This window comes from Pseudomonas sp. N-137, assembly GCF_034555295.1.
In the GTDB taxonomy this organism is placed as follows: domain Bacteria; phylum Pseudomonadota; class Gammaproteobacteria; order Pseudomonadales; family Pseudomonadaceae; genus Aquipseudomonas; species Aquipseudomonas rhizophila.
The window spans coordinates 1-54,588 of the sequence record NZ_JAXUDQ010000009.1 but is presented as its reverse complement, the minus strand read 5'-3'; the positions used below and the strand labels follow the sequence as shown (position 1 = coordinate 54,588).

The 54,588-nt window shown below is 60.2% G+C and carries 60 protein-coding genes (1 of these 60 only partly in view); 33 read left to right on the top strand and 27 right to left on the bottom strand.

What is annotated here, in order from left to right:
- Together T3A99_RS08930 and T3A99_RS08925 are read left to right on the top strand one after the other, a co-directional pair.
- Positions 1–188, top strand: the 3' end of a protein-coding gene (locus T3A99_RS08930) for a GNAT family N-acetyltransferase (RefSeq protein ID WP_316913241.1). It extends 388 nt beyond the left edge of the window; 188 of the gene's 576 nt are visible here — the last part of the coding sequence; its start codon lies off the left edge, out of view; it ends in the stop codon at positions 186–188.
- A 73-nt stretch (positions 189–261) separates the two neighbouring features.
- Positions 262–663 carry a PaaI family thioesterase gene (locus T3A99_RS08925; protein WP_316912035.1) on the top strand — a complete coding sequence of 134 codons (402 nt, stop codon included), beginning with the start codon at positions 262–264 and terminating at the stop codon, positions 661–663.
- A 60-nt stretch (positions 664–723) separates the two neighbouring features.
- Here the strand turns inward: T3A99_RS08925 and T3A99_RS08920 are convergent, their stop codons facing one another.
- Complete coding sequence (locus T3A99_RS08920; RefSeq protein ID WP_322834231.1) at positions 724–1,050, bottom strand: DUF2834 domain-containing protein; 327 nt, start codon at positions 1,048–1,050, stop codon at positions 724–726.
- Between the two features lie 118 nt (positions 1,051–1,168).
- Here T3A99_RS08920 and T3A99_RS08915 point away from each other — a divergent pair, with 118 nt between their 5' ends.
- The 3 genes from T3A99_RS08915 to dapF are packed head-to-tail and all read left to right on the top strand — an operon-like array spanning position 1,169 to position 3,160.
- Positions 1,169–1,999 (top strand): helix-turn-helix domain-containing protein, encoded by an 831-nt coding sequence (locus T3A99_RS08915; RefSeq protein ID WP_316913240.1) that lies wholly within the window; start codon positions 1,169–1,171, stop codon positions 1,997–1,999.
- Positions 1,983–2,348: a VOC family protein gene (locus T3A99_RS08910; protein WP_316912033.1), complete on the top strand. Its 366-nt coding sequence runs from the start codon at positions 1,983–1,985 to the stop codon at positions 2,346–2,348. Before T3A99_RS08915 ends, T3A99_RS08910 begins: the two co-directional genes overlap by 17 nt.
- Entirely contained in the window at positions 2,339–3,160 is an 822-nt protein-coding gene (gene dapF, locus T3A99_RS08905; protein ID WP_316912032.1) for a diaminopimelate epimerase, read from the top strand. Before T3A99_RS08910 ends, dapF begins: the two co-directional genes overlap by 10 nt.
- Here the strand turns inward: dapF and T3A99_RS08900 are convergent.
- Entirely contained in the window at positions 3,142–3,879 is a 738-nt protein-coding gene (locus T3A99_RS08900) for a GntR family transcriptional regulator (protein WP_316912031.1), read from the bottom strand. The two genes, dapF and T3A99_RS08900, sit on opposite strands and share 19 nt — an antisense overlap.
- A gap of 166 nt (positions 3,880–4,045) precedes the next feature.
- On the opposite strand from T3A99_RS08900, the gene T3A99_RS08895 reads away from it, so the two are divergent.
- On the top strand, positions 4,046–4,870 hold the full coding sequence (locus T3A99_RS08895; protein ID WP_316912030.1) for an amidohydrolase family protein: 825 nt from the start codon (positions 4,046–4,048) through the stop codon (positions 4,868–4,870).
- A 34-nt stretch (positions 4,871–4,904) separates the two neighbouring features.
- Positions 4,905–6,203: an SLC13 family permease gene (locus tag T3A99_RS08890; RefSeq protein WP_139049486.1), complete on the top strand. Its 1,299-nt coding sequence runs from the start codon at positions 4,905–4,907 to the stop codon at positions 6,201–6,203.
- Between the two features lie 266 nt (positions 6,204–6,469).
- On the opposite strand, the gene T3A99_RS08885 is transcribed toward T3A99_RS08890, so the two are convergent.
- Together T3A99_RS08885 and glcC are read right to left on the bottom strand one after the other, a co-directional pair.
- Positions 6,470–6,631, bottom strand: coding sequence for a DUF2986 domain-containing protein (locus tag T3A99_RS08885; RefSeq protein ID WP_076383854.1), 162 nt, complete (start codon positions 6,629–6,631; stop codon positions 6,470–6,472).
- 101 nt (positions 6,632–6,732) lie between these two features.
- Positions 6,733–7,506: a transcriptional regulator GlcC gene (gene glcC, locus T3A99_RS08880; protein WP_322834230.1), complete on the bottom strand. Its 774-nt coding sequence runs from the start codon at positions 7,504–7,506 to the stop codon at positions 6,733–6,735.
- A 250-nt stretch (positions 7,507–7,756) separates the two neighbouring features.
- Between glcC and glcD the strand changes: the two genes are divergently transcribed.
- The 9 genes from glcD to T3A99_RS08835 all read left to right on the top strand — a co-directional run bounded on the left by glcD (position 7,757) and on the right by T3A99_RS08835 (position 18,193).
- Positions 7,757–9,256, top strand: coding sequence for a glycolate oxidase subunit GlcD (gene glcD, locus T3A99_RS08875; RefSeq protein ID WP_107322042.1), 1,500 nt, complete (start codon positions 7,757–7,759; stop codon positions 9,254–9,256).
- Between the two features lie 5 nt (positions 9,257–9,261).
- Positions 9,262–10,320: a glycolate oxidase subunit GlcE gene (gene glcE / locus T3A99_RS08870; RefSeq protein ID WP_416221549.1), complete on the top strand. Its 1,059-nt coding sequence runs from the start codon at positions 9,262–9,264 to the stop codon at positions 10,318–10,320.
- Positions 10,321–10,322: 2 nt separating this feature from the next.
- Entirely contained in the window at positions 10,323–11,540 is a 1,218-nt protein-coding gene (gene glcF, locus T3A99_RS08865) for a glycolate oxidase subunit GlcF (RefSeq protein ID WP_322834228.1), read from the top strand.
- A gap of 12 nt (positions 11,541–11,552) precedes the next feature.
- Complete coding sequence (locus T3A99_RS08860) at positions 11,553–11,954, top strand: heme-binding protein (RefSeq protein WP_047228253.1); 402 nt, start codon at positions 11,553–11,555, stop codon at positions 11,952–11,954.
- A 78-nt stretch (positions 11,955–12,032) separates the two neighbouring features.
- On the top strand, positions 12,033–14,210 hold the full coding sequence (locus T3A99_RS08855; protein WP_322834227.1) for a malate synthase G: 2,178 nt from the start codon (positions 12,033–12,035) through the stop codon (positions 14,208–14,210).
- Positions 14,211–14,459: 249 nt separating this feature from the next.
- Entirely contained in the window at positions 14,460–16,157 is a 1,698-nt protein-coding gene (locus T3A99_RS08850) for an L-lactate permease (RefSeq protein WP_322834226.1), read from the top strand.
- Positions 16,158–16,249: 92 nt separating this feature from the next.
- Entirely contained in the window at positions 16,250–16,738 is a 489-nt protein-coding gene (locus T3A99_RS08845) for a GNAT family N-acetyltransferase (protein ID WP_047228256.1), read from the top strand.
- A gap of 429 nt (positions 16,739–17,167) precedes the next feature.
- A complete protein-coding gene (locus T3A99_RS08840) occupies positions 17,168–17,584 on the top strand; it encodes a hypothetical protein (protein ID WP_047228257.1) in 417 nt (138 codons plus the stop codon).
- A 165-nt stretch (positions 17,585–17,749) separates the two neighbouring features.
- A complete protein-coding gene (locus T3A99_RS08835) occupies positions 17,750–18,193 on the top strand; it encodes a DUF4124 domain-containing protein (RefSeq protein ID WP_047228258.1) in 444 nt (147 codons plus the stop codon).
- A gap of 128 nt (positions 18,194–18,321) precedes the next feature.
- On the opposite strand, the gene T3A99_RS08830 is transcribed toward T3A99_RS08835, so the two are convergent.
- The 3 genes from T3A99_RS08830 to T3A99_RS27845 all read right to left on the bottom strand — a co-directional run bounded on the left by T3A99_RS08830 (position 18,322) and on the right by T3A99_RS27845 (position 19,729).
- Complete coding sequence (locus T3A99_RS08830; protein ID WP_047228259.1) at positions 18,322–18,588, bottom strand: hypothetical protein; 267 nt, start codon at positions 18,586–18,588, stop codon at positions 18,322–18,324.
- Between the two features lie 104 nt (positions 18,589–18,692).
- Positions 18,693–18,971 carry a hypothetical protein gene (locus T3A99_RS08825; RefSeq protein ID WP_047228260.1) on the bottom strand — a complete coding sequence of 93 codons (279 nt, stop codon included), beginning with the start codon at positions 18,969–18,971 and terminating at the stop codon, positions 18,693–18,695.
- Positions 18,972–19,426: 455 nt separating this feature from the next.
- Positions 19,427–19,729, bottom strand: coding sequence for a hypothetical protein (locus T3A99_RS27845; protein ID WP_196304608.1), 303 nt, complete (start codon positions 19,727–19,729; stop codon positions 19,427–19,429).
- A 251-nt stretch (positions 19,730–19,980) separates the two neighbouring features.
- On the opposite strand from T3A99_RS27845, the gene T3A99_RS08820 reads away from it, so the two are divergent.
- From T3A99_RS08820 to T3A99_RS08790, 6 genes are all read left to right on the top strand, one after another.
- On the top strand, positions 19,981–22,173 hold the full coding sequence (locus T3A99_RS08820) for a response regulator (RefSeq protein WP_274090945.1): 2,193 nt from the start codon (positions 19,981–19,983) through the stop codon (positions 22,171–22,173).
- 681 nt (positions 22,174–22,854) lie between these two features.
- Positions 22,855–23,271, top strand: coding sequence for a glycine zipper domain-containing protein (locus T3A99_RS08810; protein WP_047228264.1), 417 nt, complete (start codon positions 22,855–22,857; stop codon positions 23,269–23,271).
- Between the two features lie 193 nt (positions 23,272–23,464).
- A complete protein-coding gene (locus T3A99_RS08805; protein ID WP_171061338.1) occupies positions 23,465–23,632 on the top strand; it encodes a hypothetical protein in 168 nt (55 codons plus the stop codon).
- Positions 23,633–23,701: 69 nt separating this feature from the next.
- Positions 23,702–23,905 (top strand): hypothetical protein, encoded by a 204-nt coding sequence (locus T3A99_RS08800; protein WP_076383858.1) that lies wholly within the window; start codon positions 23,702–23,704, stop codon positions 23,903–23,905.
- Between the two features lie 90 nt (positions 23,906–23,995).
- Positions 23,996–24,355, top strand: a complete 360-nt coding sequence (locus tag T3A99_RS08795; RefSeq protein ID WP_047228266.1) for a hypothetical protein — start codon at positions 23,996–23,998, stop codon at positions 24,353–24,355.
- Positions 24,356–24,551: 196 nt separating this feature from the next.
- A complete protein-coding gene (locus tag T3A99_RS08790) occupies positions 24,552–25,247 on the top strand; it encodes an HAD-IA family hydrolase (RefSeq protein ID WP_047228267.1) in 696 nt (231 codons plus the stop codon).
- A gap of 207 nt (positions 25,248–25,454) precedes the next feature.
- On the opposite strand, the gene T3A99_RS08785 is transcribed toward T3A99_RS08790, so the two are convergent.
- Both T3A99_RS08785 and T3A99_RS08780 read right to left on the bottom strand, forming a co-directional pair.
- Positions 25,455–26,183, bottom strand: a complete 729-nt coding sequence (locus T3A99_RS08785; RefSeq protein ID WP_076383859.1) for an aspartate/glutamate racemase family protein — start codon at positions 26,181–26,183, stop codon at positions 25,455–25,457.
- A gap of 143 nt (positions 26,184–26,326) precedes the next feature.
- The gene (locus T3A99_RS08780; protein WP_047228271.1) at positions 26,327–27,067 is read right to left on the bottom strand and encodes a phosphoadenylyl-sulfate reductase; all 741 of its coding nucleotides are present in this window, start codon (positions 27,065–27,067) and stop codon (positions 26,327–26,329) included.
- 173 nt (positions 27,068–27,240) lie between these two features.
- Here T3A99_RS08780 and thrH point away from each other — a divergent pair, with 173 nt between their 5' ends.
- A complete protein-coding gene (thrH, locus tag T3A99_RS08775) occupies positions 27,241–27,858 on the top strand; it encodes a bifunctional phosphoserine phosphatase/homoserine phosphotransferase ThrH (RefSeq protein WP_047228272.1) in 618 nt (205 codons plus the stop codon).
- Positions 27,859–27,996: 138 nt separating this feature from the next.
- On the opposite strand, the gene pabB is transcribed toward thrH, so the two are convergent.
- The 4 genes from pabB to T3A99_RS08755 all read right to left on the bottom strand — a co-directional run bounded on the left by pabB (position 27,997) and on the right by T3A99_RS08755 (position 32,671).
- The gene (gene pabB / locus T3A99_RS08770) at positions 27,997–29,340 is read right to left on the bottom strand and encodes an aminodeoxychorismate synthase component I (protein ID WP_305466431.1); all 1,344 of its coding nucleotides are present in this window, start codon (positions 29,338–29,340) and stop codon (positions 27,997–27,999) included.
- Positions 29,341–29,610: 270 nt separating this feature from the next.
- Complete coding sequence (locus tag T3A99_RS08765; protein WP_047228274.1) at positions 29,611–30,597, bottom strand: alpha-L-glutamate ligase-like protein; 987 nt, start codon at positions 30,595–30,597, stop codon at positions 29,611–29,613.
- On the bottom strand, positions 30,597–32,129 hold the full coding sequence (locus T3A99_RS08760; RefSeq protein ID WP_047228275.1) for an inactive transglutaminase family protein: 1,533 nt from the start codon (positions 32,127–32,129) through the stop codon (positions 30,597–30,599). The genes T3A99_RS08765 and T3A99_RS08760 overlap by 1 nt, the downstream gene beginning before the upstream one ends.
- A gap of 5 nt (positions 32,130–32,134) precedes the next feature.
- Complete coding sequence (locus tag T3A99_RS08755) at positions 32,135–32,671, bottom strand: ATP-dependent zinc protease (protein WP_047228276.1); 537 nt, start codon at positions 32,669–32,671, stop codon at positions 32,135–32,137.
- 284 nt (positions 32,672–32,955) lie between these two features.
- Between T3A99_RS08755 and T3A99_RS08750 the strand changes: the two genes are divergently transcribed.
- From T3A99_RS08750 to prpF, 5 genes are all read left to right on the top strand, one after another.
- Positions 32,956–33,669: a GntR family transcriptional regulator gene (locus T3A99_RS08750; RefSeq protein WP_139049499.1), complete on the top strand. Its 714-nt coding sequence runs from the start codon at positions 32,956–32,958 to the stop codon at positions 33,667–33,669.
- Positions 33,666–34,550, top strand: coding sequence for a methylisocitrate lyase (gene prpB, locus T3A99_RS08745; RefSeq protein WP_047228278.1), 885 nt, complete (start codon positions 33,666–33,668; stop codon positions 34,548–34,550). Before T3A99_RS08750 ends, prpB begins: the two co-directional genes overlap by 4 nt.
- A 43-nt stretch (positions 34,551–34,593) precedes the next feature.
- Positions 34,594–35,721, top strand: a complete 1,128-nt coding sequence (gene prpC / locus T3A99_RS08740) for a 2-methylcitrate synthase (RefSeq protein WP_274090943.1) — start codon at positions 34,594–34,596, stop codon at positions 35,719–35,721.
- Positions 35,722–35,921: 200 nt separating this feature from the next.
- Positions 35,922–38,513, top strand: coding sequence for a Fe/S-dependent 2-methylisocitrate dehydratase AcnD (gene acnD, locus T3A99_RS08735; protein WP_322834225.1), 2,592 nt, complete (start codon positions 35,922–35,924; stop codon positions 38,511–38,513).
- A gap of 43 nt (positions 38,514–38,556) precedes the next feature.
- A complete protein-coding gene (gene prpF, locus T3A99_RS08730; protein WP_076383863.1) occupies positions 38,557–39,750 on the top strand; it encodes a 2-methylaconitate cis-trans isomerase PrpF in 1,194 nt (397 codons plus the stop codon).
- 305 nt (positions 39,751–40,055) lie between these two features.
- Here the strand turns inward: prpF and T3A99_RS08725 are convergent, their stop codons facing one another.
- The 10 genes from T3A99_RS08725 to soxR form a co-directional block, all read right to left on the bottom strand.
- A complete protein-coding gene (locus T3A99_RS08725; protein ID WP_274090942.1) occupies positions 40,056–40,955 on the bottom strand; it encodes a metal ABC transporter solute-binding protein, Zn/Mn family in 900 nt (299 codons plus the stop codon).
- A complete protein-coding gene (locus tag T3A99_RS08720; RefSeq protein WP_047228283.1) occupies positions 40,956–41,855 on the bottom strand; it encodes a metal ABC transporter permease in 900 nt (299 codons plus the stop codon). It abuts the gene before it with no gap.
- A complete protein-coding gene (locus T3A99_RS08715; RefSeq protein ID WP_322834224.1) occupies positions 41,855–42,607 on the bottom strand; it encodes a metal ABC transporter ATP-binding protein in 753 nt (250 codons plus the stop codon). The genes T3A99_RS08720 and T3A99_RS08715 overlap by 1 nt, the downstream gene beginning before the upstream one ends.
- A complete protein-coding gene (locus T3A99_RS08710; protein ID WP_322834223.1) occupies positions 42,604–43,530 on the bottom strand; it encodes a metal ABC transporter substrate-binding protein in 927 nt (308 codons plus the stop codon). Before T3A99_RS08710 ends, T3A99_RS08715 begins: the two co-directional genes overlap by 4 nt.
- Positions 43,531–43,565: 35 nt before the next feature.
- Entirely contained in the window at positions 43,566–44,141 is a 576-nt protein-coding gene (locus T3A99_RS08705; protein ID WP_173406720.1) for a DUF6162 family protein, read from the bottom strand.
- The gene (locus T3A99_RS08700) at positions 44,138–44,464 is read right to left on the bottom strand and encodes a hypothetical protein (RefSeq protein WP_173406721.1); all 327 of its coding nucleotides are present in this window, start codon (positions 44,462–44,464) and stop codon (positions 44,138–44,140) included. The genes T3A99_RS08705 and T3A99_RS08700 overlap by 4 nt, the downstream gene beginning before the upstream one ends.
- Positions 44,461–45,000 (bottom strand): hypothetical protein, encoded by a 540-nt coding sequence (locus T3A99_RS08695; RefSeq protein WP_047228288.1) that lies wholly within the window; start codon positions 44,998–45,000, stop codon positions 44,461–44,463. The genes T3A99_RS08700 and T3A99_RS08695 overlap by 4 nt, the downstream gene beginning before the upstream one ends.
- Complete coding sequence (locus T3A99_RS08690; RefSeq protein WP_047228289.1) at positions 44,997–46,211, bottom strand: PepSY-associated TM helix domain-containing protein; 1,215 nt, start codon at positions 46,209–46,211, stop codon at positions 44,997–44,999. Before T3A99_RS08690 ends, T3A99_RS08695 begins: the two co-directional genes overlap by 4 nt.
- A 277-nt stretch (positions 46,212–46,488) precedes the next feature.
- Positions 46,489–46,950: a VOC family protein gene (locus T3A99_RS08685; protein ID WP_047228290.1), complete on the bottom strand. Its 462-nt coding sequence runs from the start codon at positions 46,948–46,950 to the stop codon at positions 46,489–46,491.
- Positions 46,951–47,055: 105 nt separating this feature from the next.
- Positions 47,056–47,508: a redox-sensitive transcriptional activator SoxR gene (gene soxR / locus T3A99_RS08680; RefSeq protein ID WP_173406722.1), complete on the bottom strand. Its 453-nt coding sequence runs from the start codon at positions 47,506–47,508 to the stop codon at positions 47,056–47,058.
- Positions 47,509–47,604: 96 nt separating this feature from the next.
- Here soxR and T3A99_RS08675 point away from each other — a divergent pair, with 96 nt between their 5' ends.
- The 4 genes from T3A99_RS08675 (at position 47,605) to T3A99_RS08660 (ending at position 50,987) form a co-directional block, all read left to right on the top strand.
- On the top strand, positions 47,605–47,970 hold the full coding sequence (locus tag T3A99_RS08675; protein ID WP_047228291.1) for an antibiotic biosynthesis monooxygenase: 366 nt from the start codon (positions 47,605–47,607) through the stop codon (positions 47,968–47,970).
- Between the two features lie 116 nt (positions 47,971–48,086).
- Entirely contained in the window at positions 48,087–48,353 is a 267-nt protein-coding gene (locus T3A99_RS08670; RefSeq protein ID WP_047228292.1) for a hypothetical protein, read from the top strand.
- A 101-nt stretch (positions 48,354–48,454) separates the two neighbouring features.
- Positions 48,455–49,069 carry a LysE family translocator gene (locus tag T3A99_RS08665; protein WP_076383868.1) on the top strand — a complete coding sequence of 205 codons (615 nt, stop codon included), beginning with the start codon at positions 48,455–48,457 and terminating at the stop codon, positions 49,067–49,069.
- A 109-nt stretch (positions 49,070–49,178) separates the two neighbouring features.
- Complete coding sequence (locus T3A99_RS08660) at positions 49,179–50,987, top strand: aminopeptidase P family protein (protein WP_047228294.1); 1,809 nt, start codon at positions 49,179–49,181, stop codon at positions 50,985–50,987.
- Positions 50,988–50,996: 9 nt separating this feature from the next.
- Here the strand turns inward: T3A99_RS08660 and T3A99_RS08655 are convergent, their stop codons facing one another.
- Both T3A99_RS08655 and T3A99_RS08650 read right to left on the bottom strand, forming a co-directional pair.
- On the bottom strand, positions 50,997–51,587 hold the full coding sequence (locus T3A99_RS08655) for a 2-hydroxychromene-2-carboxylate isomerase (RefSeq protein WP_076383870.1): 591 nt from the start codon (positions 51,585–51,587) through the stop codon (positions 50,997–50,999).
- A gap of 36 nt (positions 51,588–51,623) precedes the next feature.
- Complete coding sequence (locus tag T3A99_RS08650) at positions 51,624–52,352, bottom strand: SDR family oxidoreductase (protein WP_322834222.1); 729 nt, start codon at positions 52,350–52,352, stop codon at positions 51,624–51,626.
- 90 nt (positions 52,353–52,442) lie between these two features.
- Between T3A99_RS08650 and T3A99_RS08645 the strand changes: the two genes are divergently transcribed.
- Positions 52,443–53,012, top strand: a complete 570-nt coding sequence (locus T3A99_RS08645) for a TetR/AcrR family transcriptional regulator (RefSeq protein WP_047228297.1) — start codon at positions 52,443–52,445, stop codon at positions 53,010–53,012.
- 8 nt (positions 53,013–53,020) lie between these two features.
- On the opposite strand, the gene T3A99_RS08640 is transcribed toward T3A99_RS08645, so the two are convergent.
- Both T3A99_RS08640 and rhtA read right to left on the bottom strand, forming a co-directional pair.
- Positions 53,021–53,302 carry a hypothetical protein gene (locus tag T3A99_RS08640; RefSeq protein ID WP_047228298.1) on the bottom strand — a complete coding sequence of 94 codons (282 nt, stop codon included), beginning with the start codon at positions 53,300–53,302 and terminating at the stop codon, positions 53,021–53,023.
- A 166-nt stretch (positions 53,303–53,468) separates the two neighbouring features.
- Positions 53,469–54,356 carry a threonine/homoserine exporter RhtA gene (rhtA, locus tag T3A99_RS08635; protein ID WP_076383873.1) on the bottom strand — a complete coding sequence of 296 codons (888 nt, stop codon included), beginning with the start codon at positions 54,354–54,356 and terminating at the stop codon, positions 53,469–53,471.
- Positions 54,357–54,588: the final 232 nt, after the last annotated feature.

The window sequence follows — 54,588 nt, the reverse complement described above, 5'->3', positions numbered from 1 at the left end:
TGCAAGTCCCCAAGGCGGTGGGCAATCATGCTTCGCGTAAAGTTTCGGAACACGAAGGCATGCGCATGATTGCAACGCGGCAGGGCAATTTTGTCTGTGGGCCGTTGCTACAGGAAGTTTGGGAAATGACGCGGGAGGCATGGCTTGAGAAAAAAGCGGCTTTGGGGCCTTTGAGCAGGGTGCAATGAGCTTGGTCGCCTTTGACGACCATTAATTACAGTCGCCAGACCTGAATATGCCTACAGGGTAAAGGAGTGTGAAATGGATATTCCACAGGGCTTCAAACCGTTATTTCGGAGCAGTCCTTTTCTTGATCTACTGGGCCCTTTCCACTATCGGGAAAACGCCGAAGGATTCACCGTTGGGATTCGGATCGAGGAGAAACACACTAATGCGCGTGGACTCGCTCACGGAGGGTTGTTCATGGCGCTGGCTGACATTGCTTTGGGCTACAGCGCTGCCTTCTCGAAAGATCCGCCCCTCAAGCTCGTGACGACCACAATGACCACTGATTTCGCCGGCTCCGCTAAGGTCGGTGATTGGTTGGAGGCGGCTGTCGATATTCAAAAATCCGGTAGCCGACTGGTTTTCGCCAATACCTATATAAGCGCTGGAGAGGAGCGCGTGGTGCGAGCCAGTGCGTCTTTTCTTGTGGTTGGTTGAAGCGTCAGCACATTTTTGGACGTAGTAACGGGGTCATTTCAGAAGGCAATCAGCGAAGTATCACAGAGTGTCTGTCGCCAGCGGTTTTCGGGTAAATCCGTTAACGACGATGTACAGCAATGGACCGATCGATACGAAGAACGCTGTGATCAACAAGTATGGCAGCAAGGACAGGAGCGATCTGCCTTTGGAGCGCGAGTCTCTGTACATCCAGAGGCATGCCATAAACCCGAGGAGATAGAGGTCGATGACCACCTGCGCAGTATCTGGGCTAGACATGAGTTCGACTCCGAACGCCAGGAGCGATTGCTCAGCGAGGAATAAAGTACTCGCCGTATAAAGGGAAAAAAGCAGCAGCGTGACAAGTGCTATGTAGGGTTTTTTCACTTTGCCCTCCTTGGACAAGATCATCGGTCAGTTGAGTCAGGCTAGTGATATGACCGCCCTGGCTGCAATGACCTCTGAGGTCATGGACGCCGCCCACCCGAAATGCCAGAGTCAGCGCATGAGCAGCCAACCTTTTCCTCGAACAACGCCCCCCGTCGCAGCGGGTGTGCAACTGCGTCAGTTGCGCCAACAAGCCGGGTTAAGTCAGCTGGACCTCGCATTGATTAGCGGAGTTTCTCAGCGCCATCTCAGTTGTATCGAAACGGGCCGTGCCAAACCGAGTCCTAGCACCCTACATAACTTATTGACGACATTGGACGCTCCTTTGGAGCGGTGTAACGAGATCTTTCTCGCCTGCGGCTATGCCCCGCGTTACGAAGCGACGCCGCTTACCTCACCGTCAATGGAAGTGGTGCGTGATGCCATCAATCATGTGCTTCACGCCAACAACCCTGCCCCGGCGATCGTCCTGGGTAGCCACTGGGAAGTTCTTGCAGCTAACGCCAGTACCGGTGTGTTGTTTGATCTAGTGGGCCTTGCCAAAGACGCAACGCAAGGGCTGAACCTGTTAGTGACGCTCCTGCAACCAGGCGGTTTGGGCGATCATTTGAACAATGCCGAGGAAATAAAATGGGTGGCCTGGCAACGGGCAACTCGAGAGGCCCTGAACAATCCCGGACTGGCCGATATTCTGCAAAGCCTACCAGTGCCGGACAGCCTTTCAACGCTGTCTGACGAACTTCCACCCCTGTTGCTGACGCGAGTCAACTCGTTGCATGGGGAACTGAAATTCATGTCGACCTTCACCACCTTCGGCATGCCGCTGGACATCACGATGAGTTCATTGCGTATTGAGCACTTGATTCCTGCCGATGCGAAAACCTGGGAAGTTATGACCGATGCTTACGAAAGATCGCTGCAAGGAAGCACACATGGAACCGACATTTAATCGAATCATGCTGTACGTACGGAACGTCCCGGCAACCTGCGCTTTCTATGAGCAACATTTCGGCTTTGTCAGTGAAAAGCATGCCGATGATCGCGTCACGGAATTGAGGTCTGTAAACGGAGGCGCGATTCTGATGGTTCATTCGGCAGGGAAGGGCGTTAAAACGGGGCAGGTCACAGTCAAGCTTGTTTTTGATACCCGGGATGTTGAGGGCTTCAAGGAGAAGTGCCTGGCCCAAGGCTTGAAGTTTGGCGCCACCCACAAGGCCGACGGCTATTCATTCGCCAATGCCAAAGACCCTGATGGCAACACCATCTCTATTTCCAGTAGAGCGTTTGCATGCCGCTGAGCTTTCATAAAATGCACGCCAATGGCGATGATTTTATTGTCGTGGACGCGCGAAACTCAGCCAACCCCATAACCAGTGCCCTGGCCCGGCGGATGGGTGATCGCAACCGAGGCATCGGTTTCAATCAACTCGCGGTGATGCTCGATTGTGAGGATGCAGACGCACGCCTGATGTTCTGGAATGCAGATGGCTCCACGCTGGACGTTTGCGGCAGCGCGACGCGGGGCGCTGCGGATCGGCTGATGCGCGAATCGAATTTGACTTCGATAACGCTGCGCACCCATCGCGGTCTGCTCACGTGCGAACGAATTTCAACCGGCGCAATTTCCGTCAACATGGGGCAGCCGCTTTTCGGCTGGTCGGACATTCCCCTGGCTGGGGACCTGGACAGCGCTGTTCTGCCACTGGCGGGTAGCCCGATAGCGTGCAGCATGGGCAACCCACACTGCACTTACTTTGTGGATGATCTGGCCGACGTTGATATCGCGACAGTCGGACCGGCAATTGAAAGCAGTGCGCTGTTCCCGCTCAAGACCAACGTGCATTTCGTTCAGGTCATCAATCGAAAGCACATTCGTTTGCGCATATGGGAACGGGGCGGTGGCATCGCACTGGGCTCAGGTTCCTGCTCTTGCGGCGCCGCTGTGAACGGGATTCGTCGTGGCTTGCTGGATCACTGTGTTGAGGTTGAATGTGATGGTGGAAGCGTGACGGTTCAATGGGATGGCCGGGGACCGGTGTTTCTCATCGGGCCGGTAGAGGCAACGTTTTCCGGAGTTATTCCCGATAGTTTTCAGCAAATCTCCACCTGATAGCGAAAAGTGTCAGCTGCGCCGCGCGACAGTCGGTATTCCAGCGGTTGACGGTCGTAGCCCAGGGCCACCCGTTCAACTACCACCACTGGGCTGCCGGCGGTGACTCCCAGCGTGGCGGCCAGTGGCTCATCGGCCGAGGTGACGGTGAGGGTTTCCCGGGCTGATGCGACGCGCATGCCGCAGCGTTCTTCGTAGAAGGGGTAGAGCAGGGTGCCGAAGTCGTTCAGGTCGGTGTCGAGCAGGGCGCCAAATTGAGCGGCCGGTAGCCAGATCTGCTCGTGGAACAGCGGCCGGCCGTTGATGAGGCGCAGACGCTCCAGGCGGATGGTGGCGTCGTGCTCGGTCAGATTCAGCGCCTGGCGCACGTGGGCGTCCGGGGGTTCCTGGGTGCGACTCAGGATGCGGCTTTGCGGCACTTGGGATTGACCGCTGGCATCGACCTGTCGAAAGAAACGAAACAGTGAACCGTCGAAGTTGGGCCGGCGCACGAACGTGCCACGGCCCTGGACGCGCAGCAGCAACCCTTCCCCGACCAGCGTTTCCACCGCTTTGCGTACCGTGCCTACCGCAACGCCATAGTGGCGGGTCAGTTCTGCCTCGGTAGGAATGGCTTCACCGGGCAGCCATTCGCCTGCGGCGATTTTCGCCAGCATCTCTTCGCGCAATCGTTGATAGAGCGGCAGTCGCTCGTCATGTCCAAGGTGTGTAAGGGCCATACCGTCAATCCGAATCCAAGCAATGCGCCACTTTACCTCACTCGTCGCGTTGACAGGGCTGGTTGTTTATAGATATGGTCATCCAGTCATCTATATGAATTTCAGGTCTGTAATCACCTTACATACCTGGCGGGCTCCCACAAAAAATCAACAAAGGCAGCTTCTGATGTCCCTGTCGTTCGAAGGCATAGATACTCACGCCCACATATTCCGGCATGACTTGCCCATGGCGAGTGATCGTCGCTACAGCCCTGATTACGACGCCTTGGCCGAGCACTATCTGGGGCACCTGGATCGCTGCAGACTTGCCCAGGGTGTGCTCATCCAGCCGAGCTTTTTGGGAACCGACAACCGTTTCATGGTCGAGGCCCTGCAACGTTACCCGCAGCGTTTGCGAGGCATCGCGGTGGTCGAACCGGACATCGAGGATGCACAGCTCCAAGCTTTGGCCAAGGCTGGCGTGGTAGGGGTTCGCTTGAATCTGATCGGCAAGGCGCCGCAGGACTACACCGATGCCCGCTGGCAGACGTTTTACCAGCGACTGGCGCGGCTTGGCTGGCAGGTTGAGATCCAGTGCGGATTCGACGCTTTGGTCCTCGTTGTGCCGTTCGTTCTGGCGAGCGGCGTCACGGTAGTCGTGGACCACTTTGGTCTTCCCTCCAATGGTATCGACCCGAGTAACCCTGCCCATCAGGGCTTCCTGGCCTTGCTCGGCGAGGACCGGCTGTGGGTCAAGTTGTCTGCCGCCTATCGCAGCCAGTCAGACCTGCCCCGCGCGGCTTGCATGTTGGCGCAATTGCGCCAGGCGTGTGGCGGTATGGATCGTTTTGTCTGGGGCAGCGATTGGCCCCATACCCAGTTCGAGACGCGCACCGGCTACGACGCGCAATTGGCCTTTCTGCACGCCTTGCTTCCCGACCCGCTCGAGCGCCGGCAGGTGTTGGTAGATAACCCCACGATCCTGTTCGGCTTTGCTGCGTCGACGCGTTGAACTCCCCATAACAAAATAATACGGAACACACATCATGATGAGCCTGTACGTCGTCGCCGCGATCGTTCTTGCTGTCGCGCTGGGATACACCACCAAAATCAACATCGGCCTGTTCGCCATTGCCTTTGCCTATCTACTGGGCTGTTTCGGCATGGGCTTGAGTCCTTCCGAAATCATCGCCATGTGGCCGCTGAAGATTTTCTTCATCATCTTCTCGGTCTGCCTGTTCTACAGCTTCGCCATCGTCAACGGCACGCTGGAGAAACTGGCCGAACACTTGCTCTATCTCTGTCGTAACGTGCCGCACCTGTTGCCTTATGCGGTGTTCCTGACCGCTTGCCTGATTGCCGGGCTCGGCGCGGGTTACTACACGGTGCTGGCTTTCATGGCCCCGCTGACACTGCTGCTGTGCCAGCGCACGGGCATGAGCCTGATACTCGGTGGCATGGCGGTGAACTACGGGGCCCTGGGCGGTGCCAATTTCGTGTCCAGCCAGAGCGGCATCATTTTCCGAGGCCTGATGACCGGCCTGGGTGTTCCCGAAAGTGAAGCCTTCATCAATGGCCTGGCCATCTTTGCCAGCACCATGGTTATTCCGCTGGTGGTCATCACCGCGTTCGTGTTCTTCGCTGGCCACGGCCGTGCGCTGAAGAATGCGGCGGTCGCGATCGAGACGCCGAGCCCGCTCAACCGTGAGCAGAAAATTACCTTGTGGCTGACCTTGTTGATGATGCTGATCGTGTTGGCCGGCCCCATCGCGCATATCCTGTTCCCGGACAATGCGACGGTGACGTTCGTTAACTCGAAGGTGGACATTGGCCTGATCGCCAGCGTGTTCTCGGTGATCGCGTTGATGCTCAAGCTGGGCGACGAGCGCAAAGCCATCGCCTCGCTGCCGTGGGGCACACTGATCATGATTTGTGGTGTGGGCATGCTGATTTCGGTAGCGATCAAGGCCGGTGCCATCGACGCTTTGGCATCGTGGATTGGCGGCAATATCCCACCGGTGCTGGTAGCCTTGGTGTTCGGTGTCGTCGCCGCGTTGATGTCGATTTTCGCCAGCACTTTGGGGGTGGTCACACCTGCGTTGTTCCCCATGGTGCCGCCGCTGGCCGCCGCCATGTCGATCGACCCCATGGTGCTGTTCATCAGCATCGTGGTTGGCGCCCAAGCCACCTCTATCTCGCCGTTCTCCTCCGGCGGCAGCCTGATCCTGAGCTCCTGCGCCGATGAGCAGAGCCGAACCCGGCTGTTTCCCCAATTGCTGCTGCGTGCCGCGCCCATCGGCTTCGTCGCGGCCATGCTGTTTAACCTTGCGCTGACTTTTATCTGAAGAGTTCGTTTTGGCAGGTCTGGGAAGTTGATCGTTCCCACGCTCTGCGTGGGAATGCATCCCGTGACGCTCTGCGTCATCTTCCAGAAGCGGAACGCGGAGCGTCCCTGGCGACATTCCCACGCAGGAGCGTGGGAACGATCGAGGTGCGATTCACTCAAGACCTGCCTGAACCACTGTGGCGAGGGAGCTTGCTCCCGCTGGGCTGCGCAGCAGCCCCACTTTCACCGCCATTGCTGATGCGACTGGCGCTTAAGATCGAAGACTCAGCTCTCAGGGGTTATGACTGACTCTGGAGCGGGTTCAGCAGCCAGTTTTAACCGGTCAGCCTTACTGATGTATTTGGATTTCTTCGGCGGGGCCAGTTTGGCACTCGCCTTTTTTGCGTGAGCTTTCAGTAACTGATTTATTTTTTTACGACGATTCATACTTTTCTACTCGGTTTGCAAAGTCTTGGATGATGGTGACAGTTTGGTGTGAAGCCTGGCAGTGATTTTGCGCTTCCCAGCCGGCCTTACTGCCCAGAAACCTACCCCCAACCCTCAAGCCGCATGGTCGCACGTACCAGGCGTTGCTCTTCCTGTTCGATCTCCTTGAGGTTGTCGCGGATGCTGTGGATGTGTTCGCGCGCAGCGCGCTGAGCTTGTTCTGGCAGGCGCTCGATGACGGCGTGATAGAGCCGGGCGTGCTGGCGGTCGATCTGGCGTTTTTGCATGGGGCGATGGTAGAGGTTGTTGACCGAGGCGAACACCGTACTGAGCATCAAATCGGTCAACGACTGCAGGGTGTGCAGCAACACCGGGTTGTGCGAGGCCTCGCAGATCGCCAGGTGGAAGGCGTGGTCAAGGCGGGCATGTTCGCGCGGCTCGGCAGGTACTGGTTGGCTGTGGGCAGCGAGCATTTCTTCGTAGCGCCGGGTGAGCAGGACAAAGTCTGCATCGGTGCCGCGCAAGGCGGCCAGGCGCGCTGATTCGGCTTCCAGCAGTGCGCGCACTTCCAGAAGATCAAACAGGGTGCGCGGCTGCGAATTGAACAGGTGCATCAGTGGGCTGGCATCGCGGTTCCCGTTCAGCGTGGCCACCCGTGAGTCACGGCCTTGGGCGGTCTCGATAATGCCGCGCCCGCGTAGCACTTTCAGCCCTTCACGCAGGGCCGAGCGGGATATTCCCAGTTTCTCGCACAGACGGCGCTCCGAGGGCAGTGCCTGGCCCACCTTGAGCACGCCATCGACGATCAATCGTTCGATCCGCTCGGCGACCACATCACTGACCTGGCGGCGAACGGCGGATGTTTCTTCGAGCATGTCAGGGGCCTCGGCTAACTGGTAGTACCAGTTCTAAATGGTCATTCACGCTGCGCCCAATATAGCCACTAACCCCTTTATAGGTAAGGCCCTTGGCAAAGACGGGTTAGAGGCTGGCTTGAATAAACTGGTCATACCAGTTTATTCGGTGATAGACGACCACCCTGCAAGGCTCTACATATAGCGCATAACAAGCAACCCGGCTCGCTACCGGCGCGGCAAAAAGAACAATAAAGCGAGAAAGCCTGCCATGAGTATTTTGTACGACGAGCGCGTTGATGGAGCGCTGCCTGAAGTGGACAAGTCAGCGCTGCTGGCTGAACTGCGCCAGCAGCTTCCTGACCTGGAAGTGCTGCACACCCAGGAAGATCTCAAACCCTACGAGTGCGACGGCCTCTCTGCCTACACCACCACGCCGATGCTGGTGGTATTGCCTGAGCGCATCGAACAAGTCGAACGCCTGCTCAAACTCTGTTATCAACGCGGTGTGCCTGTGGTGGCACGCGGGGCAGGGACGGGCTTGTCCGGTGGTGCGCTGCCGTTGGTCCAGGGGATTTTGCTGGTGATGGCGCGCTTCAAGCACATCCTTGAAGTCAATCCAGAAGGGCGCTTCGCTCGCGTTCAGCCGGGCGTTCGTAACCTGGCCATCTCCCAGGCGGCCGCCCCTTACGACCTGTATTACGCACCGGACCCATCCTCGCAGATCGCCTGTTCGATTGGCGGTAACGTCGCCGAGAACGCCGGCGGCGTGCACTGCCTCAAATATGGCCTGACCGTGCACAACCTGCTCAAGGTGGAAATCCTCACGGTTGAAGGCGAGCGCATGACCCTGGGCAGCGAGGCCTTGGATTCCCCCGGTTTTGACCTGCTTGCTTTGTTCACCGGCTCCGAAGGCATGCTGGGGATCATCACTGAAGTCACCGTCAAGCTGTTGCCCAAGCCGCAGGTGGCCAAGGTGTTGCTGGCCAGCTTTGATTCGGTGGAGAAAGCCGGGCGCGCGGTGGGTGAAATCATTGCGGCCGGCATCATCCCCGGCGGCCTGGAGATGATGGACAACCTGGCCATTCGCGCCGCCGAGGACTTTATCCACGCCGGTTATCCGGTAGACGCCGAGGCCATCCTGCTGTGCGAACTGGACGGTGTGGAGGCCGACGTGCACGACGACTGCGAGCGTGTCCGCGCGGTGCTGGGCGAGGCCGGCGCCACCGAAGTGCGCATGGCTCGCGATGAGGTTGAACGGGTCAAGTTTTGGGCCGGGCGCAAGAACGCCTTCCCGGCCGTCGGGCGTATCTCGCCGGACTATTACTGCATGGACGGCACCATTCCACGTCGCGAACTGCCCGGGGTGCTCAAGGGCATCAGTGAGCTGTCCGAGGCGTTCGGCCTGCGTGTGGCCAACGTGTTCCATGCCGGTGACGGCAATATGCACCCATTGATTCTGTTTGATGCCAACCAACCCGGCGAGCTGGAGCGGGCCGAGTCCCTGGGCGGCAAGATTCTCGAACTCTGTGTCAAGGTGGGCGGCAGCATTACCGGCGAACATGGGGTGGGGCGCGAGAAGATCAATCAGATGTGTGTTCAGTTCAACAGTGATGAACTGACCCTGTTTCACGCGGTGAAAGCAGCCTTCGATCCGCGTGGCCTGCTCAACCCCGGCAAGAACATTCCAACCCTGCACCGCTGTGCCGAATTCGGCGCCATGCACGTGCACCACGGCCAACTGCCCTTTCCTGAACTGGAGCGCTTCTAATGGTGATGCAGCACGACTGCGACGCCAGCGAGGCGTTGCTGGAACAAGTCAATCACGCCCTCAACAGTGCTACGGCGTTGCGCATTCAGGGGGGTAACAGCAAGGCGTTTCTCGGTCGCAAGGCCGAAGGCGAAGTGCTCGATACCCGTGCCCACCGCGGCATCGTCAGCTACGACCCGACCGAGTTGGTGATCACCGCCCGCGCCGGCACGCCGCTGGTTGAGCTGGAGGCGGCGCTGGACGCGGCCGGGCAGATGCTCACCTGTGAGCCTGCGCAGTTTGGTGGCGCCGCGACCCTCGGCGGGATGGTTGCGGCAGGTCTGTCGGGCCCGCGCCGGCCTTGGTCCGGCGCGGTTCGTGACCTGGTCCTGGGCACCCGCTTGATCACCGGAACGGGCAAGCACCTGCGCTTTGGCGGCGAGGTGATGAAGAACGTCGCCGGCTACGACCTGTCGCGGCTGCTGGCCGGGAGCTTTGGCTGCCTGGGAGTGATTACCGAGGTGTCGCTCAAAGTGCTGCCCAAGCCGCGCCAGTGCCTGAGTCTGCGGCTGGAGATGGACGCCGCCCTGGCCTTGCGCAAACTGGCCGAGTGGGGTCAGCAACCCATTTCGCTGAGCGCCGCCAGCCATGATGGTCAGGCTTTGCACCTGCGCCTGGAAGGTGGTGAAGGCTCGGTCGCAGCGGCCCGTGAGCGTCTCGGCGGTGAGCTGCTTGAGAGCTCGTACTGGGTTGACCTGCGCGAGCAGCGCCTGGATTTCTTCGCGGACCCGCGCCCGCTCTGGCGATTGTCGGTGCCGACCAACACCGGCGTGCTGGCGCTGCCCGGTGAGCAACTGATCGATTGGAGTGGCGCCCAACGCTGGCTCAAGTCCGATGCCGATGTCGCGCTGATCCGCCAGATCGCCGCCCAAGCCGGTGGTCACGCCACCTGTTTCACCGCCGGCCACTGCGACAGTCCATTCCATCCGCTGGCCGCCCCGTTGCTGCGCTACCACCAACAGCTCAAAACCCAGCTTGACCCCCAGGGAATTTTCAACCCTGGCCGAATGTATCGCGAGGTGTAGTTGTGCAGACCCATCTGAGTGAACAGGCCAAGCACCTGCCCCGCGCCGAAGAAGCCGAAAGCGTCCTGCGCAGCTGTGTGCATTGCGGCTTTTGCAACGCCACCTGCCCGACCTACCAGCTTATCGGTGACGAGCTGGACGGCCCGCGCGGGCGTATTTACCTGATCAAGCAAGTGCTGGAAGGCAACGAAGTCACCGCCAAGACCCAACTGCACCTGGATCGCTGTCTGAGCTGTCGCAACTGCGAGACCACCTGCCCGTCGGGCGTGCAATATCACAATCTGCTGGATATCGGCCGCGCGGTAGTCGATGCCGCCGTGCCGCGCCCGCTGGCTCAGCGCGTATTGCGTCAAAGCCTGCGTGCCGTGGTGCCTCATGCGCGGCTGTTCAAAGGGCTGATTGAGGTCGGCCAGGTTTTCCGTCCGCTGTTGCCGGCCAGCCTCAAGGCCAAATTGCCGCGTACTGCCAGTGCCGCCAAACCCCGCCCCGAGCCACGCTATGCACGCCGTGTGCTGATGCTTGAGGGCTGTGTGCAGCCTGGCCTGGCACCTAACACCAATGCCGCCACGGCGCGGGTGCTCGATCGCCTCGGCATCAGCGTCACGCCGATCAATGAAGCCGGTTGCTGCGGCGCAGTGGACTACCACCTCGACGCCCAAGAGCAAGGCTTGCAGCGTGCGCGGCGCAACATCGATGCCTGGTGGCCCGCCATCGAGCAGGGCGCCGAGGCCATTGTGCAGACCGCCAGCGGCTGCGGCGCCTTCGTCAAGGATTACGGCCATCTGTTGGCGCAGGACCCGGCCTACGCCGAGAAAGCCAGGCGCGTCAGTACGCTGGCCAAAGACCTGGTTGAAGTGCTCAGCGTCGAACCTCTGGAGCAATTGGGTGTGCATGCCGACAAGCGTGTGGCTTTCCACTGCCCCTGCACTCTGCAACATGCGCAGAAGCTGGGTGGCGCCGTGGAGAGCGTGCTCGCTCGCCTCGGGTTCGGTTTGACGGCTGTGCCCGACAGTCACCTGTGTTGCGGCTCCGCCGGGACCTATTCGTTAACCCAGCCGCAGCTGTCCAGGCAGTTGCGCGACAACAAACTCAATGCCCTGGAAAGCGGTAAGCCGCAGGTGATTGTCACCGCCAACATCGGCTGCCAGACCCACCTCGACGGCGCCGGTCGCACCCCTGTGCGGCATTGGATCGAACTGGTCGAAGAAGCCCTGAATTAACCGGAGAACAACATGCTTAGCAAAGCCGTATTGAGCCAGACCGAAGTTAGCAAAATCCTCGCCGCTGCCCGCAGTGAAGCGGAGAAAAACCACTGGGCCGTGAGCATCAGCGTGGTCGACGACGGCGGTCACCCGCTGGCCCTGGAGCGCCTGGATGGCTGCTCACCGATCGCCGCCTACATCGCCGCCGAGAAGGCCCGCAGCGCCGCCATCGGGCGTCGTGAAACCAAAGGTTATGAAGACATGGTCAATGGCGGGCGTAGCGCGTTCCTGTCCGCGCCGCTGCTGACTTCGCTGGAAGGTGGCGTGCCGGTGATTGTCGACGGCCAGGTGATTGGCGCGGTGGGCGTTTCCGGGGTCAAGGCCGATCAGGACGCCCAAGTGGCCAAAGCCGGTATCGCCGCATTGGGCTGATTACAAGGGCTAGGCGCCTGTTCAGTGAGCCGCGCTGACACCTGACGCCGGCCACCTACTGTTTTTTGGAGAGTGAAAATGACTGATCGCGTGAATTGCCAGCGCCTGCAAGTGGCCGTCAACCTGCAACGTTTCGTCGACGAGCAAGTGCTGCCCGGCACCGGGATTGAACGCGAGGCGTTCTGGGCCGGCTTCGACGCCCTGGTGCATGACCTGGCGCCGCACAATCGTGCGCTGCTGGCCGAGCGCGATGCGCTGCAGGCGAAGCTGGACAGCTGGCACCGCGCGCACCCAGGCCCGATCAGCGACATGCCGGCCTATCGCGATTTTCTCGAGTCCATCGGCTACCTGTTGCCGCAGCCAGACACGGTGCGGGTCAGCACCGCCAACGTCGACAGCGAGATCACCCACCAGGCCGGTCCACAGCTGGTGGTGCCGATGATGAATGCCCGCTACGCGTTGAACGCCGCCAACGCGCGCTGGGGTTCTTTGTACGATGCGTTGTACGGTACCGATGCCATCGCTGAAGACGGTGGTGCTCAAAAGGGCCCGGGCTACAACCAAGTGCGTGGTGACAAAGTCATCGCCTTCGCCCGCGCGTTTCTCGATCAGGCAGTGCCTTTACGCATTGGCTCGCATGCCGACTCGGTCAATTACCGAGTCAGTGAGGGGCAACTGCACGTGACCCTGGCTGACGGCACCCAGACCGGTTTGGCCCAGGCCGACAAGTTCGTCGGTTATCAGGGCCAGGCCAGCGCGCCGACAGCGGTGCTGCTGAAAAACAACGGCCTGCACGTGGAAATCCAGATCGATGCCGGTAACCCGATTGGCGCCAGCGATGGCGCAGGGGTCAAGGATCTGCTGGTGGAGTCCGCGCTGTCGACCATTCTCGACTGCGAAGACTCCGTCGCGGCGGTCGATGCGGTCGATAAAGTGCTGATCTACCGCAACTGGCTCGGTCTGATGAAAGGCGACCTCAGCGAAGCGCTGGAAAAGGGCGGCAAATCCATCGTGCGCCGTTTGAACCCGGACCGCGAGTACACCGCTGCCGCTGGCGGAGCGTTGAAGCTGCACGGCCGTTCGTTGCTGTTTGTGCGCAACGTCGGGCACCTGATGAGCAACCCGGCGATCCTCGACGGCGAAGGCCACGAGATCCCCGAAGGCATCCTTGACGGGGTGATGACCAGCTTGATCGCCCTGCATGACCTTCAGCGCCACGGTAACTCGCGTACCGGCAGCATTTATATCGTCAAGCCGAAGATGCACGGCCCGGCTGAAGTGGCCTTTGCCGATCAGTTGTTCACGCGCATCGAAGACCTGCTGCACTTGCCCCGGCACACCCTGAAGATGGGGATCATGGACGAAGAGCGCCGCACCAGTATCAACCTCAAGGCGTGTATCGCCAGCGCGGCGGCGCGGGTGGCCTTCATCAACACCGGCTTCCTCGACCGCACCGGTGATGAGATGCACACCGCCATGGAGGCCGGCGCGATGCTGCGCAAGGGCGACATGAAGAGCAGCGCCTGGATCCAGGCCTACGAGCGCAACAACGTGCTGGTTGGCTTGAGCTGCGGTCTGCGTGGTCGGGCGCAGATTGGCAAGGGGATGTGGGCCATGCCGGACCTGATGGCCGCCATGCTTGAGCAGAAGATCGCCCATCCCCAGGCCGGCGCCAACACGGCCTGGGTCCCGTCGCCGACCGCCGCCACCTTGCATGCCTTGCACTACCACCAGGTGGATGTGCAGGCGGTGCAGCGCGAGCTGGAAGCCATTGGCCTCAACAGTCAGCGCGACGACCTGCTCAATGGCCTGCTCAGCGTGCCGGTGGTGGCCGAGCCTGACTGGAGCGCCAGCCAGATCCAGCAAGAGCTGGACAACAACTGCCAGGGCATCCTCGGTTATGTGGTGCGCTGGGTCGAGCAGGGCGTGGGCTGCTCCAAAGTGCCGGATATCCACAACGTCGGCCTGATGGAAGACCGCGCCACCCTGCGTATTTCCAGCCAACACATCGCTAACTGGCTACACCACAACGTCGTCAGCCAGACTCAAGTGCGCGCAAGCCTTGAGCGCATGGCCAAGGTGGTCGATCAGCAGAACGCCGGCGATCCGCTGTATCGCCCCATGGCCGCCGACTATGCTGCTTCGATGGCGTTTCAGGCCGCCTGCGACCTGGTGTTCAAAGGCCGCGAGCAACCCAGCGGCTACACCGAGCCGCTGTTGCACGCCTGGCGTCTACGGTTCAAGCAACAGGCCTGAGGAGGCACGCTCTTCAATTGTCGAGGGTGCTGCGGTGTGCGTCGTGACCGTAGCCCTGAAAGCCCCTGCGTTAGCGGGGGCGCCGTACAACAGGCCCCGACAGTCCATGGCTGCCGGGGCCCTTGAGCATGAGCGCGGCGACGGGTGATCCCCTGTCGACGCGGTTCGCGGAGCACCTGTGCTCTGGATGCGTGGCGCCGGATACCCCCGGCAAACTGTGGTTCACAACAATAAAAAGGAACCAAAACCATGAGTCAAACACTGCTGTCCATCCTGGCCTTCGTGCCGCTGGTACTGGCGGGCGTGTTACTGATCGGCTTTCGCTGGCCAGCCAAATACGCCATGCCCGTGGTCTTCGTACTGACGGCGCTGATCGGCCTCGGGGCCTGGGACATGACGTGGAATCGGGTCCTGGCGTCCTCGCTGCAGGGCCTCGTCCTCACGGCGGCGATCCTGTGGATTGTTTTCGGCGCCATTTTGTTGCTCAACACCCTCAAACATTCCGGCGGAATCAGTTCCATTCGCCTCGGCTTTGCCAATATCAGCCCGGACCGACGGGTCCAGGCGCTGATCGTGGCCTGGCTGTTCGGCTGCTTCATCGAGGGCGCTTCGGGCTTTGGCACACCTGCGGCGGTAGTCGCACCGTTGATGGTCGCGCTGGGCTTCCCGGCCATGGCCGCGGTGGTACTCGGCATGCTGGTGCAATCCACGCCGGTGTCTTTTGGTGCCGTCGGCACGCCCATGGTGGTCGGGGTCACAGGCGGACTTGACCAGACCGGTCTCGGCGCGCAATTGGCTGCGGTCGGCAGCAACTGGGACATGTTCTTCCATCTGATCGTCTCGCGGGTGGCGATCATCCATGCCCTTTGCGGGATTCTCATGCCGCTGATCATGGTCAGCATCATGACCCGCTTCTTCGGCAAGAACCAATCCTGGCGCGAAGGCCTGGTCATGGCGCCGTTTGCGATCTTCACCGGGCTCGCCTTCGTCATTCCTTACGCCGCCGCTGGGGTGTTCCTCGGCCCGGAATTCCCCTCGATGATTGGTGCCCTGGTGGGCCTGAGCATCGTGATCCCGGCTGCCAAAGCGCGCTTCCTGTTGCCCAAGACCACCTGGGATTTTGCCCCGGCCAGCGAGTGGCCGGCGGAGTGGATGGGCAGGATCGAGATGAAACTCGACGACATGGCCGGCAAGAAAGCGATTTCCGTCCCCATGGCCTGGGCACCCTATGTGCTGCTGGCCGTGTTGTTGGTGCTGTCGCGCAATATTCCACCGCTCAAGGCCTGGCTGCTGTCCCTGAGCTTCGGAGCCAAAGACATTCTGGGTGAGACGGGTGTGTCCGCCAGCCTGGAATTGCTCTACCTGCCAGGTGGCCTGCTCTGCGTGGTGGCGCTGATGACATTCTTCTTGCACCGCATGCGCGCGAGCGAATTGGTAGCAGCGGTGAGCGAATCGAGCAAAACCTTGCTGGGCGCCGGTTTCGTGTTGATCTTCACCATCCCGATGGTGCGTATCCTGATCAACTCAGGGGTGAACGGATCGGACCTGGTGTCGATGCCGGTGGCAATGGCGCGTCTGGTCGCAGACAGTGTCGGCAGCGTGTACCCGTTCTTCGCCCCGGCGGTGGGCGCACTGGGCGCATTCATCGCCGGCTCCAACACCGTGTCCAACCTGATGCTGGCGCAGTTCCAGTTCAACACCGCGCAACTGTTGGGCATCTCCGGCGCGCTGATGGTGGCGTTGCAATCGGTAGGCGCGGCGGCCGGCAACATGATAGCCATCCACAACGTGGTGGCGGCGTCGGCGACAGTCGGCCTGCTGGGCCGCGAAGGCATCACCCTGCGCAAAACCATGCTGCCGACGCTGTACTACATCGTCCTGGCCGGTATCATCGGCATGATCGGCTTCTATCTGCTGGGTATCAGCGATCCGCTGACGAAGTCCTGAAACCTGCAGGCTGCCCGCTGATGGGGCGGGCAGCTTCGGTCAGGCGAGTCGAGCAGGGCTAAAACCAAGCGTATGAATCTCAAGGACGTGCGATGACATTGCGATACAGGCCAGTGATGGTTGATGACATCAAAACCATCTGCAGTTTTCCCCAGGACGCTCGGGAACTGTTTTATATGTTCCCGAAAGCTCAATACCCTCTGACTGAGGTTCAGCTGTCTGACGCGATTAACCAACGATCTGACTCAACGATTTTTGAAAGGGGAAATAACGTCGTCGGTTTTGCCAACTTCTATCGAGCTGAAATGGGTGGGGTTTGTTGTATTGGCAATGTCATCGTCGCTCAACAGGCACGAGGTAAAGGCGTGGCGAGCTTCATTGTGAAGACAATGACAGCGCTGGCTTTCGACCGCTATGACGCTTCAGAGGTGCATATCTCCTGTTTCAATGAAAATACGGCGGGGTTGCTGCTTTATCCGAAACTGGGCTTTTTGCCCTTTGCCATTGAAGAACGCACTGCGCTGGATAATCGTAGATCGGCGCTTATCCATATGTCCTGCGGTAGGGCGGGCCGGTCCTAGTACTCAACTGATCTTCGACTTGTCTGAGAGTTAGGCGTCGAGATCGTCTTCGAAACTTGCTATTTCGTGATTCTTTCACAAGGTGATGAAGCTGTTGTGCTTGTGAACGAAGGGTTCTTGAGCTGCGACATTGTCGCTACGGCGCGTCCGGTCTGAGACTCTTGACCGGCAACTAGTGGGGATTTCAGGCTACCTTGTCGAGAAAACGACGGTTTACCAGAGGGGGAGCAAATGCGTCTTATCGTTAGGGATTGAGCGTTTCTGACAAAGCAGCTTCATAACTCAAGACATACCCGGTGTGAGGGAATCTCGCAGACTGCTTTGGGGGCGAGTGCTGCTTTCGTCATGGGGCATCTTGGCTGATCAACTGACCACTTATCACTTCCCGGCTATCATCCCTACCAATCCCTCAAGATCCGAGACCTTGCCATGCAAGATGGTTACTGGCCCTTTCATCTATTCGGCGCGACCTTCGTCAGTGACGCCGAGGCGCAACAGTATGTATTCGAACAGTGGGAGTCAGAGCCTCCCGAAAGCGCAACCGAGGCCGAGTATTCCGCATGGGAAGACCGCAATCCGACCTGGCGATTGGCCGAGGAACTGGAGTTCCACATGGACCCGGATTTCGTTGAATTTCCCGGCAGCCTAGAAGATGTCATCACGAAAATTCGCTGCCCAGAAGAGAGAGCGCTGGTAAGTTCCAAAGCGGCCGAATTCACCCACTTCATCATGGTCGGTCTGGATGCCATCTGGGGCGATCGACGTTCAAGTTCCACTCAAGTTGAACCTGTAGTGCGTTTGCCGGAAAGCACAGTAGCTATCACTTACCTCGGCAAGTTCAACTAAGCCGCCGGCCGAAAAATTACCCTGCTTGCTCAATCTACCGCGCGCACGGCAGAAATTTTTATCATTCGGCTATCATCAATGCAACTGCACTTTTTACGATTAGGTTCGGATGTTGGGCGCGTCACAGCAGTTTGCTGTGACGTTCAGCTTTCTTGGAGGGATATCATGAAATGGGCTTCGCTCTTGGTATCGGCGGCACTTTTTAGCTCTATCGTCCAAGCTGCGGATGTTTACAAATGCATCACCCCGGATGGCCACGTGATTTTCTCGAACTTCGGGTGCGGAACCGCAAGTGGGAGCGCAGAGCTACAAGAGCTGAAAATCAACAACATGGGGGAGCCCATCAAACCATCATCTGGGCAGCAAAAAAAACTAAGCGTGGATCGGGATTCCTCTCGTAACTCTCCGATTGTAGTCCGGGATTCCGCTGATGAAGATACAAGGGATGGTCGTATCAAGCGACGCTTAAGGGCTCAGGAGGAGTACCTTGACAGCCTGAAACCGAAAGTCCCGGGCGTGACGGTGATCAAGAATAAGGGTAGCGAAACCAATCACGAAAAAGCTATGCGCCTGAGAGAGGAGGCTCGAGAGCTTTACTACCAACAATAATTTTTTTGGATGACGAGTTTGAATTGATAGTCTCGCGTGACCAGGCTTTCGCGCGGCTCAAATTTTCTGAATAGTCGTAGATCAGCTCTCATGTATAGGACCTGCAGCAGACTGGCCCGACCATCTACTCACTTGATCTCAAAACGTTTCTTGACGCGCTTCTTCTCCTGAAGGAACTCGCCCTGAAGCGTCAGGATTTCTGACTTGCTCAGAACGCCTTTCCTCTTGAGGTTGACGAGCAACCGTTCGATGTCGTCCAACTCGACAACATCGCCAGCCATACGGGTAATGGTCACGGCCATACGACTCATGTCGTCAAGTTCAGCAGTGACATCATGGGCTTTAGCAAGCCTGCGGACCTTAGCCTCGACGCTATCAACCGCTGTTTGAGTCAATGGAGATTCCTCTACTTACTACTACATTACTAGCGGTGCCGGTATCGCGTTAGGTGGTGGTAAATGAAAGCCCCGGATTCGTTTAGAACCAGGGGCTTTGTGGCCTATAGAACGGATCCCGCCGGCGCCGCATCCAGCCGCCTGGCAATCACATCCATCACGTCGCAACCGTCACGCAGCGGAATGCAGCAAAGCTGTGCCAAATCCTGAAGAGTCGCGGGATCAGCGCTCTGCTCATCGCGCATCGCAATATTCTCAAGAAACTGAGTAGCGGCACGGATTCGGTAGGCGGCTGCATCGAGCAGGATGTGTAGCGGGGCGCAAGTATCGACGTAGAGGGGTTGGTCGTCGGCGTTGCTGGTAAGGCTCATGTATTGGTTCATATCAATTCCTTGTGTCATGAGTGAACTGTCACACTTCGTCGCCAAACGAAGGGTGACAGCTGTACACAGGTTGGCGAACCGGAGACACAAGCAGCCGGCAGACCCGAAGGTCTCCCGTGCACAGCTGCCATAAAGCAGTTCTGTGGGCACAAGGGTGCTCCTGCCACAGCAGAAAGCACCGTTGCACTTGTGTCAATCGAGTCGCCAAACCCGGTCGCCATTTTGGGCGACGCCCAGACTATAGGCGCCACCACAAAAAATACGCAAGGGATTGATAGGGAAGGGGATTCCCAATCATATGTAGGACGGTGCCTTAGTCGTCAGCGCTCGAGCTGTATGTCCTACAACTCACCAGAGCTATCACTTACGTCTTCTGGTGGGTAAATGCCATGGAGGAGAGGAGCAGTAGCCACGGGCGTAGCCAGGGAAGGAATGGGGCGAGATTTTCATTATTGTTAATAGAAAATCCCTGTGAGATGACCGTTCTCTACGAATTCACGCGGCTCGCGTAAAATTTGCTCCAGAACTGCGAGTCTCGAGCGGCCTTCTTGGCGTAGAAGGGTACCGACGAGTAGGCCTCTTTTAAACGTTGCGAGCCCAGCGCCCGCCTTTCGGCTTCCTGGATGCTCAAAGCTCCACTCTGCCAAATCTTCATCCAGAAGCTGTCCGCCAGTAGCGTCGTGGAGGGTTTTACGTTCGAAGTCGTAGCAAGCATTTCGTACCTCCGGCACGGAGAAGGCTGAGGATGCAGTCGGCATCTGGGCGCTGCACGACTATAGAGACCCCCGCAAAAACTACGCAAGGGATTGATAGCGCGGAGGTTTCCCAATGACATGTGGGACATTTCCGTAGCTCAATCAGCCAATTCCGCCATTCCACCCCCATTTACAGCCCTACACGTCCCACAATCCAATCGCGCATTCCCCTCCGGCGCGGGATAATACGGCCCGGCTTGGGGTCACAACCGCTTCCCCCTGATTGTATTGGCGGCTGAGAAGGATCGATCGCAATGACAGACTGGCTGCAAAGCTATGGAGAGATGGCTGAACGGGTACGCGGCCACGATTGGGACGCCAGCCCGCTCGGGCCGCCGAAACAGTGGCCCGATGTGCTGAAGACCACCGTAGCGTTGAGCCTCGCCTCGCATTTCCCCCAGGCCATCGTGTGGGGGCCGGAACTGATCACGTTGTACAACGATGCCTTCGTGCCCATCCTCGGCAATAAACCCCAAGCGCTGGGTCGGCGGTTCGATGAGGTGTGGAAGGAAGTCTGGAGCGACATCGGCCCGATTGTGCGGGCGGCCTTCGAGGGGCAGGCGACTTATATCGAGAATTTCCCCCTGATCATCGAGCGTGGCGGCGGCCTGGAACAGGCGTATTTCACGTTCTGCTACAGCCCCATCCGTGATCAGTTCGGCAAGGTCGTGGGCATGCTGGACACCGTCACCGAGACCACTTCCACGGTGTTCATGACCCAGCGCCTGGCGGTGCTGGATGCCATTGGCAATGCCGTGGCGAATGCCACCGACCCACAGGCCATCATGGCCACCACCACGCGGATTCTGGCGGCGCACCTGAACCTGTCCAATTGCGCCTATGCGGATATGGATGAGGACGAGGATGGCTTCACCATTCGCGGTGATTGGGCTCGGGCGGGGTCACCCAGTATTGTCGGGCATTACCGACTGGCGGATTTCGGTCGGCTGGCGGTTGCCAACCTGCGGGCTGGCAAACCCCTGGTGGTCAACGATAACCTCAAGGAGCTGGCGCCCGAGGAAGCGGCGACGTTCCAGGCGATCGGTATCGCAGCGACCATTTGCGTGCCGCTGATCAAGAACGGACGTTTGACCGCATTGATGGCCATCCACGACAAAACGCCGCGGGTCTGGTCCAGCAACGATCTGGCGCTGCTGATGGAAGTGACCGAACGATCCTGGGCTCACATCGAGCGGACCCGCGCGGACGCCGCCGTGCGCGAGGGGCTCGCGGCCCTGGCGGAACTGAACGCGACACTGGAGGAGCGGGTCGAGGAACGCACCACGCGCCTGAAACAGACCGAAGCGGCCCTGCGCCAGTCGCAGAAACTTGAAGCCATCGGCCAGCTCACCGGCGGGGTGGCCCACGACTTCAACAACCTGCTGACGATCATTCGTTCCTCCGTCGACTTTCTGCGCATGCCCAATCTGTCCGATGAGCGGCGCAACCGCTACATGACGGCGGTTTCCGAGACGGTGGAGCGTGCCGCCAAGCTGACCAGCCAGTTGCTCGCCTTCGCCCGGCGTCAGCCGTTGAAACCGCAAGTCATCGATGTGGGCAAGCAGGTGCAAAGCCTCGGCGACATGCTGCAGACCGTCACGGGGGCGCGGATTCAGGTCAAGGTCGAGCTGAGCGACCGGCCTTGTTACATCCGCGCTGACTTGAGCCAGTTTGAAACGGCGCTGATCAACATGGCCCTCAATGCCAGGGATGCCATGGATGGGCAAGGCACGTTGTCGCTGCGGCTCATTGGCGGTGCTGGCATGCCGCCGATCCGAGGTCACGCGGGAGCCGGGCAGTCTTTTGCCGCCATTGCCCTGGCGGACACCGGCACCGGCATTGCGGCAGAAGTCCTGGAGCATATTTTCGAGCCGTTCTTTACCACTAAGGAAGTGGGCAAGGGCACCGGGCTGGGGTTGTCCCAGGTGTTCGGTTTTGCCAAACAGTCTGGCGGCAACGTGGATGTTTCGACCGTGGTCGGGGAGGGGACGGTGTTTACCTTGTACCTGCCGGAAGTCGAGCCCGAAGAGATTGATGAGCCCAACCGGGAGGAAACCACGCCCCTGCTGCTGGAAAAGGGCAAGCGTCGGGTGTTGATCGTGGAGGACAACCTGGAGGTCGGGCGTTTTGCCAATCAGATCCTGCAGGATCTGGGCTACGAAACGGCCTGGGCGACCAACGCCGAGGAGGCTCTGGATATGGTTGGCCCGGATGCGATGGCGTTCGACGCGGTATTTTCCGACGTCGTCATGCCCGGCATCAGCGGCATTGCCCTGGCCAAGGCACTGCGCCGGCGCCGCCCGGATCTGCCGGTGGTCCTGACGTCGGGTTATAGCGAGGAGCTGGCCCACCGTGGCCATGAAGATTTCGAGTTTCTATCCAAGCCCTATTCGGCCGATCAGGTTTCCCGGATCTTGAGCCGCGCGATGGCGGGGCGGATTGAATAAAGCGGTCCGTGGGCAAGTCACGCAGCTCCATTCGTCGGCCAGACGCTTGCCTGAATAATCAGTCCTTTGATGACCGACTAGTCTGAAAGTCGTGAAGGCCTATATTTTTCAGGCAACGGGTTGTTGCCGGTGTGGGCCTCGACGAAAAGGGGAAAGGCGATGGGAGCACCGTACAGCGAGGATAACGGAGCCGCATATCCGATCAATGAAGGTTTGCAGTGTGGGCAATCGGCCTATAGGGCGGACTTTGGCGACGAGCCGATCAAATCCATCAGGACCAAGGTGTCCAAAGTGCCGCGAGGGGAAAAGGCCAAGTTCCTGCCCAGGGTCCCGGTCAGGAAGTAACGTTGCAACTCTACAATTCAGTCCTGTCATCGTGGCGAGGGAGCAAGCTCCCCGCCACGACACCATTCCAGCCTCTGGCATAAATATTCTTCATCTTTTTTTTCACGACGGTTTCTTTCACGTTTCTTTCACAAGCGGGCGCGTAATCTTGGCTCATCCGTTAGAAAGCAGTAACCGCAGTACCTGCCCGTTTCCCCAGCGGGCTTTTTTTTGCCTGTCATAAAACTACCCCTCCGTTTGTTGTCCAAGTGACATGGCCCGACGCTATCTGGCGTAGACTGACGCCCGCGCGTACCGGCCATCTTTCCCCGATGCGGCATTCTTGAGGTTTCTATCATGCGTTTGACTTTATCCACCTTGGTGCTTGGGCTTGTGGTTGCTCAAGGCGCGATGGCTGCCGGTGACGGTACTGCTGCGGTTGGCGGTGGTCTGGGCGGTGCGTTGGGTAACGTAGTCGGCCAACAGATGGGCGGCAGCACAGGCGCGGCCATTGGCGCCGGTGTCGGTGGTGCAGCCGGCAGTGCGGTGGGGGCGCGTAAGGGCAGCCGTACGGAAGCGGCCATTGGCGGTGGTTTGGGGTCGGCCGGCGGTTCGATTGTCGGTAACAGCCTGGGCGGCTCGACGGGCTCCACCATTGGCGCAGGTATTGGTGGCGCGGCGGGTGGTGCATTGGGTAGCAACCTGTCCAATGACAACGATGGTCATTCGGGTGGTAAGAAGCACAAGCACAAACATAAGAACAAACATCGCTAAGCGCATGTTTGGATGAGAAAGACCCGGCCTGTGAGCCGGGTTTTTTGTTCGCCATGGGTTTGCGGTTTATCTGCTCACAGGGTTGTCTGGCCACAGGGCTGTCCGGCGTTTTCTTTACCGGGTTATTTACCCGGAACGTTTCCCCTCTGCGCACCTCGAACTCATACATCCATCAGCAATTGCGAGGTGCGTCATGACGCCGGAAACCGAAGGTACGGAAGAAAAAGGCCCGTCGGGCGTTCCTTTCGTCAATGATCCGGGCAATGAAGACCCCGGCTCGCTGATGGACGATGCCCAGGTGCCCTTGATCGAGGGTGAAGAGGTGGAAGACGCTGAGATCGAGGACGAGTCCTACGATTGAAGTCGCTCAAGCTGACCGCCCGTGTTCTCAAAACTGCATGACGTGTTGTCCCGTCATCAGGAGGTTGCCATGACTGCCGATTCGCCTGTCCCTGACGACGATGAAACCCCGGAATACCCGCTGCCCTCGCCAACCGACTCGCTGAGCCGGGACCAGCGCCCGCCTGACGACGACGCCGGGGTAGAGCAGGTGCCGAGTGAGGATGAGGATATCGAGGCGAGCCCGGACGATCCGGACATTGCCGGTAACGACGCCTCCGGCGAACCGAGCTGATTGCCGGTTCCGCCCGTCGATTTATCGGCACCATCGGCCAGTCACGATTGCCACACATCAGGTAGGTAACCTTAAAAAGGGAGACTCACCATGATGAAATCAAATGTGACCGCGCTGACCCTGGCCGGGATTCTGTCGGTCAATTCCATGGCGGTTTTCGCCCAGTCTTCGGGCGGCAATCCCCCCGTAGATAAGGGCGGGATGCCACCCTCCACCGAGATGGAAGCCGGCACGCCATCGGGCACGGGAGGCGCTTTGCCGCCGGGTTCCGTGGAGGGCGGTAATGGCAGCGACGCCAGTGGCAGCAGCACCAGTCCCGGTACGGGCAGCGGCTCAATGAGCGGCGGCAGTTCCATGGGGGGCGATGCCTCCAGCAGTGGAACCGGGGCCGGAACCAGCGACAGCGGTGGTAGCTCCGATGACGGCGGTTCGAGTGGTTCCAGCCAATAACGCATTGATCATCATCTGAACCTGATCCTTGTTGCGGCGAGGGGGCAAGTGCCCTCGCTGCAACAGTCGCCCACACAGATTTCCCGTTGCCTGTGCCAAGCCACTCTCGTTATTCTGCTGAATCCTTTAAGGTGAACACGTTGCTCTGGCCAAACCTGAGCCATTTCTGGAACCTTGTGATAACGGATCAGATGCGATGAAAGCACCGCTGCAAGAGCTTGGCCCGATCAAAGCTGTGATATTCGACATGGATGGGCTGTTGCTGGACACCGAGGGCATTTACACCGAGGTGACCTCCATCATCGCCGAGCGTTACGGGCGCACGTTTGATTGGAGCGTCAAGCAGAACATCATCGGACGTGGGGCCGGGGATCTGGCCCGCTATGTCGTTCAGGCGCTGGAGTTGCCGATCACCCCGGAAGAGTTCCTGGTGATCCGCGAGCCCTTGATGCGCGAACGCTTTCCGCACGCCCTGGCGATGCCCGGTGCTGAAGAGCTGGTGCGGCATTTGAAGGCCCATGACGTTCCGATTGCGGTGGGCACCAGTTCGTCGAGCCAGTCGTTTGCACTGAAAACCACGCTGCACCGGGACTGGTTTGCGTTGTTCGATTTCATCGTCACAGCGGATGACCCGGAGGTCGGCGCGGCGAAGCCGGCACCGGATATCTTCCTCACTGCCGCCCGACGCCTGGGCGTTGCACCCCGCGATTGCCTGGTATTCGAAGACTCACCGTTCGGGGTGACTGCGGCGAAAGCGGCGGGAATGACTGCCATTGCCATTCCGGATTCGGCCATGGCCGACGAAAAATACGCCCATGCCGACGCGATCATTCGTTCCCTGAAGATCTTCCAGCCAGGCCTGTGCGGTTTGCCAGAGCTGGAGTGGGCCTGACGACACATCGCGGCACAACAGAACGCCGTTCATGGTATTACCCATGAACGGCGTTTTTTATGGCCTGGATCAGGCGCCGAACCCCCCATCGCGAGCAGGCTCGCTCCCACATTGGTTTTGTGGCGACCGCACATGTTGCGACCACCCAAAATCCCTGTGGGAGCGAGCCTGCTCGCGATGGGGGCGATGTGATTCAGAACTGTGAATTCACCGCCCAAACCGCCCCGGCCAGCCAATAATGGTCTTGGGCCGAGGCGTGGCATAGGTGCGCACTTTCGAGGTGGACAAGCCCAACCGCACCAGGGCTTCGGCAATGGTCACCGCCGCCGTCACGCCATCGACCACCGGCACCCCGGTGCGCTGGCGGATCTGCTCATCGAGCCCGGCCATGCCGCCGCAACCCAGGCAGATCACTTCGGCTTTGTCCTGACTGACCGCCAGTTCTGCCTGCTGCACGATGGCTTCCACCGCCCGTTGTGGATCTTGCTCAAGCTCCAGCACTGCCAGGCCACTGGCGCGTACCGAGGCGCAGCGATCGAACAGGCCGGAAAGCTTTAGGCGGTCCTCGATCAGTGGCACGGTGCGGTCCAGGGTGGTGACCACCGAATAGGCGTGGCCCAGGAACATCGCGGTGCTGGCGCCCGCGTCGGTGATGTCCACCACCGGTACATTGAGCAGTTCCTGCAAGCCTTCGCGCCCATGTTCGCCGTAACCGGCTTGGATCACCGCATCAAACGGCTGATCGTAGGCCATCACCCGATCCATCACCGCGATGGCGGCCAGGTAGCTTTCGAAATTGCCTTCGATGGAGTCGGCGCCGAAGTACGGCGTGAGCCCGACGATCTCGGTGCCCGGCGCGGCCACGGCCTGGGCTTGTTGGGCGATGGCCCGGGTGATCGATTCGGTGGTGTTGACGTTGACCACAAGAATTCGCATGAGCTGTCCTCTTCCATAAGCGCAAACAGGCGGCCCGGTCTGGCGGGCCGTTTTTACAATCAACGGCAGATGTTATCCATAGGAATGGACAAAATGGCAGGTTCTTGCGGTCCGCATGGTTTTTATAGGCGCTGTGGTTTTTTTCAGGCCTTGGATTTGCTGATGATATTGCCGGCGTGCAGCCCGCATTCTTTCTGCGTGGCTTCTTCCCACCACCAGCGGCCTTCGCGTTCGTGCTGGTTCGGCAGCACCGGGCGGGTGCAGGGTTCGCAGCCGATGCTGATGAAGCCGCGTTCATGCAGGCTGTTGTAGGGCAGTTCCAACATGCGGATGTAGCCCCAGACTTCTTCGCTGGTCATCTGCGACAGTGGGTTGAATTTGTACAGGGTGCGTTCCGGAGTGGAAAATGCCGTGTCGATTTCCAGTGCGGCCACCTGGCTGCGGGTGCCGGGGCTCTGATCGCGACGCTGGCCGGTGGCCCAGGCGCGGACATCGGACAGCTTGCGCCGCAGCGGTTCGATCTTGCGAATGCCGCAGCACTCACCGTGACCGTCCTTGTAGAAGCTGAACAGGCCTTTTTCCTTCACGAAAGGCTCGAGTTTCGCAGGGTCCGGCGAGATCAGTTCGATATCGATCTTGTAGTGTTCGCGCACCTGTTCGATGAACCGATAGGTTTCCGGGTGCAGGCGACCGGTGTCAAGGCTGAACACCTTGACGTTCTTGTTCAGCTTCCAGGCCATGTCCACCAGCACCACGTCTTCGGCGCCGCTGAAAGATATCCACAGGTCATCGCCGAATTCGGCGAAGGCCAGTTTGAGGATGTCCTGTGGGGACTTGTTGGCATAGGTCGTGGCGAGTTCCACGACGTCAAACGATGGGCTCATCAGGGCGGCTTCCTACAGGTCGGTGGCGCTGGGCGCTCTATATGGGGCTGATGGTAACAAAAGCTGTCGGGGCTGGCGCGCTCCTGTGCGTTGCGCAGGCATCGGCGAATGGCTAGAGTCGGCAGTCCTTTTGTTCGCTCAACCGATAAACATCAAAAAAATGGGAGTGTCTTGTGGAAATTGCCTGTCTCGACCTGGAAGGTGTGCTGGTCCCGGAAATCTGGATCGCCTTCGCTGAAAAAACCGGTATTGAATCCCTCAGGGCGACCACGCGGGACATTCCCGACTACGACGTGTTGATGAAGCAACGGTTGCGCATCCTTGATGAGCATGGCCTCAAGCTCTCCGATATTCAGGAAGTCATCGCCACCCTCAAGCCGCTGGACGGCGCCATCGAGTTCGTCGACTGGCTGCGCGAGCGCTTCCAGGTGGTGATTCTTTCCGACACCTTCTACGAATTCTCCCAACCCCTGATGCGCCAACTGGGTTTCCCGACGTTGCTCTGCCATCGTTTGATTACCGATGACAGCGGACGGGTAACCGGATACCAGCTGCGTCAGAAAGATCCCAAGCGCCAGTCGGTATTGGCCTTCAAGAGCCTGTACTACCGGGTGATTGCGGCGGGGGATTCCTACAATGACACCACGATGCTGGGTGAAGCCGATGCCGGGATTCTGTTCCATGCGCCGGATAATGTGATTCAAGAGTTCCCGCAGTTCCCGGCAGTGCACAGTTTTGCTGAGTTGAAGCAGGAGTTCATCAAGGCTTCGAATCGAAATCTAAGCTTGTAAACCCAATCCCCCTGTGGGAGCGAGCCTGCTCGCGATAGCGTTGGTCAGCAGCATTTGAGCCAACTGGCACACCGCTATCGCGAGCAGGCTCGCTCCCACAGGGTTCTGGGCCTGGTCAGGGGCTTGCCCTCGATGCTTTTAGAGGTTCTGCAAAGTTTCGAGCAACACCCGCACCTTGGTAATCGACTCCTGATACTCCGCCTGCCAATCCGAATCCGCGACAATCCCGCCGCCGCCCCAGCAACACACCTGTCCATCCTTGACCAGCAAGCTGCGGATGGCGATGGAACTGTCCATCTCTCCGCGTACGTCCAGGTACAGCAACGAGCCGCAATACAGCCCGCGCCGGGTCGGTTCGAGTTCGTCGATGATCTGCATGGCGCGGATTTTCGGTGCGCCGGTGATCGAGCCGCCGGGAAAGCTGCCTGCGATCAAGTCCAGGGCGTCCTTGGCGTCGGCCAGCTCGCCGGTCACGCTGCTGACCAGATGGTGGACGTTGGGGTAGCTTTCCAGGCTGAACAACTCCGGCACGCGCACCGAGCCGATACGGCAGGTACGGCCCAGGTCGTTGCGCAGCAGATCGACAATCATCAGGTTTTCCGCCCGGTCCTTGGGGCTGGCCAGCAACTCGGCGGCGTGTGCGGCGTCTTCGTCAGGGGTTGCGCCGCGTGGACGGGTGCCCTTGATCGGGCGGGTCTCCACATGACCTTCGCTGACTTTGACGAAACGCTCGGGTGACAGGCTCAGCACCGCGCCGCCGTCTGGCAAGCTCTGGAAACCGGAAAACGGCGTCGGGCAAGCCGTCCGCAGTGCCTGGTAGGCAGCCCAGGCATCGCCTTGGCACGGGGCGCGGAAGCGCTGGGCAAAGTTGACCTGGTAGCAGTCGCCGGCCTGGATATACGCCTGGATCCGTTCGAAGGCCTGGCGATAGGCATCGCTATTGAGGTCGGGCGTCATGGGCGCTTCAAGGCTGAAGGCGGTCACAGGCGCTGAGGTTGGCTGGCTGAAGAGCGCAATCAGGCGCTGGCGTTCGCTGTCGGCGCAGTGAGGGTGAAACACCAACTGGCTGGTCCCGGCCTGATGGTCGGTGACCAGCGCCCAGTCGTACACACCGAACCGCGCGTCGGGCAGGTGCAGATCGTCTTTGGCGTGGGACGGCAGGGTTTCGAGATGTCGGCCGAAGTCGTAGCTCAGGTAGCCGATCAGGCCGCCAGCGAAAGGCAATTGCACCGAGGCCGGCAGTACAGCACTCCCCAGTTGCGTCAGATGAATACGCAAGCGTTGCAGGAAATCGGCACCGGTCTCGTCTGACAGTACCGCCAGATGCTCCAGCGGCCAGGCACTGAGCAAATCATAGCGTCCGCGTTCGGCACTCGGCCGGCCGCTGTCGAGCAGCACACTGCCCGGGGCATGGCGGATCACCGCGAAATACTCGGCGGGGTTGGCGCGGTAGGGCAGCGGGTGTACGGAGCAGGTTGACATGGGCGGGGTGGGTCAGCCGTTCAGGCGGGGTGGCGATTGTAATCCCTCTGTAGGATTTGCTCCTAGAGGGATGTCGGAGATGAGTAAGTATGGGGCCATCGAAACATTTGGCTGTGAACACCTTGTGGCGAGGGGATTTATCCCCGCTGGGTTGCGCAGCAACCCTAAAACTTACCACCCCGGTGTATCAGGCTGACTGCATCTGCCTGTTTGGGGCTGCTTCGCAACCCAGCGGGGATAAATCCCCTCGCCACAGGGGTGTTTCAACCCTCAACCCTCAACCGGCGGAATATGCCCAAACAACTCCTGGGCAAACGCCACGCGCTCCTCGACGGTTTCAACCACGCCACGGGCCTTGAGTTCTTCCAGGCGGGCTTCCACCGCGTGGGTGCGCAGAGTCAGGCCGCAGTCGTTGGCGATCTGGATGTTCAGACCCGGTCGGGCGTTGAGCTCCAGGATCAACGGACCTTTTTCCTGGTCCAGCACCATGTCCACGCCGATGTAGCCCAGCCCGCACAGTTCGTAGCAACCGGCGGCCAGTTTCATGAAGCCGTCCCAGTAGGGCAGCTGCACGCCGTCCACCGCGTTGGTGGTGTCAGGGTGTTTGGTGATGATGTTGTTCAGCCAGGTACCGCGCAGGGTCAGGCCGGTGGCAAGGTCGACACCCACGCCGATGGCGCCCTGGTGCAGGTTGGCCTTGCCGCCGGACTGGCGGGTTGGCAAGCGCAGCATGGCCATCACCGGATAGCCCATCAGTACGATGATGCGAATGTCCGGCACGCCTTCATAGCTGATGCTCTTGAAGATCTGGTCCGGCGTCACGCGATACTCGATCAGTGCCCGGTCCCGGTGGCCACCCAGGGAGTACAGACCGGTAAGGATGCTAGACACATGGTGTTCGATTTCTTCATGGCTGATGATCTTGCCGGACACCGTGCGATAGCGGCCCTCGAAGCGGTCGGCAATGACGATGATGCCGTCGCCACCCGCGCCCTGGGCCGGCTTGATCACGAAGTCGGTGCGCCCGCCGATGATCTCGTCGAGCTTGTCGATTTCCTTCTCGGTGGAGATCACCCCGTACAGCTCCGGCACATGGATGCCGGCAGCGATGGCCCGTTCCTTGGTGATGATCTTGTCATCGACGATCGGGTACAGGCTGCGCTTGTTGTATTTGAGCACATAGTCGGCGTTACGCCGATTGATGCCCATGATGCCCCGGGCCTCCAGAGCCTTCCAGGTCTTCCACAGGCCGAACATTATGAGTCAGCCTTGACGAAGGCCTTGAACCGTACCAGCTCGGTCAGGCGGTAGCCGCGGTAGCGACCCATGGCCAGCATGAAACCTACCAGAATCAGCAGGATGGCCGGGAAGGTGAACACGAAGTACACCAGCTCCGGCACGCTCATGATCAGGTGCGCCAGGGCGGCGGCGAACAGGGTGCCGATGGCCACCTTCATGGCGTGGCTGGCGCCGCGTTCTTCCCAGGTAATGGACAGGCGTTCGATGGTCATGGTCAGAATCACCATCGGGAACAGCGCGACCGACAGCCCGCGTTCCAGGCCCAGCTTGTGGCTGAACAGGCTGATGGCGGCGATCAGCACCACCACGAACGTCAGCACCACCGAAAGCCTTGGCAGCATTTGCAGCTTGAGATGTTCCAGATAGGAGCGCAGGGACAGGCCCAGCGTCGTGATGACTGTAAACAGGATGATGCCGAAGCCCAGCTGGGTTTCGCGGAAGGCCAGGGCGATCAACACCGGTGTGAACGTGCCCAGGGTCTGCAGGCCGATCAGGTTGCGCAGCACCAGAATCACCAGCACGCCGATCGGGATCATCACCATGATCATGAACGTTTGCTGGGTTTGCAGCGGCAGGCCGTAGAGCGAGTATTCGAGGAAGTTGGCGTCGGTGTTTTCGTCCGTCAGCTTGGCCAGGCGAATGGCGTTCATTTCGCTGTTGTTCATGGTGAAGGTGACGGTGGCTTTTTTGCCGCCATCGACGGTGATCAGGTTTTCATCACCGGTCCACCACAGCAGACGGTCGCTGGGCAGGCCCCGCTCAGCGGTATCCGGGTTGAAATACAGCCAGTCGGTGCCGTTGAAACTGCGCAGCCACAGTTCAGGCGACTGCGGTTGGTCGGCAACCAGGCGGATGGTATGGACCTTCTCCACCGGCACGTGGGCGATAGACAGCACCAGTTCGACGACTCTGGCCTTGCTGGCTATGGACGGATCGCCAGCCAGCAGCAGCTTGACGTTGTCGTCGTTGGGGTTGTTGACCCGTTTGATCGCTTCACTGATGAAGGTCTCGACGTCGGCCGAGTGCTGGCGGATCGGCGCGAGCAGGGCTTCGGCGGCCAGCTTCTCGGGGCCCTCGACGGCGATGCTGTCGCGGAAGGTCGGGCCCTTGATCTTGGATTTTTCCGAGGTATAGCGCTTGGTCAGCACCAGGCGGTAATACAGGGTCTGGTTGCCCTTGGCCCGACGGGCCGACCACGTGACCTTGCGGTTACCGTCCACCCGGTTCACCGCCACACCGTAGTTATTGGAGATGAAGCTCTCGTTGAGGCTGACGTAGTCCATGCTCAGCGGCGGCACGAACATCTGGATCTTCACCGGATCCTTGGCATTGGGGACGAACTCGATCTTGGCGTCGATGTTCCACAAGTCGTCGGTGGCGTCTTCGGTCACCGGAATGCCGAGCACGAAAATCTGATAGGCCGTCACCGACAGGCCCAGCACCACCAGGATGGCGATCAGCATTTTCAAATGGAGGGTAAGAGAGCGCATTGGAATTACTCTGCGGTTTGAGCGGCATTGGCGCAGGCGGGTTTGCCGGCAGCGTATTTGAGACTGGGGTCGACCAGCGCGTCGAAGCGTTTGAGGGCTTCGGAGCCGATCAGTAGCGGGTATTGGAAAGCGCTGCGGTCGGTGAGGTTCACTTCGATGCTGCGCAGGGCCGAGCCCATGCAGATGTCCAGCTCGATGACCGGCCGAGCCGTGTAGTTCTTGCCTTCTTCGGGGTCATAGTCACCGGCGCGGCGTTTGATCTTGCTGACCCGGGCCAGCGGACGTTCGATAGGGTGCGAATGCGCCGCGTCGATGGCCAGGTAAAAACGCACCCAGGATTCGCCATCGCGTTTGAAGCGCTTGATGTCCCGGGCGCTGAGCGAAGCGGTTTTGGCCCCGGTGTCCAACTTGGCGGCAACCTCCAGGTCGATGCCCTGCAGGGCGGCGTATTCATTGAGGCCGTACACGGTCTTTTCACCCGCCAGGACAAGCCCCGGCAGGCACGTGAAACAAAGGACAGCAGTTAAGGGCTTGAGTGTCATAAATCCTGATGCACAGTGTTCCGTTCGTCGGTTCAGGCCCTGGCATTGCTGCACAAGCTCCCTGGGTTGCCTTCTCTTAATAGATGCAGAGCGGCAAATTGCGGCGGCATTCTAGCACGGTGGTTTTCTGACGCCACCGCCGCCCGGACGCAACCGCTTATCCGACGCACTTGGTTATGGAGGAGGCCCTTATTAGACAATTGTCGACAATGTCTAATTTTACTTTGACGAAAGCGCAGTGATTGGTTAGTTTTTGCCTTATAGATTTATAAGGTGTCGACAATATGCTCGATCAGCTCGAATCACCGGTCTTGGCCCAAGAGGAATCGGAAACCCTTTCCGAGAACGTCTTCCGGCGTATCCAGGCCGCAATCGTGCGAGGCGATATCGCGCCTGGCAGCAAGATCTCCGAGCCCGAACTGGCACGCACCTACGGCATCAGCCGCGGCCCGCTGCGCGAGGCCATCCATCGCCTGGAAGGCCAGCGCTTGCTGGTGCGGGTGCCTCACGTGGGCGCCAGGGTGGTATCCCTGAGCCACGCCGAGTTGCTGGAACTCTATGAAATCCGCGAGTCCCTGGAAGGCATGGCCTGCCGTCTGGCGGCCGAGCGCATGACCCTGGAAGAAATCGACGAGCTGCGCCGGGTCCTGGAAACCCATGAGCGCGACGCGGCGTTCCAGGCCGGTGTCGGCTATTACCAGCAGGAAGGCGACTTCGATTTCCATTACCGGATCATCCAGGGCAGCGGCAACCGCACCCTGACGCAAATGCTCTGCGGCGAGCTGTATCAGTTGGTGCGCATGTACCGCATCCAGTTTTCCACCACGCCCAACCGTCCGCGCCAGGCCTTTGCCGAGCACCACAGGATTCTCGATGCCATCGCCGACCGTGACGGTGAACTGGCTGAATTATTGATGCGCCGGCACATCGGCGCTTCCAAACGCAACATCGCGCGTCATTTCCAGGACAGCGCCGCCACTGAACGAGGTGAGTCATGAGCAACAGCACTCCAGGCCAGCGTTTTCGCGATGCGGTCGCCAACGAGCATCCGCTGCAAGTGGTGGGCACGATCAACGCCAACCACGCGCTGCTGGCCAAACGCGCCGGTTTCAAGGCGATCTACCTGTCGGGCGGCGGCGTGGCGGCCGGCTCCCTTGGCGTGCCGGACCTGGGCATCACCGGCCTGGATGACGTGCTGACCGATGTGCGCCGTATCACCGACGTCTGCGACCTGCCGTTGCTGGTGGACGTGGATACCGGGTTTGGCTCCTCGGCGTTCAATGTGGCCCGCACGGTCAAGTCGATGATCAAGTTCGGCGCGGCGGCCATTCATATTGAAGACCAGGTCGGCGCCAAGCGTTGCGGTCACCGTCCGAACAAAGAGATCGTCTCGCAACAGGAAATGGTCGACCGCATCAAAGCCGCCGTCGACGCGCGCACCGATGACAGCTTCGTGATCATGGCCCGTACCGACGCCCTGGCCGTGGAGGGCTTGGAATCGGCCCTGGACCGCGCCGCCGCGTGCATCGAGGCCGGTGCCGACATGATCTTTCCGGAAGCCATCACCGAACTTGAGATGTACAAGCTGTTCGCCAGCCGGGTGAAAGCCCCGATCCTGGCCAACATCACTGAATTCGGCGCGACACCGCTGTACACCACCGAACAACTGGCGGGCGCCGACGTGTCCCTGGTGCTGTACCCACTGTCGGCCTTCCGCGCCATGAACAAAGCGGCCGAGAACGTCTATACCGCAATCCGCCGCGACGGTACGCAACAGAACGTCATCGACACCATGCAGACTCGCATGGAGCTTTACGATCGCATTGACTACCACACCTTCGAGCAAAAGCTCGATGCGTTGTTCGCGGCGAAAAAATGAACAGAGCGCAGCCTCTACAAATCTAAAAAAATGGAGACAGCAAATGGCCGAAGCAAAAGTACTCAGTGGCGCCGGGCTCCGTGGCCAGGTGGCCGGGCAAACCGCATTGTCCACCGTAGGCCAGTCAGGAGCCGGCCTGACCTATCGCGGTTACGACGTCCGCGAACTGGCGGCTGACGCGCAATTTGAAGAAGTGGCTTATCTGCTGCTGTACGGCGAGCTGCCGACCCAGGCGCAACTGGACGCCTACACAGGCAAACTGAGCCAATTGCGGGACTTGCCCCAAGCCTTGAAAGAGGTGTTGGAGCGCATTCCCGCCGACGCCCACCCAATGGACGTGATGCGCACCGGCTGCTCGTTCCTGGGCAACCTGGAACCGGAGCAGAATTTCTCCGAACAACATGACAAGACCGACCGCCTGTTGGCCGCGTTCCCGGCGATCATGTGCTACTGGTATCGCTTCAGCCACGAAGGCCAGCGCATCGAGTGTGTGACCGACGAAACCTCCATCGGCGGCCATTTCCTGCACCTGTTGCATGGCAAGAAGCCGAGCGAGCTGCACGTCAAGGTGATGAACGTCTCGCTGATTCTGTATGCCGAGCACGAGTTCAATGCCTCGACCTTCACGGCGCGGGTGTGTGCCTCGACCCTGTCTGACCTGTTTTCTTGCATCACCGCCGCCATCGGTTCGCTACGCGGCCCGTTGCACGGTGGGGCCAACGAAGCGGCGATGGAAATGATCCAGCGCTTCCAGTCGCCGGAGGAAGCGATCAAGGGCACCCTCGGGATGCTCGAGCGCAAGGACAAGATCATGGGCTTCGGCCACGCGATCTATAAGGACAACGACCCGCGCAACGAGGTGATCAAGGGCTGGTCGAAAAAACTCGCCGACGAGGTGGGTGACACGGTGTTGTTCCCGGTTTCCGAGGCCATCGACAAGACCATGTGGGAGCAGAAAAAACTGTTCCCCAACGCCGACTTCTACCATGCCTCGGCGTACCACTTCATGGGCATTCCGACCAAGCTGTTCACGCCGATCTTCGTTTGCTCGCGCCTGACCGGCTGGGCCGCCCACGTCTACGAACAACGTGCCAACAACCGCATCATCCGACCGAGCGCCGAATACACCGGCGTCGAACAGCGCAAGTTCGTGCCAATCGAACAACGCTGAACTGGAGGGCGCTGACGCTGCAACTGAAGGAACCGAAAACCATTGTGGGAGCGAGCCTGCTCGCGATAGCGGTGGGCCAGACGACATCGATGTCGGCTGCGACTCAGTCATCGCGAGCAGGCTCGCTCCCACAGGGGAACAGGTTCACTTCAGTAGCTGCGCCAACCCCTTCTGAAACCACCGTGACCCGAGTGCTGACGATGAACACAGAATTTCGCAAACCGCTGCCCGGCACTTCGCTGGATTATTTCGACGTTCGCGGGGCCGTGGATGCCATCCGGCCTGGCGCTTACGATGGCCTGCCGTATACCTCCAGGGTGCTGGCGGAAAACCTGGTGCGTCGCTGCGACCCGGCGACGCTGGGCGAGTCGCTGCTGCAACTGATCGAGCGCAAGCGCGACCTGGATTTCCCGTGGTTCCCGGCTCGAGTGGTGTGCCATGACATCCTCGGCCAGACCGCCCTGGTGGACCTGGCTGGCCTGCGCGACGCCATCGCCCTGCAAGGCGGTGACCCGGCGCAGGTCAACCCGGTGGTACCGACCCAACTGATCGTTGACCATTCCCTGGCGGTGGAAAGCGGCGGTTCCGACCCCCAGGCGTTCGCCAAGAACCGCGCCATCGAAGACCGGCGCAACGAAGACCGCTTTCACTTCATCAACTGGACCAAGAAAGCCTTCAAGAACGTCGACGTGATTCCGCCGGGCAACGGGATCATGCACCAGATCAACCTGGAAAAAATGTCACCGGTGATCCAGCAGCGTGACGGCGTGGCGTTCCCCGATACCTGCGTGGGCACTGACAGCCACACCCCCCACGTCGATGCCTTGGGCGTGATCGCCATCGGCGTTGGCGGCCTGGAAGCCGAAAGCGTGATGTTGGGGCGTGCCTCGTGGATGCGCCTGCCGGAAATCATTGGCGTCGAGCTGACCGGCAGGCTGCAACCGGGCATCACCGCCACCGACATGGTGCTGGCGCTGACCGAATTCCTGCGCAAACAAAAAGTCGTCGGTGCCTGGCTGGAGTTTTTCGGTGAAGGCGCCAGCGCCCTGACCTTGGGCGACCGCGCGACCATTTCCAACATGGCCCCGGAATACGGCGCCACGGCGGCGATGTTCTACATCGACCAACAGACTATCGATTACCTGAAGCTCACCGGCCGCGAAGACCAGCAGGTTCAACTGGTCGAGACTTACGCCAAGCAGGCAGGCCTGTGGGCCGACACGCTCAAGGGCGCGCAATACGAGCGCGGCTTGACCTTTGATCTGTCGTCGGTGGTGCGCAACATGGCTGGTCCCAGCAACCCCCACGCCCGCGTCGCGGTGTCGGATCTGGCCGCCAAAGGTATCTCCGGTCAGTGGGACGATGTGCCCGGGCAAATGCCCGACGGCGCCGTGATCATCGCCGCCATCACCAGTTGCACCAACACCAGCAACCCACGCAACGTGATCGCTGCCGGCCTGCTGGCGCGCAACGCTAATCGCCTAGGCCTGACCCGCAAGCCATGGGTCAAGTCGTCCCTGGCGCCGGGGTCGAAAACCGTGGCGCTGTACCTGGATGAAGCCGGTCTGACCAAAGAGCTGGAGCAATTGGGTTTTGGTGTCGTGGCCTTCGCCTGCACCACCTGCAATGGCATGTCCGGTGCGCTGGACCCGCTGATCCAGCAGGAAATCATCGACCGCGACCTGTACGCCACGGCCGTGTTGTCGGGCAACCGCAACTTCGACGGGCGCATCCATCCGTACGCCAAACAGGCGTTCCTTGCCTCGCCGCCGCTGGTGGTCGCTTATGCCATCGCCGGGACCATCCGCTTCGACATCGAGAAGGATGTGCTGGGCGTGGTGGACGGTCGCGAGATCCGCCTCAAGGACATCTGGCCGAGCGACGAAGAAATCGATGCGGTGGTCAAGGCCTCGGTGAAGCCGGAGCAGTTCCGTCAGGTGTACATCCCGATGTTCGCCATCCAGGAGGACACCGGGCCAAAAGTGACGCCGCTGTATGACTGGCGCCCGCAAAGCACCTATATCCGTCGCCCGCCGTATTGGGAAGGAGCGCTGGCCGGTGCGCGGCCGCTCAAGGGCATGCGTCCGCTGGCGGTGCTGCCGGACAACATCACCACCGATCACCTGTCGCCGTCCAACGCCATCATGCTCGACAGTGCCGCTGGCGAATACCTGGCGAAAATGGGCCTGCCGGAAGAAGATTTCAACTCTTACGCAACCCATCGGGGCGACCATTTGACCGCCCAGCGTGCGACCTTCGCCAACCCGAAACTGTTCAACGAGATGGTCCTGGAAAACGGCAAGGTCAAGCAGGGTTCTCTGGCCCGGGTCGAGCCGGAAGGCCAGGTCATGCGCATGTGGGAAGCCATCGAAACCTACATGGAGCGCAAGCAGCCGCTGATCATCATCGCCGGTGCCGACTACGGCCAGGGTTCGTCCCGGGACTGGGCGGCCAAGGGCGTGCGCCTGGCCGGTGTCGAGGCGATTGCCGCTGAAGGTTTCGAGCGTATCCACCGCACCAATCTGGTGGGGATGGGGGTGTTGCCGCTGGAGTTCCAGCCGGGCACCGATCGCAAGACCCTGGGCATCGACGGCAGCGAGGTCTATGACGTGATCGGCGAGCGCACCCCGCGTGCGACGCTGACCCTGGTCATCACCCGCAAGAACGGCGAGCGCGTCGAAGTGCCGGTGACCTGCCGTCTCGATACCGCCGAAGAAGTGTCGATCTACGAAGCCGGCGGCGTATTGCAGCGCTTTGCCCAGGACTTCCTGGAATCGGCGGTTGCCGTCTAAATCACAGCAGCGGGCACCCTTGCGGGCCCGCTTGAGGAGCATCATGGCTCACGCACCGCAAATCAGAATCCCCGCCACTTACATGCGTGGTGGCACCAGCAAAGGCGTGTTCTTCAGCTTGCAGGACCTGCCCGAAGCGGCCCGCGTTCCCGGCTCGGTCCGGGATGCTTTGCTGCTGCGGGTGATCGGCAGCCCCGATCCATACGAGAAGCAGATCGATGGCATGGGCGGCGCGACGTCGAGCACCAGCAAGACCGTGATCCTGTCCAAGAGCACCCGAGCCGATCACGATGTCGATTACCTGTTCGGTCAGGTGTCCATCGACAAGCCGTTCGTGGACTGGAGCGGCAACTGCGGCAACCTGTCGGCGGCGGTCGGTTCATTCGCCATCAGCAGTGGTTTGGTGGACGCCAGTCGCATCCCACAAAACGGCGTGGCCGTGGTGCGGATCTGGCAAGCCAATATCAGCAAGACCATCATCGCCCATGTGCCGATCACCGACGGCGCGGTGCAGGAAACCGGTGACTTCGAGCTCGACGGCGTGACCTTTCCGGCGGCTGAAGTGCAACTGGAATTCATGGACCCGGCGGCCGAGGAGGAGGGCGGTGGCGGCTCGATGTTTCCCACCGGCAACCTGGTGGACGACCTTGAGGTGCCTGGTGTTGGTACCTTCAAGGCGACCCTGATCAACGCCGGCATCCCGACGATCTTCATCAATGCCCGGGACGTTGGTTATACCGGCACCGAATTGCAGGGCGCCATCAATGGCGATCCCAAGGCCCTGGCCATGTTCGAAACCATCCGTGCCCACGGCGCCTTGCGCATGGGCCTGATTCAGCATCTGGACGAAGCCGCCCAGCGCCAGCACACGCCGAAGGTGGCGTTTGTCGCACCGCCGGCGGACTACCTCTCCTCCAGCGGTAAAGCCGTGACGACGCGGGACGTCGACTTGCTGGTGCGAGCACTGTCCATGGGCAAACTGCACCACGCGATGATGGGCACCGCGGCGGTCGCCATCGGCACGGCGGCGGCGATCAGCGGCACGCTGGTGAACCTGGCGGCCGGCGGCATCGACCGCACCGCTGTGCGCTTCGGCCATCCCTCCGGCACCCTGCGCGTCGGCGCTGAGGCCAGCCAGGTCAATGGCGAATGGACCGTGAAAAAAGCCATCATGAGCCGCAGCGCGCGGGTATTGATGGAAGGGTTTGTGCGGGTACCGGGGGATGTTCTGAACTGACACTTGACCCAGGCAAACCCGTGGTGAACGCGGCGTCTGCGAGCATCCGCGATCAAAACTGTGGGAGCGAGCCTGCTCGCGATAGCGATGGTACAGCCCGCAAAGAGGTTGGATGTGCCGGCCTCATCGCGAGCAGGCTCGCTCCCACAGTGGATTTGTGGTGAGCACAGAATCTGCGAACATCCGCGATTGAACCTGTGGGAGCGAGCCTGCTCGCGATGAGGCCGGCACAGTCAGCATTGATGTCGCCTGATCCACCGCTATCGCGAGCAAGCCCGCTCCCACAGGGGCGCGCATTCCTGCAGTCAGCCCCCTGTCAACGCCGTGACGACCAGGTTCACATTGCTCTCCAGCTCCGCCACCGGGTCGGCGGCGTCGGTGCTCAGGACCAGTAACTGACTGCCGCCCTCAGTGATGGCCGCTTTCACGGCATCCGCGGGCTGACGATGATGCAGCACCCGCTTCACGTCGTTGTCTTTCAACGTGGCGGTCAATTGCTTGAGGGCTTCGGGTGTCCATTCGGCGTCGGGCCGGGCATCGGTGCTGATCCCGTCCAGATTCAAGCCGCTGATCAAGTAGCCAAAATGCTCGCTCAGGCTGACCACGCTCAGGTTGTCGGCACTGGCCAGGCGCTTTTCACTCTCGGCGCTGAGCTTGAGCAGGCGTTGCTTGAGCGCCGCCAGGTTGGCGTCGATCTTCGGTTTGGCCGTCGGTGCCAGGCGCACCAGGTCGGCGGCGATGACATCGGCCATCCGTCCCAGGTTATGGCTGGCCATCCACGGTTGGCTCGCCAGGCCATCGACCGATCCCGGTTGCACGGCGATGCCGGGCAGGGCGCCGTCCACCGGGCGGGCGGCATCGACTTCGACGATGCGGATGTTGCTGCGGCGGGCCATGGGGTACAGCGGATCATCCGGCCACAACGAACGCAGCCCGATCACCGCGTCGGCATCGCTGGCCAGCTTGCTCAGGGCCGGCGCGCCACGGCCGCTGAAGTAGGCATTCTGGCGCGTACCGGGCAGATTGGCCGGCGCGGCGCGCTCCAGGCTGACATCGGTGCCCTTGAGCAACGCTTCACCCAAGCCGTAGGTGACCGGCAACGAAGCAAGCAGGCGCACCGGTGTGCCTTCGGCGGCGAAAGAAGGGCTGTTTACCAGGCCGCACAGGGCCACGGCCAATGCCAGTTGTCGCAATGAAAAAACCATTTATCCAAGATTCCCTTTGAGGCTGGGGACAACACCCCGGGCAATGGCGGCCAGGGCAAATGCGATGCCGGCCACCAGAATGATCGCGGCACCGGACGGGATCGGCAGGTCGAAGACAATCGGTGCGAGAATCCCGCACAGGGTGCTGACGGTTGCGATCAGCACGGAGCACCAGAAAAACCCTTTCAACGACTGGCTGAGCAGACGCGCCGCAGCCGCCGGAATCACCAGCAAGGCCCCCACCAGAATCGCGCCGATGACCTTTACCGCCGCCACGGTGATCAGCGTCACCAACACCACGAACAGGTAATCCAGCGTCTTGACCGCCACCCCGCGCACCGCCGCCAGTTGCGGGTTGAAACTGGCGAGCATGATGCGGTTGTACAGCGGCAACGCCAAAGCCATCACCAGTGAACCGACCACCGCCAGCACCAGCAGGTCATTGCCATTGACCGTCAGCACCGAGCCGAACAGCACGTTTTCCAGAATGTGCACGTTGATCTTGCCCGCCAGGATCAGCAGCAGGCTGGCGCCCAGGGCCAGGGACACCGAGAGGAAAACGCCGATCAGCGTGTCCGGTGCCAGGCCGGTGCGGTTGCGCAGGTAATTGAGCAGGATGCCGAACAGCAGGCAATAGCCGAACAGGCTGCCGTAGGGCCCGGTGTAGGGTTCGCCGAGCAGGATGCCGACCGCCACGCCGGTCAGCGCCGCGTGGCCCACGGCTTCAGAGAAAAACGCGAAGCGCTTGACCACCACCAGGGTGCCGAGGCCACCCAGCACCGGGCCGATCAGCAGCCCGGCCAGCAACGCATTGACCACAAACCCGTAAGCCAGCGCTTCGGGCAGATAGCCGGACGACGCCCAACCCTGGACCATCAAACGAAAGGCTTCGTAACTCATCAGGCGGCGCTCCCGTTCGGGCGTGGATGGGTGGAAAACAGCGTCAGCAAGCGCTCCGGCGTCAGGGTCTGGCGCGGCGGGCCATCGAACAGCACGCGGCGGTTCAGGCCGGTGACGCGGTCAGCCAGGCGCCCGACGGCTTCCAGGTCATGTTCGATCCACAGCACCGTGATGCCGGCCTGGCGCCAGTCTCGCAGCAGGTGTTCAAACACCTGGACGCCGGCCTCGTCCAGCGCCGACATCGGTTCATCCAGCACCAGCAGTTGCGGCGCAGGAATCAGCCCCTGGGCCAACAACACCCGCTGGCGTTCACCGCCGGACAGCGCGCCCATGCGACGCTTGCGTTTGTCCTGCATGCCGACCCGTTCCAGGGCCTGGCCGATAGCGCCGACGTAATGCTTGCTCAGGCCGAGAAAGGCCGGCCGGCGTTGGCACATCGCTGCCATGAAATCATCCACGGTCATAGGCAGGCCGCGGTCGAATTCCAAGGCTTGGGGCACATAGCCGATGACACCGGGCTCACCCGGCCATTGCAGGCTCAAGCGTCCCAGGTGGGGCATCTGCCCGAGCAAGGTCTTGATCAGCGAACTCTTGCCTCCGCCGTTCGGACCCACCAGCGCATGAATGCTGCCCGGCTGCACCTGGAAGGCCACCGCATCGAGAATCGTGGTGCGGCCCAGGTTCAGGCTGACATCGTCGAACTCGATCAAGGGGCCGACGTGTTGCAAGGTGAGCGTTTCCTGGACAGTCATGCGCCGGACTCCTGAATGGCCCGGACCACGGTGTCGAGGTTGCCGGTCATTTCCTTTTCGTACTTCTCGGCGCTGTAGTCGCCGTAGGAAATGTGCGAGAGCGGGTACAGTTTGACCCCCGACTCCCGCTGGATGGTGTCGACGTAGGTGGACGGAAAGTCCATCTCCGAGAAGATCACTTTCACGTCCAGTTCGCGCAGTTGGTCGATGGTCTTCTTCAACTGGCTCGGGCTTGGCTCGATGCCATGGGCCGGCTCGACCACGGCGGTGACCTCCAGGCCGAATTCGCGCAGCAGATAATCGTAGGCGGCGTGGACCGTGGCGACCCGCAACTCGGCATTGGGGGCCTGGGTCAACTTTGCCAGGGCCGCGGCACGCATTTGTCGCAGGCGCTTGCCATAGGCGCGGGCGTTCTGGGTGTATGCCTTGGCGTTGTCCGGATCAAGCTTGCCCAGCTCCCGGGCGATGCTATTGACCTGGGCAATGGAGGCGCTGATGGACAGGAAGGTATGCGGGTTCACGACCTTGCCGGCGCCCCGGGCGGCGATCCCGGTGGCAGCCAGCAGCGGTACGTTTTCATTGGCTTCGATCACGTTCACGTTCGGGGTTTCGCTGGCGGCGATCATCCGGTCGGCGAAATCGTCATGACCCACACCGTTGAGCACGATCACATCGAGCCCACTGATGCGCTTGATGTCCTCGGCACGAGGTTCGTAGGCGTGGGGGTTGAAGCCGGCCGGGATCAGCGGCACCACTTCGGCCTTGTCGCCGACGATGTTGGCCACGTAGCTGTAATAAGGATGCAGGGTGATGCCAATACGCAGGCGCTTGGCCGCTTCGGCGCTGGCCAGTGGTGTGAACAGACAGGCGAGCAGGCCGATCAGCAGGCCCAGCAAAGGGCGGCGTTGAAATGCAATAGACATGGGCAAACGGTCTTCTCTCGAATGAGGACGTGGGGTCAGTGCCGGTGCTGGCGGGTTACGCCGGCGTCGAACTGCGCGACGATCTGCTTCCAGCCGGCGGCGGACAAAGCGGTGTCGTCCAGATCGCTGGAGACGGCGACGCTGTTGCCGCGATTGAGCCAGATGTCCGGAGCGGCGTCGGATGCTTCGCCGATGCGCATCAGAAACGAACCGGCGACGGATGGATTTGCACTGGCGCCGAAGTAGGCCCGGTTCTCCACCTGCCGCCAGACATGTCCGCCTCGGCTGACGGAACTGGCGTCCTGAGCGAACGGGGCAAAGCCCTCTTCGGCCAGGATTTGCGGGGTGGGTAGGGACTGTTGCTCTTCGCGTAGCAGACGGATCTCATCCAGGGTCACCCGCAGGTCGGCATAGATGCCTTGCTCGGCAGCGCTGAGATCGCGGCGGGCGTCAACTTGATGGGCAGGCACCTCGCTGACGTCATGGGTTTCGCCGTGCCAGGCCACCACCGATCCGGCCACCAGAATGATGATCAGGCACAGCAGCAACACATACAGGGTTTCATGGCCGGCGCCGGCGGGACGGATCACTTGGGTGGTGGGATTGCTCATGGGGCCTCGATATCGGCTTGGTCGATTTCCACCACGTGGCCGGGGCCGGCGTCGAAGAGTACGTAGAACTCGGCGTTGGGCTTCTTGAATGTCAGCGTCGAATCGGCGCCGAGCTTGCCCGGCACCAGGATGGTTTCGTCGTAGCCGATCACATCCAGGGTCACGCCGGGCGCGCCACTGCCGTCGGAAAAACCGCCGGTGCACTGGATCTGCTCGGCGTCGATGGCCTTGCATTCACACATCGGGTTATGGGCCAGGGCGTTGCTGCTGGCACCTGCGCAGAACAGCAGCACCAGGCTGTTGAGATAGCCGCGGGCAGTCATGGTTGGGCTCCTTGGGTTTTCAGCCAGGCGATGGTGGCCGGCGAGGCCTGGCTCAGGGGTATGGAAGCCTGGTGCATCGAGCCGTCCCAGCCTTCAAGGGTGATCCACAGTTCGGCGTCGAGCCGGGTCTTTTGCGGCACCGGCAACAAGGCGCCCATGCGATAGGGCGAGCCGAAGAAAATCACCCCGGCGGCCCGCAGGCTGCGAGGTTTGCCGATACGCAGATAAGTAGCCTTGACCTGGCTGATGCAGCTTTGGCACAGCGCGGCGTTGAAGTGCTTCATATGGCCTGCCGGTCCATCGAGACGTGGCGCTTCGTCGCGAAACTCTGCAAGGCGCAGGCTCCAGGGGCCGACCTGGACTTCACCGACCTCCCGCTCACCCAGCCCGGCATCACCGCGGAACAACGCGGCTTCGGAGAAGTACTTGGGCATGAAACCCAGTGGGATCAGCAATAGCAGCACGTTGAGGTGAAAGCGCCATTTTTGCCAGAACACACTTAAACGCGATGGCTGCGCGGTGGTGGACGGGGTCACAGGTTGCCCTCCGGCGATTCACGGTGGATGGACGGCTGCAACAACGGCGCAGTTCGAGCTTGCCGGGAAGGTTTTTGGCTGCGCTTGAAGGCATTCGCGGTAGCCAGGGCGGTGCGTTTGGTCCAGATCAGCAGTCCGCTGAGGACCATCATGCTCATGATCAAACCGAAGAAGAACCAGATGAGCTTGATCCAGAGGCCGCCGAAGTCCCCGGTGTGCAACGGACGCATGGATTCGGTGACGAATTCCAGCGCTGTGCGGTCCGACAGCAGTCGCGAGGCGGCTACCTCACCGTTATAGGGATTGATGGTGGCGGTCTGGAACATCAGCGGATACCAACCACGTCCACCGATTTCCAAGTGGCTGTAAGCGTTGCCGGGCAGGCTGACGAAGCTGGTTTCCAGGCCAGGGATTTGCTGGCGGGCGATTTCAATCGCGCGGTCCAGGTTCAGTTGTGATGGCGCGGTACCGTCGGCTGACAGTGGGACACTTTCACGTGATACCACCGGAATGACCGGTGCGCTGGAAATGGAAATCTGGTTGTCCGACAGCAACGCCTCGATCAGGAACCAGGTGCCGGTAATGGAAATGACCGCGATGAACCAGATCGACCAGATGCCGCTGAGCCTGTGGAAATCGCCCCAGAAAATGCGTGCGCCGTGGCGGATCCGCAGGGTCGGACGGAAAAACCCCTTCCAGAAACGCTTGTAGACCACCAGCCCGGTCACCAGGGATGCCAGCAGCGGCAGGCCGAGGAGTGACACCAGGTACCATCCCCAGCTGTAACCATTGGTGAACGGTACCAGCCACCAGCCATGCAGGGCACGGGTAAAACCTCTGAAATTGAACGTCGGCGCCGAGCCCTGGACGATGCCGCTGTATGGGTTGACGTAGATCTTGTCGGGGCGCCCGTCGGGGTAGGTCACGCCGACCTCCAGGGCAAAATGCGACTCATCCGGGCGTACGATGCTCTGCACCTGGGTTTGCGGCTGGGCTTGCTTGATGGCGGCGACGACCTGGTCGTAGCTGAGCAGCGCTGCGTCGTCCGAGGGTTTGCTGGCGCGCATCTCGGGATTGACCAGCCAGACGATCTCCTGGCTGACCACCGCCAGCGTGCCGGTGACGCAAACGATGAGGACGAAAAACCAGATGGGCAGTGCCAGCCAGCTATGAACCAGAAACCAGAGTTTGGAGCGGGATTTCTTCGACATGGTTTGAACGTCTTGATTCGATGAAAGGCTCGGTATTACGGGCTTCGTAATCCCCTGAACCCTGAAAAGCCGGTCGTGGCTTTTGCCGACGCGACCTGCTGCATCTAATTAAGACGAACGAGCAATGGAAATCCTGAAGCGAAAGATGAAAGAAAATGTTTCGCGTTTGCGAACCGGATGTATTTCCCATCCTGGCTCCAGCAAATCGGCGGGGCGGAAAATGTAAAAAAACTGCGGCAAGGGGATGGGGCCCCTCGCCACAAGAGCAGGTTGGCCGTCAGCCCTGCTGTTGAAACATCTCCCTGGCCCGCTGTTCAATCTGTTCCTGAGTCAGATCCTCCTTGTGCGTAGCCAGAAACCACACATGCCCAAAGGGGTCTTTCAAGGTGCCGCTGCGATCACCATAGAACTGATCCTTGACCTCGGAAATCACCGTGCCACCAGCGGCAATCGCTTGGGCGAATGCTTTGTCCACATCTTCGACATAGAGGTGCAGGCCTACCGGCACCGATTGTTCGGGGTTACGCAACGGCCCTTGATCACAAGGCGTGCCGAGCATGATCGGGCAATCGCCAATCCGCAGCTCGGCATGACCGACGCCCCCGTCCGGCATGTCCAGGCGCATGACCTCGGTGGCATTGAAGGCTTTTTTGTAGAACTCGATGGCTTCAGCGGCTTTTTGAATGCCCAGGTAGGGCGTGATGCTATGGAAACCTTCAGGAATGGCTTTGACACCCATGACGTTTCTCCTTGTTGTTATGGGGAGGCGAAGAGGGCCTCGCCGATTTGCGCCCATCCACTATAGGACAGCGACTTGGGGGCGGCGCATGACCCGACGAACGTTTCACGGCGCGTCCAGCAGATGCGCTCCCGGCCCGCGCTTGCCCAACACATCGCCCTGGTTGCGCAGCGGGCAACCTTCCATCGACAGGCAGCCGCAACCGATGCAGCCGTTGAGTCGATCGCGCAGCGCGATCAAGTGGTTGATGCGCTGATCCAGCTCGCGGCTCCACTGGGCTGAGAGGATCTTCCAGTCGTTCGCCGTTGGGGCGCGGTCGTCGGGCAAGGTTCTCAAGGCGCTGCCGATTTCGGCCAACGGAATGCCAAGGCCTTGGGCGACCTTGATCAGCGCCACACGTCGCAACACTTCCCGTGGATAGCGGCGTTGGTTGCCCTGGTTACGATTACTTTTGATCAGCCCCTTGGATTCATAGAAGTGCAGGGCGGTGACGGCCACGCCACTGCGGGCGGCCACTTGGCCGACGGTGAGTTCCTTGTGGACGTTTATCTGTGTCATCGCCTGCATTCTCTGCTTGACCTTGAGTTAACTAGAGGTTTTACCCTGCACGCCATCGGACCGCAAGATCCGCCCTACGTACAGCGAGGACCTTTCATGCAATCACCAAGGAACAATCAGAGTTTTACCCAGTTGATGGAGTTCGACATCGAACCTCAATGGCAACAGGCGCTGGTGACGGCCCTGTCAGAGCAGACCGAGCGGCTGGCCCGGGGGCATGCAGGATTTCTGAGTGCCAGTATCCAGGTCAGCGAGGACGGACGACGGGTTCTCAACTATTTGCATTGGCAAAACCGCGAGGCGGGCGAAGCGGCGTTTCAGAGTTTCGAGCGTGGTGAGCAGGATTTCTGGCGGCTGATCCAGGCCCACAGGGCCAAGGCCGTGACATTCGGCTCGTTCCAGGTGTTGCGCAACATCGAACGCAGTGCCGACAACGCCCTGCATTGCCAGTTGGTCGGTTAAGCGCAGCGGACGATCCGAGCCAGCAATACCCACTATCAAACGGGTTGATTTCTGCCGCGTGAAGGCGGCGGGTAGCCTTTGTTCATCGCCCCACTTCAGAACATTGGATACTTGCCATGAATCGGACTTTTGCTGTTTTGCTGCTGTTAACGGCCACTGTGTTGAGCGGCTGCGCCTCTTCGTCGCCGGAGTTGCGCCCCTACACCGCCGAAGAAACCCGTGAACTGGCCCTTGAAGCCTTGAATCGCCGGGGCCTGTCGTTTGAGGAATATCACGCGAAAAAAGCCGAGTTGCTCGGTCCTTCGCAGAAAAACGTGGGTTTCGACGACCAGGGGCAAATGAGCGCCGAGCGAGCCATGAAGCGGTCTGGGCGGCCGAGCTGAGGACTGTACTGCTCGAAGTTTTGCCTAACTGTCCATGGGTTTGGCTCAGGACGTGGGGTAGGGTCATGACTTGACTGACCGTCCCATTGGATATGCCTGCCATGACCCTTTCGCTTGACCTGTTGCTGGGCTTCGCCCTGTTTGCCCTGGTGACCTCGATCACCCCCGGTCCCAACAACACCATGTTGCTGGCCTCGGGCGTCAATTTCGGTTTCAACCGCACGATTCCTCACATGCTGGGCATCACCTGCGGCTTCTTTTCCCTGGTGCTGGCGGTGGGGCTTGGCCTGGGCGCGGTGTTCCAGACCTACCCTCTGCTCTACACCGTACTGCGCTATGTAGGTGCGACCTACCTGTTGTACCTGGCGTGGAAAATCGCCCACTCCGGGCCGGTCTCTGAAAACCGGCCAGGGGACAGCACGCCCATCAGCTATTGGGGCGCGGCGGCGTTTCAGTGGGTCAATCCCAAGGCCTGGATCATGGCCATCGGCGCCATCAGCACCTACACGCCGCTTCAAGGTTATTTCTTCAATGTGCTGGTTATCGCTGCGGTGTTTGCCCTGATCAACCTGCCGAGCGTGAGCCTGTGGGTGGTGTGCGGCAGCCTGTTACGCAATCTTTTGCGTGATCGTCGCTGGCTGCGCCTGTTCAACTGGGGGATGGCGCTGTTATTGGTCGCCTCGTTGTATCCGTTGCTGCTCGAAAGCATCGGCTAAGGGCTGAGCTTGGGGCGGATGCCTGTTAAGCTCGCTGATCAGTCGCTGTGGTTGATATCCAGAGCCCTTGGTGCAAGCGAACAACACTATTTTACGAGCAGGAGAAACGATGAGTACCGAGCCTTTGACCCATGGACTGGTTCCCCAGCGCCTGGCCCGAATCCGCCAATTGATGAATCGCGAAGGCATTCACGCATTGCTGGTGCCATCGGCCGACCCGCATCTGTCGGAATACCTGCCGGGCTATTGGCAAGGACGGCAATGGCTGTCGGGGTTTCATGGCTCGGTTGGGACTCTGATCGTCACGGCGGACTTCGCGGGCGTCTGGGCGGACAGCCGTTATTGGGAGCAGGCCACCAAGGAGCTTGAAGGCAGCGGTATTGAACTGGTCAAGCTCATTCCCGGTCAGGCTGGCCCGCTGGATTGGCTGGCCGAACAGACGCCTGAAGGCGCAGCGGTGGCGGTTGATGGCGCGGTCATGGCTGTGGCCTCGGCCCGGACCCTGAGCGACAAGCTTCAGGCACGCGGGGCGCGGTTGCGCACCGACATGGATCTGCTCAAGGAGGCCTGGAGCGACCGCCCAAGCCTGCCGAGCCAACCGGTTTATGCCCATCTGCCGCCGCAGGCGACCGTCAGCCGGGTCGAGAAACTCGCCAAGCTGCGGGAAACCCTCAAGGAGCGCGGTGCCCAGTGGCATTTCATCGCCACGCTGGATGACATCGCCTGGCTGTTCAACTTGCGCGGTGCGGATGTGTCGTTCAACCCGGTATTCGTTTCCTTTGCCTTGATCAGCCAGCAACAGGCAACGCTGTTCGTGGCCCTGGATAAGGTCGATGCGTCGCTGCGTGCCGTTCTTGAACAGGACGGCGTGACGCTGCGTGATTACAGCGAAGCGGCGGCCGCATTGCGGGAAGTGCCCAGTGGCGCGAGCCTGCAGATCGATCCGGCGCGGGTCACGGTCGGTTTGCTGGATAATCTGGACAGTGGCGTGAAGCTGGTCGAGGGACTCAACCCTACGACGCTGGCCAAGTCTCGCAAAAGCCTGGCCGACGCCGAGCACATTCGTCGGGCCATGGAGCAGGACGGTGCGGCGCTTTGCGAGTTCTTTGCCTGGCTGGAAAGCGCCTGGGGTCGCGAGCGCATTACCGAACTGACCATCGATGAGCACCTGACCGCCGCCCGTACACGCCGGCCGGAATTTGTCTCACTGAGCTTCAATACCATTGCCGCGTTCAACGCCAACGGCGCGATGCCCCATTACCACGCCACGGAGCAAGCCCACGCGGTCATCGAGGGCGATGGCTTGCTGCTGATCGATTCTGGCGGCCAATACCTGGGTGGTACCACCGATATCACCCGTATGGTGCCAGTCGGAACGCCTACCGTGGAGCAGAAGCGGGATTGCACTCGCGTGCTCAAGGGCGTGATTGCCTTGTCTCGCGCCAAATTTCCACGGGGCATTCTGTCGCCCTTGCTGGACGCCATCGCTCGCGCGCCGATCTGGGCCGAGCAGGTGGACTACGGTCATGGCACTGGCCACGGCGTCGGTTACTTTCTCAACGTTCATGAAGGCCCGCAGGTGATTGCCTATCAGGCCGCCGCCGCGCCGCAAACAGCGATGCAGGCGGGCATGATCACCTCTATCGAACCGGGCACTTATCGTCCGGGCCGTTGGGGGGTACGCATCGAGAACCTGGTGTTGAATCGCGAGGCGGGGAGCAGCGAGTTCGGCGACTTCCTCGAGTTCGAAACCCTGACCCTGTGCCCGATCGACACGCGCTGCCTGGAGCCGTCCTTGCTGACCCAGGACGAAAAAGACTGGTTCAACGCCTACCATGCCGAGGTTCAGCGTCGATTGAGCCCGTTGCTGGAAGGCGACGCGCTGCAATGGCTGAACACGCGGACGCAGGCGATCTGATGTAAGGCATCAGCCCAGGGCTTCACGGACGAAGTCCAGCCGATCCTGGCCGAAGAACAGCTCGTCGCCGACGAACATGCTCGGGGCGCCGAACACGCCCCGTTTAATCGCTTCTTCGGTGGTGATCTTGAGTGCTTCCTTGACCTGCTCGTTGCTCGTCAGGGCCAGCACATGATCGGGATCAAAATGGCCTTGGTTCAAAACCTCGGCGACTGTTGCCGGGTCGTTGAGATTGCGGCCGTCCACCCACAGGGCGCGAAACAGGCAATCGATGAAGGCCTCGAATCGTTCGGGATGGTGCAGTTGCATGCCGGTCACGGCGCGCATCAGTAACAGCGTATTGATCGGGAAGTGCGGATTGAGCTTGAAGTCAACGCCGTAGCGGTTGGCGAAGCGATTCAAATCCTTGAATAGATAAGGCCCTTTGGCCGGCACGGTAACCGGTGACGCATTGCCGGTCGCCTTGAAGACGCCGCCAAGCAGCATCGGACGGTAGATCAACTGGCTGTTGGTTTGTGCGCACAGGGTCGGTAGTTGGGTATAGGCCAGGTAGGTGGTCGGGCTGCCGAGGTCGAAGAAAAACTCCACGGATTTGCTCATGGTATCTGCGCTCTTGTTATTGTGAGGGGGGGCGGTTTACCAGCGTTCGCTCCAGGGCCGCAGGTCTAGCTCGAAGGTCCAGGCGTCGCGGGGTTGGGTGTGCAGATACCAATAGTTGTCGGCGATGTGTTCGGGATTGAGAATGCCGTCCGCATCCTTGGTTGCATATTTTTCCGGAAAGTTATCGCGGATGAAGTCGGTGTCGATGGCGCCGTCCACCACCACATGGGCCACATGAATATTCATCGGGCCCAGTTCACGGGCCATGCTTTGGGCCAATGCGCGGATGCCATGTTTGGCCCCAGCGAAGGCGGCGAACCCTGAAGCCCCGCGCAGTCCTGCTGTGGCCCCGGTGAACAGAATCGTCCCGCGCTGGCGCGAGGCCATGCGTTTGGCCACTTCCCGAGCATTGAGGAAACCGGAAAAACAGGCCATCTCCCAAATCTTGAAATATTTGCGCGCGGTCTCTTCAAGGATGCTGCAGGGCACGTTGGCGCCGATGTTGAATACAAAGGCTTCAATCGGACCGATCTGGCTTTCGATTTGCTCGATCAGCACGACCACCTCGTCTTCCTTGCGCGCGTCACAGGCAAAACCATGCGCATCACCGCCCTGAGCCCGAATTGAATCGACCAATGGCGCGAGTTTGTCAGCGCTGCGGCGGGTAACACAGGCCACGAAACCTTCCTGCGCAAAACGTTTGGCTATTGCGCCTCCGGTGGCATCGCCTGCGCCAACAACCAGTACGACCTTCTTGTTATTCATGATTAGCCTCATTGGTAAACGATCGTTAGCTAAACGGACGTTATGCTAAGATCCGGCAAGCGTCAAGGTGGGCAATCAGAGGCCAGATATATGCGTTATTCAGCCAATCACAAATTGGAGACCCGAGAGAAACTGCTCGCCAGCAGTGCCATGTCCGCCAAGAAATCGGGGTTTTCCACTGTCGGTGTCGATGGCCTGATGAAGGCGATCGGCTTGAGCGGCGGGGCGTTCTACAGTCACTTCTCATCCAAGGATGAGCTTTTCAAGGCGATCGTCGAGCGAGAGTTGGCGCAAAGCCTGGAGCGCTTGAGCGGTGAGAAGGTTCTGGACTCACAAAAACTGGAGCGATGTCTCAAGCAGTACCTGAGCATGAGCCACGTCGAACAGCCGGAGGCGGGGTGTGCGCTGCCGGTGCTGGGCGCTGAGATCGCGCGGTCCGATGTGCAGGTGAGGGAGGCGGCGCAAACATGGATCTGTCGTTTGCATGAAAGCTGGGCGCGGATATTGGGAAGCGAAAGCCTGTCTTGGGCCATTCTGTCGCAATGCGTGGGCGCGTTGGTTGTCGCCCGCATGCTGGCCACGCCAGAGATCCAGCGTGAGGTCCTCAAGTCCAGTCATGATGAGATCAGTCGTCGAATAGCCCAGCAGCGGCCCGACTGACCCGCTGCCTATTTACAGATGACGATCATGCTGCGACTGGTATAGCCGGCGGGGTTGAGTCCGAAAGGATAATCCCCCGGCTCCTCGACAGCGTCGCCCGACTTTGCGATCACCCTGTAACCTTTGGGGGCGCATGAATTGGCGGCGCTGGCGGCGCATTGTTCCCAGGACGAGGACAAGCCGGAGCAGTTGATGTGCAAACCCTTTTTACCGCGTTTGACTTCAGTCTTTGTTGTCGCTGCGCAGCCCGCAATTGCAAGCACAACGATCAATATCAAAATTCGTTTCATTCCCGTCCTTATCACCGCCGCGGATCTTATGTCTGCTTGCGATTGTGTTCGCTTTTGCTTTAAGCGTTCGTGACGTCCTGTATGAAAATTCCATGTCTGACATTAGGTTACGGGCTAAACATGGCCTAAATGTGCGGTAAATACCAGAGCTTCGTTAAATCCTGCCTCAATCAACCGCGATGGCGGGCTTCGCGGCGCTACCCATCGTCAGCGTTGCGCCGACTGACGCCAGGATAATGCAGCCAATGGCGGCCCATTGAGCCAGGGATAAGTACTCCTGAAGAAACACCAGTCCTGAGAGCGCACCGAAGGCAGGTTCTATGCTCATGAGTGTGCCGAAAGTACGGGCTGGCATCCGTGTGAGGGAGATCATCTCCAGCGTGTAGGGCAGGGCAGTGGACAGAATGGCGACGCCAATGGCGATCGGAATCAGGCTCGGCGTCAGTAATGCGGCCCCTGCGTGGACGATGCCGATAGGCGCGACGAAGAGGGCCGCGATCATTACCCCCAGTGCGGCGGTTTGCACGCCGTTGTCCGCGCCGGCCTTCTGGCCAAACAGGATGTACAGTGCCCAGCAGAATCCCGCCCCCAGGGCATAACCGGCACCGACCAGGTCGATACCGCTGCTGGTGGCTCCGGTGGGTATCAATAGAAGCAGGCCGGTGATCGCCAGGGCAATCCAGAGAAAATCGATGGCTCGCCGCGAAGCGTAAATGGCAACCGCCAGAGGGCCGGTAAATTCCAGTGCCACGGCAATTCCCAGCGGAACCGTTTGCAGCGACATATAGAAAAGAAAGTTCATGCCGCCCAACGCCATCCCGTAGACGATCACGGTGCGCAGGGATTGAGCTGAGAGCTTGGCGCGCCATGGTCGCAGCAACAACAGCATGATGAGGCTGGCAAAGATAAGCCGCAGCGTCGTGGTGCCTTGTGCGCCCACAACCGGGAACATGCTTTTGGCAAGTGAAGCTCCCGACTGGATGGATGCCATGGCAATCAATAGAAGGGCGACCGGGTAAAGAGTGGTTGCCAGGCTGCGATGTGGGAGAGTCATTGCTAAGCGTCGTCCAAGATAAAAGCGGGGGAAGGCTGGTTTGCGCAATATACTGCGCAATCGCAGCGATTCCGTCTATATATAAGGAGGATTTCAGCGAGGTGCTTCTGGCTGGATAGAAAAATCAAATTAAGGGTTGACGGCAAATTCTGGACGTCTATAATTCGCCCCACTTCCGGCGCAGTCGAAACGAAAAACTCCTTGAGTTTCAATGAGTTAAACGATTTTAGGC

Excerpts from the sequence above, each read along its gene's own strand:
- T3A99_RS08925 (WP_316912035.1), top strand. The coding sequence starts at position 262 with ATGGATATTCCACAGGGCTTCAAACCGTTATTTCGGAGCAGTCCTTTT.
- T3A99_RS08915 (WP_316913240.1), top strand. The coding sequence starts at position 1,169 with ATGAGCAGCCAACCTTTTCCTCGAACAACGCCCCCCGTCGCAGCGGGT.
- T3A99_RS08910 (WP_316912033.1), top strand. The coding sequence starts at position 1,983 with ATGGAACCGACATTTAATCGAATCATGCTGTACGTACGGAACGTCCCG.
- dapF (WP_316912032.1), top strand. The coding sequence starts at position 2,339 with ATGCCGCTGAGCTTTCATAAAATGCACGCCAATGGCGATGATTTTATT.
- T3A99_RS08900 (WP_316912031.1), bottom strand. The coding sequence starts at position 3,879 with ATGGCCCTTACACACCTTGGACATGACGAGCGACTGCCGCTCTATCAA.
- T3A99_RS08895 (WP_316912030.1), top strand. The coding sequence starts at position 4,046 with ATGTCCCTGTCGTTCGAAGGCATAGATACTCACGCCCACATATTCCGG.
- T3A99_RS08890 (WP_139049486.1), top strand. The coding sequence starts at position 4,905 with ATGATGAGCCTGTACGTCGTCGCCGCGATCGTTCTTGCTGTCGCGCTG.
- T3A99_RS08885 (WP_076383854.1), bottom strand. The coding sequence starts at position 6,631 with ATGAATCGTCGTAAAAAAATAAATCAGTTACTGAAAGCTCACGCAAAA.
- glcC (WP_322834230.1), bottom strand. The coding sequence starts at position 7,506 with ATGCTCGAAGAAACATCCGCCGTTCGCCGCCAGGTCAGTGATGTGGTC.
- glcD (WP_107322042.1), top strand. The coding sequence starts at position 7,757 with ATGAGTATTTTGTACGACGAGCGCGTTGATGGAGCGCTGCCTGAAGTG.
- glcE (WP_416221549.1), top strand. The coding sequence starts at position 9,262 with ATGCAGCACGACTGCGACGCCAGCGAGGCGTTGCTGGAACAAGTCAAT.
- T3A99_RS08860 (WP_047228253.1), top strand. The coding sequence starts at position 11,553 with ATGCTTAGCAAAGCCGTATTGAGCCAGACCGAAGTTAGCAAAATCCTC.
- T3A99_RS08855 (WP_322834227.1), top strand. The coding sequence starts at position 12,033 with ATGACTGATCGCGTGAATTGCCAGCGCCTGCAAGTGGCCGTCAACCTG.
- T3A99_RS08850 (WP_322834226.1), top strand. The coding sequence starts at position 14,460 with ATGAGTCAAACACTGCTGTCCATCCTGGCCTTCGTGCCGCTGGTACTG.
- T3A99_RS08845 (WP_047228256.1), top strand. The coding sequence starts at position 16,250 with ATGACATTGCGATACAGGCCAGTGATGGTTGATGACATCAAAACCATC.
- T3A99_RS08840 (WP_047228257.1), top strand. The coding sequence starts at position 17,168 with ATGCAAGATGGTTACTGGCCCTTTCATCTATTCGGCGCGACCTTCGTC.
- T3A99_RS08835 (WP_047228258.1), top strand. The coding sequence starts at position 17,750 with ATGAAATGGGCTTCGCTCTTGGTATCGGCGGCACTTTTTAGCTCTATC.
- T3A99_RS08825 (WP_047228260.1), bottom strand. The coding sequence starts at position 18,971 with ATGAACCAATACATGAGCCTTACCAGCAACGCCGACGACCAACCCCTC.
- T3A99_RS27845 (WP_196304608.1), bottom strand. The coding sequence starts at position 19,729 with ATGCCGACTGCATCCTCAGCCTTCTCCGTGCCGGAGGTACGAAATGCT.
- T3A99_RS08820 (WP_274090945.1), top strand. The coding sequence starts at position 19,981 with ATGACAGACTGGCTGCAAAGCTATGGAGAGATGGCTGAACGGGTACGC.
- T3A99_RS08810 (WP_047228264.1), top strand. The coding sequence starts at position 22,855 with ATGCGTTTGACTTTATCCACCTTGGTGCTTGGGCTTGTGGTTGCTCAA.
- T3A99_RS08805 (WP_171061338.1), top strand. The coding sequence starts at position 23,465 with ATGACGCCGGAAACCGAAGGTACGGAAGAAAAAGGCCCGTCGGGCGTT.
- T3A99_RS08800 (WP_076383858.1), top strand. The coding sequence starts at position 23,702 with ATGACTGCCGATTCGCCTGTCCCTGACGACGATGAAACCCCGGAATAC.
- T3A99_RS08795 (WP_047228266.1), top strand. The coding sequence starts at position 23,996 with ATGATGAAATCAAATGTGACCGCGCTGACCCTGGCCGGGATTCTGTCG.
- T3A99_RS08790 (WP_047228267.1), top strand. The coding sequence starts at position 24,552 with ATGAAAGCACCGCTGCAAGAGCTTGGCCCGATCAAAGCTGTGATATTC.
- T3A99_RS08785 (WP_076383859.1), bottom strand. The coding sequence starts at position 26,183 with ATGCGAATTCTTGTGGTCAACGTCAACACCACCGAATCGATCACCCGG.
- T3A99_RS08780 (WP_047228271.1), bottom strand. The coding sequence starts at position 27,067 with ATGAGCCCATCGTTTGACGTCGTGGAACTCGCCACGACCTATGCCAAC.
- pabB (WP_305466431.1), bottom strand. The coding sequence starts at position 29,340 with ATGTCAACCTGCTCCGTACACCCGCTGCCCTACCGCGCCAACCCCGCC.
- T3A99_RS08765 (WP_047228274.1), bottom strand. The coding sequence starts at position 30,597 with ATGTTCGGCCTGTGGAAGACCTGGAAGGCTCTGGAGGCCCGGGGCATC.
- T3A99_RS08760 (WP_047228275.1), bottom strand. The coding sequence starts at position 32,129 with ATGCGCTCTCTTACCCTCCATTTGAAAATGCTGATCGCCATCCTGGTG.
- T3A99_RS08755 (WP_047228276.1), bottom strand. The coding sequence starts at position 32,671 with ATGACACTCAAGCCCTTAACTGCTGTCCTTTGTTTCACGTGCCTGCCG.
- T3A99_RS08750 (WP_139049499.1), top strand. The coding sequence starts at position 32,956 with ATGCTCGATCAGCTCGAATCACCGGTCTTGGCCCAAGAGGAATCGGAA.
- prpB (WP_047228278.1), top strand. The coding sequence starts at position 33,666 with ATGAGCAACAGCACTCCAGGCCAGCGTTTTCGCGATGCGGTCGCCAAC.
- prpC (WP_274090943.1), top strand. The coding sequence starts at position 34,594 with ATGGCCGAAGCAAAAGTACTCAGTGGCGCCGGGCTCCGTGGCCAGGTG.
- acnD (WP_322834225.1), top strand. The coding sequence starts at position 35,922 with ATGAACACAGAATTTCGCAAACCGCTGCCCGGCACTTCGCTGGATTAT.
- prpF (WP_076383863.1), top strand. The coding sequence starts at position 38,557 with ATGGCTCACGCACCGCAAATCAGAATCCCCGCCACTTACATGCGTGGT.
- T3A99_RS08725 (WP_274090942.1), bottom strand. The coding sequence starts at position 40,955 with ATGGTTTTTTCATTGCGACAACTGGCATTGGCCGTGGCCCTGTGCGGC.
- T3A99_RS08720 (WP_047228283.1), bottom strand. The coding sequence starts at position 41,855 with ATGAGTTACGAAGCCTTTCGTTTGATGGTCCAGGGTTGGGCGTCGTCC.
- T3A99_RS08715 (WP_322834224.1), bottom strand. The coding sequence starts at position 42,607 with ATGACTGTCCAGGAAACGCTCACCTTGCAACACGTCGGCCCCTTGATC.
- T3A99_RS08710 (WP_322834223.1), bottom strand. The coding sequence starts at position 43,530 with ATGTCTATTGCATTTCAACGCCGCCCTTTGCTGGGCCTGCTGATCGGC.
- T3A99_RS08705 (WP_173406720.1), bottom strand. The coding sequence starts at position 44,141 with ATGAGCAATCCCACCACCCAAGTGATCCGTCCCGCCGGCGCCGGCCAT.
- T3A99_RS08700 (WP_173406721.1), bottom strand. The coding sequence starts at position 44,464 with ATGACTGCCCGCGGCTATCTCAACAGCCTGGTGCTGCTGTTCTGCGCA.
- T3A99_RS08690 (WP_047228289.1), bottom strand. The coding sequence starts at position 46,211 with ATGTCGAAGAAATCCCGCTCCAAACTCTGGTTTCTGGTTCATAGCTGG.
- T3A99_RS08685 (WP_047228290.1), bottom strand. The coding sequence starts at position 46,950 with ATGGGTGTCAAAGCCATTCCTGAAGGTTTCCATAGCATCACGCCCTAC.
- soxR (WP_173406722.1), bottom strand. The coding sequence starts at position 47,508 with ATGACACAGATAAACGTCCACAAGGAACTCACCGTCGGCCAAGTGGCC.
- T3A99_RS08675 (WP_047228291.1), top strand. The coding sequence starts at position 47,605 with ATGCAATCACCAAGGAACAATCAGAGTTTTACCCAGTTGATGGAGTTC.
- T3A99_RS08670 (WP_047228292.1), top strand. The coding sequence starts at position 48,087 with ATGAATCGGACTTTTGCTGTTTTGCTGCTGTTAACGGCCACTGTGTTG.
- T3A99_RS08665 (WP_076383868.1), top strand. The coding sequence starts at position 48,455 with ATGACCCTTTCGCTTGACCTGTTGCTGGGCTTCGCCCTGTTTGCCCTG.
- T3A99_RS08660 (WP_047228294.1), top strand. The coding sequence starts at position 49,179 with ATGAGTACCGAGCCTTTGACCCATGGACTGGTTCCCCAGCGCCTGGCC.
- T3A99_RS08655 (WP_076383870.1), bottom strand. The coding sequence starts at position 51,587 with ATGAGCAAATCCGTGGAGTTTTTCTTCGACCTCGGCAGCCCGACCACC.
- T3A99_RS08650 (WP_322834222.1), bottom strand. The coding sequence starts at position 52,352 with ATGAATAACAAGAAGGTCGTACTGGTTGTTGGCGCAGGCGATGCCACC.
- T3A99_RS08645 (WP_047228297.1), top strand. The coding sequence starts at position 52,443 with ATGCGTTATTCAGCCAATCACAAATTGGAGACCCGAGAGAAACTGCTC.
- T3A99_RS08640 (WP_047228298.1), bottom strand. The coding sequence starts at position 53,302 with ATGAAACGAATTTTGATATTGATCGTTGTGCTTGCAATTGCGGGCTGC.
- rhtA (WP_076383873.1), bottom strand. The coding sequence starts at position 54,356 with ATGACTCTCCCACATCGCAGCCTGGCAACCACTCTTTACCCGGTCGCC.